Source organism: Oceanobacillus bengalensis, assembly GCF_003628445.1.
In the GTDB taxonomy this organism is placed as follows: domain Bacteria; phylum Bacillota; class Bacilli; order Bacillales; family Amphibacillaceae; genus Oceanobacillus; species Oceanobacillus bengalensis.
In genome coordinates this window covers 1-57,671 of record NZ_RBZO01000026.1, presented here as the reverse complement: position 1 = coordinate 57,671, position 57,671 = coordinate 1, and the positions used below count along the sequence as shown (strand labels likewise).

Sequence of the window (57,671 nt, the reverse complement as noted above, 5' to 3'; positions counted from 1 at the left end):
GTAAGAATTATGTGGAGCTTTTCTAAATGACTCCCTTTTAAATAGGTTACCATCATTATCATAGGTAGACCCATTTAGAAAATTAACTCCCTCATTCACAATCATGTCGTTCACGAAATCTGCTGCACCATGATAGACATAAATTGCATCATAACCATTGGCTAATTCAAAGTAATATTCACGAGCACTCCTTACCGGTCCGACTACTTCTGGCAAATCACTTTGGTATAATGCTAGAAATCTTGTAATCTTTCCCTCAGCCAGAATCTCAAAAACAATATCTGCTTGCGATAAACCCGTTTGGGGTCTTGCGTCGGAATGGTTATTAATCATTATACTTATAATTCGATTGTCTACCGAATCATTTGTCTTCATACCTGTTAATGGATAAACATTTCCAGAACTCTCTTCTTCTGTTTCAGGAATCTCTTCTTTTTCTTCTTCCGTTACCTGTACCTGCTCTTCATCCTCTTTGGAGCATCCAACTAACAGAACAAACATCATTAGAATTACGTAAATTAATTTTCTCATCTTCCCACACCTTTGTAAATTTCGGGTAACAATCTTATTATACGCTAACACATGGTAGCTGGAAAGAGAACTTCTCTATTCTTTATATCAATAATACCCTGTTGTGTAATACGTATATAAGGTAAATGGGTTGCCGATAAAAATAGGATATTGTAAATTGGATCATCATAAACATAACCAAATGCTTTTAAATATTTTTTGAGCTGCTTTTCTTTCATAATGATGTTAGGCAAATTCTCCGTTGACATCATCCCTCCAAGCTTAAGGGGGATATCCATAAGGACCTCTCCCTGATGGGCAAGCACGATGCCCCCTCCAATCTCCTTGAGTCGTTGCCAAGAAAGTAATATATCCTTCTTGCTCTTTCCAATAAAAATTAAATCTCCCGAGGAGGAAAAAGAAGTTGCAATAGCCCCTAACCCCTTTGTGAATCCTTTTATCGTAGTATTTACACGCCATTTACCATTTCGGTCAATTAGTAAAAGGAATGCCTCATCTTTTGATTCTGGCAACTCTTGTACCGATACATCTGTGTTAATGGAATAAGGTTTTACAATAACATTGTTCACCATCTCTAATCCCATTGGCATAGAAAATTGCAGATCTTTTTCTTGTAAATCCCACCCAAGTTTTAGTGGGTTTATATCGTATTTTTCCCAATCGATTGTAGTTGGAAGTTCTTTAAACTCTCCTTCTCTTACCACCCATTTACCCTTTGCTAATACACTTTTAGGATGAGGATTATCCTTACTTTCTAAAATATTGATATGCGCAATTCTCCCTGGAGCAATACTACCTAGCTGTTCATCTAAATGAAGTTGTCTAGCACAATTGTAGCTTCCCATTAAATAAGCATCTTCAATAGGAATACCCTTTTTAATTGCAATATCAATACAGACATTAATAAGCCCTTCCTCTGTAAAAGTTGGTGTTGCCCCGTCCATTGTTAAAGTTAAATTATCAAACGTCTTCAAATCAAGTGCTAGTATCTCATCAATTAAATTAGGTAAATCTGGTCTGATTGATGAATGCCTTAATCTCACATGATACCCAAGTCGCAGGCGTCTTAGGACTTCCTCACCATTAATTGACTCATGATCTACACTAACCCCTAATAATTTCATTTTGGTCAATGTTTTTTCAGAGGCTCCAGGTAGATGACCCTCAATAGGTTTCCCCCTTCGCTTTGTCTCCCCAATCCAATATAATAATCGGTCATCTCCAGAGAGTAGACTAGGCCAAGAGGTTAGCTCCCCACCTTGAACAACCGATGGATGGTTGATCCAAGATAACACATCCTCCGTATTAAATGATTCTTCTTCAGCTTGTAGTGCTGTCTGCGAATCAAATCTCGCCCACCAATACATCGAGCTTGGTAGATTATTAAAGTCTTCCATAATAGAAAACGCTTTCCTTTTATTCAACAAAAAATGAAACATTAAATTGTCATTAATTAATGTTGTTGTCCCAAACCTTGCAGCATGACTGGCCAATGCTTCTGGATTAGTCAACACAAATGGATGGGAATGAGGCTCGATATATCCAGGAACAATATATTTTCCCTTGCAATCTACTACTTCAGTATGATGCAGATTCTTTGGCAATTCCTCTCCTACATAAACAATTCGATCATGATATATCCAAATATTTGCTTGTAACCATTGTTTTGTATAAGCATTTAAATATGTACTATTTTTAAGGATAAGAGTTGGTGCCTCTTGGCCTTCAATCACTTTAACGTGCTGCCTGAGCTCCCGGTTTCTCCAGTAATTTTCGTTTACAAACATTAGGCAACTCTCCAGTTTTAGAATTTACTTTATTTTATCACAATTTACTTGGCTAATGTTGTAAAGTTACTTGATTTACAGTGAAAAATTTATGAAAAAATTAGATGAAGGCGGGAAATTAATCATTATCCTCCATTCCACTCAAAAACTCATCAAGTGTATGATATTCACCTTGCCTAAATTCCTTTTTACTTTCTTTTATTATTGATCTTTCTTTATCGGTTGGCTTCACAACTGGAATAATTCGTATCTTCATGTGCCCCATAAAATTACACCCTTTATAAATTATTTTAAATTAAAATGCCTGAGTATATTGCGGAAAACATATTCATAAAGAAGAGTTATTTTATGCTACATAGAAGGTACTCTACATTTATGCTCATTTTACCTTCTTAATTTATGAGTTGTTTGAAAATTTTTAATTCATCATTTCCCAAGTTGTTTTTTATGATCATATTTAATTAGTTTAACAGGCGGATATTCCTTTGATAAATCTGCATCATTCTTAAAACGATCAGGTTCAACCGCAAAATAAAGAGTGTCTACTCCAAGATAGTCATTTTTATTGTTAGTAGGTATTAATGTGATTTTCACTATATAAGACATATCTTTTTCATGGCCTGTTGTAATTGAAACTATATCATTTTGCTCCCAATTAGGTAGTTCGTACCCAATTACTTTTTCACTTTTATAGTAATCCATTATAGCGTTAAATATTTCATCTTGATATAAATCAAACATAAATGATTCATACAGTTGAATTTCTTCTTTAACATTCTTCTGAAATTCAATACCATTAGCTAAATCACTATCTATTGCTTTTACATAATTTAATGGAACGTTACTTAAAGTTATTAAAATGAACACCATCAATATCTTTTTCACTAAATCATCACCTCCGAATATTATAGCTTTAGATTCTGTATAAATTTCCTCTTTATACAGAAATGCAAAAAAAATATAAAGAATATGGCATTAATTCATTACAAAACACGAGAACTCTTTGCTAATCTATCGCTTTTATTCTAATTTAGTTCCTAGCAATTAAAAAAATAGAAGCCGCTCATTATTAAAGCGGCTCCCAAAAAATTAATCCATCCCAATATCATTACGATAAAAGAACTTATCCTGTGGTTCCAGCACTTGATATACCGCTTCACGTGCTTCCTGTAGTGTCGGCTTTTTCGCACCAACCAAAAGAACACGTCCACCATCTGAAACAAGTGTATCTCCTTCAAATGTTGTTCCTGCATGTACGATGAGTGTATCATGTCCCTTTTCAAGCGTAGGAATCGCTATCCCCTTATCATAACAATCCGGATATCCCTCGGACGCCACGACGACACCTAAAGAGGCTTCACTTTCCCATTCTAGTTTTGGATTTTTTCCATCCAGTACATCCACAAACACCTGAAGAAGGTCATTCTCGAGTAACGGCAGAACTACTTGTGTTTCCGGATCACCGAATCTCGTATTAAACTCAATCACTTTCGGTCCATCTTCTGTCACGATCAATCCACCGTACAATATTCCAGTAAACGGATGCCCCTCTTCCATTAAACCATCCACGGCTTTTTGTAAAACATTTTCTACAGCAAAAGCAATATGTTCTTCTGTGATATCCGGAACTGGTGCATATGCTCCCATGCCACCAGTGTTTGGTCCCCCGTCATTGTCAAATGCACGTTTATAATCTCTTGCTGGAATCATTGGATAAACATGATTTTCATGGACAAAGGCCATGAGAGAAAATTCACGTCCATCCAAAAATTCCTCAATAACAATCTTAGACCCTGCGTTAGAAAAAGTTTTCGCGACAAGCATGTCGGTAGCCGCTTCAACTGCCTCAACAATTGTTTGCGCAACAACAACACCTTTCCCTGCCGCAAGACCATCAGCTTTAATCACAATTGGCGCGCCTTTTTCCTTAATATATGCTTCAGCAGAACGGACGTCTGTAAATGTCTCATATACTGCAGTTGGAATATCATATTTTTCCATAAATGCTTTGGCATAGCTTTTACTACCTTCCAAAAGAGCTGCTTTCTTAGTTGGGGCAAAAATCTTTAATCCTTCTGCTTGAAAGCGATCCGCAATTCCTGCATTTAATGGGGCTTCAGGTCCTACAATGGTTAGGTCTATCCTTTCCTTTTTAGCAAATTCTATTAAAGCCTCGATATCCATCTCATCGATGGAAATACAAGTAGCCTGTTCTATCATTCCACCATTTCCAGGGGCAACAAATAGATTTTCAATTTTATTACTTTCAGCAAGGCTCATGACAATACTATGTTCGCGGCCACCACGTCCAACTATAAGTACATTCATTCAGGTTTCCCCCTCTTAATGTTTGAAATGACGCATAGATGTATAGACCATCGCAATTCCGTGCTCATCACAAACATCAATGGAATCCTGGTCACGCTTCGACCCACCAGGTTGAATTATTGCGGTCACACCCGCTTTAATTGCCTCTTCTACTGTGTCAGGCATTGGGAAAAATGCATCTGATGACATAACAGCACCCTTTGCTTTTTCTCCAGCTTGCTCTATTGCAATTTTCGCTGCTCCAACACGATTCATTTGTCCTGCACCAACGCCAATTGTTTGCTTGCCTTTTGCTAGTACAATTGCATTTGATTTCACATGTTTTACAGCCTTCCATGCAAACAATAAATCTTCAAGTTCTTGTTCCGTCGGTTTACGTTTTGTAGCTACTGTTAAATCTTCTTTAGAAATCTTTCCATTGTCTTGACTTTGAATTAATACTCCACCATTAACAGAAGTTAATTTGTGATTAACAGAATTGTTACCTGACATCGGTAATTCTAGTAAGCGAATATTTTTCTTTCTAGTCAAGATTTCTAATGCCTTTTCAGAAAAACTTGGTGCAATAATAATCTCTAAGAAGATTTCACTTAATTTTTCTGCTGTAGGAGAATCTACTTCACGATTTAAGGCTACAATTCCACCAAAAATAGAAATTGGGTCTGCACCGTAAGCACGGTTAAAAGCAACGCTTAAAGTATCCGCTACACCAATTCCACATGGGTTCATATGTTTAACGGCAACTGCTGCAGGATCCTCATAATCAGCTAATATTTCAAGTGCAGCATTGGCATCTTGAATATTGTTATAAGATAATTCTTTACCATGAAGTTGTGTTGCTGCTGCTAGACTCAGTGTGTTAACAACTGGTGCTTTATAGAATGCAGCTTCTTGATGTGGATTTTCCCCATATCGCAAATCTTGTACTTTTTCATATGTAACGGTATAGGTTTCCGGGAATGTTTCATTTGTTTCTTCCATAAAGTAGTTTGCAATCATCGCATCATAATGTGCCGTGTGACGAAATACTTTTGCAGCTAATCTCTTTCGTGTTTCTATGTTCAACGTTTCTGTGCGGATAGCTGTAAGAATTCCCTCATAGTCAGTTGGGTCAACAATGACGGTAACATCTTCAAAGTTTTTTGCAGCTGAACGGAGCATTGTTGGGCCACCGATATCTATATTTTCAATAATTTCCTCCTTGGAAACGCCTGGTTTTCCTAGTGTTTCTTTAAACGGATATAAATTCACAACTACCATGTCAATTGGGGATATATTATTTTCCTCCATTTGTTTGATATGTTCTGAATTGAAACGTTTTGCTAGTAGTGCCCCATGGATAAGCGGATGTAACGTCTTTACACGACCATCCATTATTTCAGGAAATCCTGTTACCTCATCTACAGCTTTTGCTTCGATATTGGCAGCTAAAAGACTTCTGAGTGTTCCTCCTGTTGATATAATTTCATAACCTAATTCCAGTAACCCTTTAGCAAACTCCGTAATGTTTTCTTTATTTGATACACTTATTAAAGCTCTTTTGCGCATAATGTTGCCTCACTCTCATTGATAAGTTGATTAATAACTTTTGGATATAATGTATGTTCTATTTTTTGGATTCTCGCTGTTACCGTATGTATTGTATCATTTTCTAAGACTTCCACAGACTCTTGGGCAATGACTGGTCCAGTATCCATTCCTGCATCAACAAAATGAATCGTTACACCAGTTTTATCAACACCCGCTTGGAAAGCCTGACCAATAGCATCCTTCCCTGGAAAATCAGGTAATAGAGACGGATGGATATTCACGATTTTCCCTTCATACGTATCTAGCAACTCAGGTCCAATAAGGCGCATATAACCTGCTAAGAAGACCCAAGTAACACCAGCACTTTTAAGTTTTTCTACCAATATTTTTTCATAAACGGCCTTCGAAGTATAGTCTTTCGGATGAAAAACAAAGGTTGGGATGCTATATTTCTCTGCTATTTCTATTACACGAGCTCCTGGCTTATCACATACTAGTAGAACAATTTCACAGTTTAGGTTCTCTGATTCTATGATCGCTTGGAAGTTACTTCCTGTACCAGATGCAAATACACAAGCCTTTACTTTGCTCATGATGTGAAATGCACTCCTTTACGCTCCACAACATGACCAATAATTCTCGCTTGCTCACCAGCATCCGCTAAAATTTGGAGTGTTCTTTGTGCGTTCGCTTTATCTACAACAACAGCCATACCAATTCCCATATTGAATACCCCGTACATTTCCTTTTCCGAGATATCTCCTATGGATTGTAAAAAGGTAAAAATCTCTGGAACATCCCATGTGCCCTTATTAATCTCGACTCCTAGCCCTTCAGGCATCATACGTGGGATATTCTCATAAAACCCGCCACCAGTGATGTGCGCGATACCATTAATTTTTAGATTTTCAAGGACCTTAGCAATTGGCTTCGCGTAAATTTTCGTTGGTGTTAAAAGTGTTTCACCTAAAGGTTTTGTCAACTCTTCATACGTATGATTGAAATCTAGTCCGTCAACTTTTTTTCTCACAAGAGAGTATCCATTAGAATGAATTCCACTTGAAGTAAGTCCGATTATCACATCACCCGCTTTTATTGACTCCCCAGTAACTAATTTTGATTTTTCAGCAATACCAACAACAAAACCAGCAAGATCATATTCATCATCACGATACATCCCTGGCATCTCAGCTGTTTCTCCACCAATAAGGGATGCACCTGCAGCTACACAACCTTCTGCAACACCAGCTACGATTTGTTCGATTCGTTCAGGTTCATTTTTTCCACAAGCAATATAATCTAAGAAAAACAGAGGCTCCGCACCTTGGGCTACAATGTCATTTACGCACATGGCGACTAAGTCGATCCCCACTGTATTATGTTTATCTAATTGAAATGCAAGTTTTAATTTTGTTCCAACACCGTCTGTGCCTGACACGAGAACAGGTTCTTTATAGCCCAAGTCAGATAAATCAAACAATCCGGCAAAAGCACCCACTCCACCTAGTACCTCCGGACGCACTGTTCTAGCGATATGTTTTTTCATTCGTTCCACTGCTTCATAGCCTTTCTCCACATCTACTCCAGCTTCCTTGTAAACATCAGACATATTGACACATCCTCTAAATTGGTGTTTTTCCATGACAATCCTGTTAATTCGCGCGTGAACTCCACAAAGTCGCGCAACTCTTCTTTTTTTTCGCGCACAATCCTCACAAATTCGCGCGACTCTTCCTTTTTTTCGCGCACAACTCCCACAATATCACGTAACATTCCAATTCCACTATTTTGCTCATCCATACCACCAAAGGAACGGCTTCACTTCTAGTTACTAACTCATATAAGAAATCTCCTTTTCTCCTTCTTCTTTAACAGGATATTTCCCCGTCATGCATGCCGTACAGATTCCTTGGTGAATTGTTTTATCTTTAACGATTGCCTGTTCAAGTCCGCTTTCGGATAAATAAGAAAGGCTATCCGCACCAATCTCCTCACAAATCCCTCGGAGTGAGTTGTTCGCTGCAATCAGTTCTTTTTTCGTTGACATGTCGATACCGTAATAACATGGATTCTGAATGGCTGGGGAAGCAATCCGGACATGTACTTCCCTCGCTCCAGCAGCTTTTAACATGTGTACGATTCGTCTGCTCGTCGTTCCACGTACAATAGAATCATCAATCATAACAACACGTTTTCCTTCAATAATTCCGCGTACAGGTGATAGCTTCATCTTCACACCTTGTTCACGTAATTCCTGTGATGGTTGGATGAAGGTTCTTCCGACATAACGATTCTTGATGATTCCCATCTCATATGGAAGACCACTTTCTTCGGCATAACCGATTGCAGCTGAAATGCTTGAATCAGGAACCCCAATAACGATATCAGCATTTGCTGGTGCTTCCTTCGCTAACTCCATTCCCATTTTTTTGCGAGCAGTATGAATATTGACATAATTAACGTTACTATCTGGTCTTGATAGATAAACATATTCCATTGCACACATGCTCCGCTTACCTCGCATCGCAAAACGTGTAGATTTCACCCCACTATCATCAATCGTCACAAGTTCACCAGGTAAAATCTCCCGTTTAAACGTAGCACCAATTTGGTCAAATGCACATGTTTCAGAAGCAACAACATAAGCCTCCCCAAGCCTCCCAATTGAAAGTGGACGAATCCCAGCTGGATCTACTGCTGCATACATTTTTTCCTCTGTTAAAATCAAATAAGCATATGCCCCTACTAGTTGGTTAAGGGCGTTTGAAATTATTTCTTCATTCACATGATTTCCAGCACGCTTAATGAGGTGAGCAAGAACTTCTGTATCTGAGGAGGATTGAAAAATACTTCCTTCCTCTTCCAGTTCTCCCCTTAGTTTATGGGCGTTCATGATATTCCCGTTATGTGCAAGGGCAAGGCTACCGGCTTGTGCACGAAACAATAGTGGTTGCACATTTTCAATTACCTTTCCACCTTGCGTGGAATAACGCACATGTCCAACAGCAACAAGTCCAGTAAGTTCATCAAATTTGGCCTGCTTGAATACATCATTTACGAGGCCAAGTCCTTTATAGCTTTTCAGGCTGGTGCCGTTGTTTACAACAACCCCAGCACCTTCTTGGCCTCGATGCTGCATGGCATGTAAACCATAATAGGCTAATTCCGCTGCTTTATCATGACCCCATATTCCAAAAACACCACATTCTTCGTTTATGCCTTTGATTTCAGCAAGCATGGGATAGCTCCCCTCCATAACTTCTCAAGTTCATCGACATTTTCATTTAAAATGTCTTCTTCATTTACCTTAACCCCGAGGGTGTTGCCAGCCGTTACAATTCCAATAAGCTTTGCATCTTCTACTAGTCTTTCAAATTCAGCTCGCTTTTCTTCCTTAACCGTTACAACAAAACGAGATTGTGTTTCACTAAATAGCTCCACTGTTGCATCCCCAGAAAGCCCAATAGTAAAACCTAAGCCTTTTCCTGCAAAAACACTTTCAGCTAAGGCTACAGCTAATCCACCTTCAGCTACATCATGTGCTGATTCAACGACTCCCGACCTAATGGCTTCCAGTAATTGCTTTTGTCTTATCGCTTCTACTTCTAAATCAATTGCTGGCGCTTTTCCTTCGTATCTCCCATTAACGATATGTTGTAATTCACTTCCACCAAATTCAGGGTTTGCTTCTCCAATAACATACACAAGGTCACCAGCAGTTTGGAAAAAGCTTGGCGTCACATGTTCTAATGATTCATGCAGGCCAACCATACCAACGACAGGCGTAGGGAAAATGGATTTACCTTTTGATTGATTATATAACGAAACATTCCCACTAATAACAGGTGTGCCAAGTGCTGTACAAGCTACACTCATGCCTTCTACACTTTTCTCCATTTGCCAGAAAATCTCAGGATTCGTCGGATTACCGAAATTCAATCCGTCTGTTAAGCCGATTGGTTTCGCACCAGAGCAAACAATATTACGTGCGGCTTCTGCTACTGCAATTTTTCCACCAGTTTCGGGATCTAAATAGATATACCTTGAGTTACAGTCCGTTGTAATGGCTAATGCTTTATCTATTCCTTTAATCCGAATAACAGCAGCATCTGAACCTGGTCCATAGACCGTATTTGTCTGTACCATTGAATCATACTGGTCATAAACCCATTCTTTGCTTGCAATCGTTGGTTGTTGTAATAATTTCTTTAGCATCCCACCATGGTTTTCCACATCTGGTGTCTTATTTTCCATTGCCTGAAATTCCTTAAAATATGCTGCTTCTTTAGACGGTAAATGGTAGACAGGAGCATCCTCCGCTAAGGAATCGACTGGAATATTCGCAACGACCTCACCATGGTGTTTAATACGGAAAACTTTCTCCTCAATCACCTCACCAACTGGAACTGCTTTAAGACCGTATTTTTCAAATACTTCGATAATTTCTTTCGTGCGGCCTCTCTTTACACAGAGTAACATGCGCTCTTGTGATTCAGATAGCATCATTTCATATGCTGTCATGTTCTGCTCGCGTTGTGGAACAAGGTCCAAATTCATTTCCATTCCCGTTCCTGCTTTACTAGCCATTTCACTCGCAGATGAAGTAAGTCCAGCTGCACCCATGTCTTGCATTCCTACCAATGCATCAGAATGAATGACTTCTAGGCATGCTTCAATAAGAAGTTTTTCCATAAACGGATCCCCAACTTGAACAGCAGGACGATCCTTCGCTGCATCTTCTCCTAAATCATCCGATGCAAATGTCGCACCATGAATACCATCACGACCAGTTGGTGGTCCAGCATAAAGAATCGTGTTACCAATTCCAGCTGCAATCCCTTTCTGAATCTCATCATGATTAATTAGTCCAATAGCCATTGCATTTACTAATGGATTCTCTTCATAACTATCATCGAATTGCACTTCTCCCCCAACCGTTGGCACCCCAACACAGTTCCCGTAACCAGCGATACCAGCTACTACTTCAGTGAACAAGTATTTTGTACGTTCATTCGTTAGATTTCCAAAACGAAGGGAGTTCATCGATGCAATTGGACGTGCACCCATCGAGAAAATATCACGGATAATGCCACCTACACCTGTTGCTGCACCTTGATACGGCTCAACTGCTGATGGATGATTGTGACTCTCCACTTTAAATACGACTGCTTGATTGTCTCCAATATCAATAATCCCTGCACCCTCACCAGGTCCTTGTAAAACATTTTTACCCTTTGTAGGGAACTTCCTAAGTAAGGCTTTCGAGGTTTTATAGCTACAATGTTCCGACCACATAACAGAAAAAATACCTGTTTCTGTAAAATTAGGACGTCGCTTCAGAATTCCTTTGATCATCTCATATTCTTCGTCATTTAAGCCCATTTCTTGGTAGACTTTATCTTGTTCAATTTGCTCTGGGCTAATTTCAGTTTGTAACATAAGAATTCCTCCAATTCTGAATGACTGACTGGAATAAACGAAGACCGTCATCACTGCCTAATAGTTTCTCAACCGCACGCTCTGGATGTGGCATCATTCCAAGCACGTTTCCTTCTTTATTCACGATTCCAGCAATATCATGGGTGGAACCATTTGGATTGCTTTGATAGGTGAAAACAATCTGGTTATTGGTTTTTAATTCATTCAATGTCTTTTCATCACAGAAATAATTTCCTTCTCCATGTGCTATTGGGAATTTGACGACTTCCCCTTTTTCATAACCTGAGGTAAATAATGTTTCATTATTTTCTACGATTAGATTTTCCTGATGGCACATGAATGATAGATTTTTATTTCTCATTAGCGCACCTGGAAGTAACCCTGACTCCGTTAATATTTGAAACCCATTACAAACACCTAATACAGGTTTTCCTGCCTTTGCTTGTTCTTTAATTTGTTTCATCATGTCAGACGTTGCAGCAACTGCCCCTGAGCGTAGGTAGTCACCATAGGAGAAACCTCCTGGAAGTAAGATTCCATCATATTCTTTTAGATTGCTAGATTGGTACCACACTAAGTCAGCTTCAGCACCCAAGACATCTTTAACAGCATGATACATGTCACGGTCACAATTAGAGCCTGGAAAAACAATCACAGCGAATTTCACGACTGTACAGCCTCCTCCACTTGGAAGCGGTAATCTTCTATTATAGGATTTGCTAGTAGTCTGTCACACATTTCATTCATTCTTTCTTCCAGATTCGGACCTTCATCAACTTGTAACTCAATGAATTTCCCTACACGTGCATCTACAATCTCTTGATATCCCAATGCATTTAGAGATTCCCCAATAGCTTTCCCCTCGGGATCTAGAACACCTTGTTTCAACGTGATATAAACGGTAACCTTCTTCATCATACCCGCTCCAATCGATCTAATATTTCTTCATAAACTTCAATTAAATCGCCTATCCCTTGACGGAACACATCTTTATCTAATTTTCCTTCTGTTTTTTTATCCCAAAGGCGACAAGTATCTGGTGAAATTTCATCTGCAAGAATGATAGTCCCATCTATCATTCTTCCAAACTCTAATTTGAAATCTACTAATGTAATATCTAATCTCTGAAAAAGTTCACTTAATATTTGATTGATTTTTAATGCCTTCCCTTTCATTTCCTGTAACTCAATAGGGGTTACATTCGTGAGAAAGAGTGCGTGTTCATCATTGATTAACGGATCACCAAGTTCATCATTTTTATAGAAAAATTCTACGATTGGCGGATAAAAAATGGTCTTTTCCTCCATACCTAAACGTTTGGTAATACTTCCTGTAGCGAGGTTTCTCACTACTACTTCGATCGGGATGATTTCCGTTTGGTATACTAGCTGTTCAGTTTCGTTCAGCTTTTCAATAAAATGTGTTTCAATCCCTTTGTCATGAAGGAACTCGAAAATGCGAGAAGATATTTCGTTATTTAATCTACCTTTTCCAGCAAAGGTTTTCTTTTTCACACCATTAAATGCTGTTGCATCATTTTTATAGGATAGAACCAATCTTCCTGGAATCTCTGTCTGATACACTTTCTTTGCCTTTCCTTCATACAAAAGTTCCGCTTTCACGTGTTATTCCCCTTCCGTTAGTCCGATTCTGTCAAAAATATAATCAACATTTTTCAAATGATAGGTGTAGTCAAAACAATCATCGATTTCCGCTTGTTTAAGGGTTGCAAGAATCTTTTCATCCTGTTCAACCAGTTGTTTAAAGGCCGTTTCTGTCTCCCATGCTTGCATCGCTTTCGGCTGTACGATGTCATATGCTGCTTCACGCGCCATTCCTTTATCGATCAATTTAAGTAGTACACGTTGCGAGAAAATAACACCATGCGTCCTGTCAATGTTTCGTTTCATATTCTCAGGGAAAACGGTAAGGTTTTTCACGATATTCCCGAAGCGATTTAACATATAATTAAGCGCGATTGTTGCATCTGGTAAAATAACGCGTTCAGCAGATGAATGGGAGATATCTCGCTCATGCCATAGAGAGACATTTTCATAAGCAGTCATCATGTAACCACGAATTACACGTGCCATTCCAGTCATATTTTCAGAACCAATTGGGTTACGTTTATGCGGCATGGCAGAAGAGCCTTTTTGTCCTTTCGCAAAACGTTCCTCCACTTCACGTGTTTCTGTTTTTTGCAGTCCACGGATTTCAGTTGCGAACTTTTCAATGGATGTTGCAATTAATGCAAGTGTTGACATATATGCTGCATGACGATCACGTTGCAAGGTTTGCGTTGATACTGGCGCAGGACTTAGGCCAAGCTTTTCGCAAACGTATTTTTCTATAAGTGGGTCGATATTTGCGTAAGTTCCAACTGCACCAGATAGTTTTCCAAATTCAATATTTTTGCAAGCCTGCTCAAAGCGTTCTACATTTCGTTTCATTTCTTCATACCAAAGGGCAAGTTTCAATCCAAAAGTAGTTGGCTCTGCATGCACACCATGTGTACGTCCCATCATGACCGTATGTTTATGTTCGATTGCTTTATTTTTTAAAATCTCAACGAAAGTATTTAGGTCTTTACGAATAATGTCATTTGCTTGTTTTAATAAATAGGAAAGTGCCGTATCAACGACATCCGTTGACGTTAAGCCATAGTGCACCCATTTCCTTTCTTCTCCAAGTGTTTCGGAAACTGCACGTGTAAAGGCAACAACATCATGACGTGTTTCTTGTTCAATTTCATAAATTCTCTCAATATTAAAGGAGGCATTTTTTCTCAGCTTCTCTACATCTTCTTTAGGAATAACGCCAAGTTCACTCCATGCCTCGCATGCCAAAATTTCGACCTCAAGCCATGCTTTGAATTTATTTTCTTCTGTCCAAATCGTACCCATTTCTTCTCTTGTATAACGTTCAATCATTGGACTGCCTCCTCGAATGTATGGACATGCATTGTTATTTCTTCAAATGTATTTCCTATAAATGTAATATGTCCCATTTTTCGTTTTGCTTTGGCCTCTTCTTTTCCATACAGATGAATAAACCCATCATTACTGTGAGTCATTACACCTGAGATACGCTCGATATCCTCACCTAAAATATTCAGCATGATTGCTGGTTTCAGTTGCTTTGCCTGCATTAAAGGCAAGCCACAAATTGCACGAATATGTTGGCCAAATTGCGAGATATTACAAGCTTCAATGGTGTAATGGCCAGAATTATGCGGTCTTGGAGCCATTTCATTCAGATAGATATCTTCCCCATTTACAAACATTTCAATTGCAAATGTACCAACGATTTTCATCTTTTCTGCGAGAATACGAGCTGCTTCATACGCTTTAATTTGAATTTCTGCCGTTATGCGTGCAGGTGCAGTCGTTTGATAGAGAATGTGATCCCTGTGTTCATTCTCAGCAATCGGAAAGAAGGAAATCTCTCCCTTCGCTGTTCTTGTAAAAATGACCGATATTTCCTTATCAAACGGAATCCATTCTTCAATGATGCAATGCTTATGTAATTCAGCAAAATCCGTTGCCGCTTCGATATCTGCTGCCCGATGTAATTTCAATTGACCTTTCCCATCATAGCCACCACGGCAAGTTTTAATGACAGACGGATAACCTATCTTTTCTAGGGCCTGCTCACTTTCCTGTTTATTTGTAACGATTGCAAAAGCTGGGATAGATAGATTTAATTCCTTCATCAATCGTTTTTCTTTTTCGCGATTTTGCGTGATTTCAAGCGCATAGGCACCTTGTGGTAATTTACCTTGTTGTTCAATGTATGTTGCTGCTTCTAAATCAACATTTTCAAATTCATATGTAATAACATCACTAATTGCAGTAAGTTTCTTTATGGCATCCATATCATCATAAGCTGCTGTTATTTGTATATCTGCAACTTGTGCGGTTGGACAGTTCGAAGTCGGATCAAGCACTGCGATTTTATATCCCATGTATCGTGCAGCGATTGCCATCATTCGACCTAATTGTCCTCCTCCTATAATTCCAATTGTTTGAGTTGGAAGGATTACGTTATTTTTCTGCAAGTTCTTCCCTCATTTCAGTTACTTTTCTCTTCATTTCTTTCTGATAGTTTTCTAGGTTACGAACTGCTTTTTCATCAAATGTAGCAATTATTTGGGTTGCCAAGATTCCAGCATTCGTTGCTCCAGCCTTCCCAATTGCTACGGTTGCCGTTGGTACACCACCAGGCATTTGCACGATGGAAAGAAGTGAATCTAAACCATTTAATGCCTTGCTTTCTACAGGGACACCAATAACAGGTAGTGTTGTCTGCGATGCAACCATGCCAGGTAGATGAGCAGCTCCACCAGCACCGGCAATAATAACTTTTAACCCACGTTCCCGAGCTGTTTTCGCGTAAGTAAACATCTCATCAGGCGTGCGATGTGCGGAAATCACTTCTTTTTCATAGGTGATATCTAATGCTTCAAGCACATTACATGTATGCTGCATTGTCTCCCAATCCGATATACTTCCCATGATTACTCCAACTTGTGCCATGGAATCCCTCTTTCTATATACATTTTATGGGCTTACACCTTTTTCTGGATAGATGGCCTTTTCTACGGATATCCACTTTCTTCTTGGGATAAACACACTTAATACAAATAAAAGTCTATTCTTCTTCCTCCGTATGAGGAAAGATGAATAGACTTTTATGCTCAAGAATGTCCGCTAAGCATATGTAAAGAAACCATTGTATAAAGACAATGATCCATCTTCCCCCATAGTCCAGCATTTACGGTGCTGGGTAGAGACTTCCAAGCCTTATTCTCGGAGATATATGAGGTACTTTACTATTTAATTGTAAGTTATCAACCGTATCTTTTAATTACACGTTAATCATAACAAATCATTTTTGAAAAATCAAATGAATATCGTACGATTTAATTTATTTTTTTATTATCGTACGGATTTATAGAGAAATAACACCTTCCCACCCATAATTAATGTATATTTGAACAATATAAGTAAACTATTATTTTTTAGACAGTACCACCTTGAATTGAATATTCTATTGATGGTGTCTATATATACAACATGAGCAGGTCTACGACAGACCTGCTCATTACTCATTGCTGATTATCAGCTTTATCCTTTTCTACTAACGTACTCTCTCTTGTTTCACCCTGTTTCTTTGGATTTAATAACTTCCCTTTTCGGACTTGTTTTACCCAGAATCCACCATGAATTCGTTTAGGTTCATAGGAAATGATAAATGCTTTTGGATCAATTTCTTGAATCGTTTGATATAATCTTAATTCATATTTTCGTGGTGTTAGAATTTCCATTGATAGGCGGTCACCATCCATACCGTAAGACGACCAGCTTGTTACACCATATCCCTTTTCTCGAATTTGCTTCGTGAATTTCAAGTCTGGATTTGTTGAAACTACATTTACCGTTATGTAACCAAGTGCAAGCTTTTCCTCGATAATCGAACCTACAATAAGCCCTAGTCCATAACCAAGTGCGTAGGCAATAATATTTTGAATTTCATTTAAATTATCTAACACAAGTCCTAGACCTACGATATAGACAACAATTTCAAATACCCCAACAGAGGCTGCGATATATTTACGACCCTTTAATGTAAAAATTAAACGAATTGTCATTAAGGATACATACACTACATTAACAACAAAAATGATTGCAACCATTATTAATGCATTACTAAGCAGTGTTTCCACTATTCCCCCTCCTTTATTACTTATCAAACTTTTTAATAATTATTACCCGAAAGTTAGGCACTTTCCCTATATCTTAGGCATAAGCTATTGGAGCAAAAGATAATGAGGTGAAAGCATGGATCCATTCCAACAAATGAATGACTGGAAAAAGAATATGGACCAATTCTTTGGTGAAAACTTTTGGAATGAATTTGAAGGCATGATTAAACCTAATATTCCCCAAATCAACATGTATCAAACCGACCATGAGATAATGTGTATCGTTAGCATGCCAGGAATGAGTGACCTATCTCAATTGAATATCTTCATCGATTACGCCACCCTTGAACTAAGAGGCACGATAGATTTAGAGCATGCCTCAGGTATTGCAATACAAGAAGAAATTCTTCAAGGTGTTTTTGACCGACAAATAAAGCTACCTTTCCCTGTTCGCGCAGATAAAATCAATGCCACTTGCAAAAATGGTCTCGTATTTATTCAGCTGCACCGACTAATTTCAGATACAAGTAGTAGGAATAAAGTAAATGTAAAATGGCTTGGAGACGAGTAGTTGATTCTATCCAAGTACGCCTATAGTTGTACATTATTCCCCTTGCTATCGAAGCAGGCGTTGGCAAGGGAATTGTTAATACTGAATGAGTCGCTTTCTTAAAGTATTTTTCCAACTAGCTGAAAGTAATTCACATGAGAGAAGGTCGTAAGTAAGACGCAAATCATCCTTATTTACGTACATTGCTTCGTTGCATGCAGCTATTGATAACGCAGGAAATGGCCTATCGATCATTTCCATGTCCGATTTAGACTGTATGTATCCTTCTTCTACTACACGAAAATACCATCCCGTCCGCCCACTTTTTTGCATTTCTAAGGCAAATGCATCCGCACAATAACGCTTTTCAGGCCTGAAACACGGCCCAGAAACCTGGATAATCGCATCACCAATTTTATAGGTATCACCAATACAAACGGAAAATTCATCCATTTCAAGTACAGAGAAGTTTTCCCCAACATCTCCCATATCAATGGAATTATCATTATTTTCTTCCTGCCAATACGTGTAATGTTTAATTGGATAGGCAAACAATGCCTTTTCTCGTTTTTGTCTTTTTTCTTCCACTATATCGCCTGCAAGACCCGAATGACTTAACCACTCTTTTTCTTCTATTTCCGCTTTGTATATTCTACCCCTCCAACGTCTCTCCAGCACTTCATCCGTAACGTCCGGTACAGCCTTCTCGATAAATAGTTTATGTAAATATGGTTCTTCCATGGTATCCCCTCCAAACTATTTATGTTATATTATTTCTATTCTACTTGAAATTCGATGTTTATGAAATAATTTTGGGGGTGTATGAATCGATGAATGAAAAAAAGGCAACATTTGCTGGAGGATGTTTTTGGTGTATGGTTAAACCATTTGACCAATGGGATGGTGTGCATGCTGTAATTTCCGGCTATACAGGTGGCCACATTGAAAATCCAACATATGAAGAAGTAAAGACTGGAACGACAGGGCATTATGAGGCAGTGGAAATTACATATGACCCGAGTAAAATGACCTATGATACCATACTAGACCTCTACTGGAAGCAAATCGATCCAACAGATGATGGTGGTCAATTTCATGATCGTGGGGATCAATATCGTACTGCAATCTTTTATCATGATGAAGAACAACAGGTAGCAGCTCAAGCTTCAAAACAGAAGGTTACAAGTAGTGGGATATTTTCTAAACCGATCGTAACAGAAATTTTACCAGCAGTTACCTTCTATCCTGCTGAGGGTTATCATCAGGACTTTTATAAAAAAAGCAAAAAGGAATATGAAGAAGACCGAGCAAAATCTGGTAGAGATGAATTTATTCAGGCAACTTGGAATGACAAATAAGACTGCTTCTATTACAATTAATGCTTTTTCTTACGTTTAAGCTGTGATTAAAAAAAATATAACATTGCACGCAGAAAAGGTATCTTGAAAAGTGCCCTCAAGTTCAAATTGAAGCTTTCTTGCTAGAATAAATAACTTGGTATGACCTCTCAAGTCAAGATAAATTTTTGATGTACTATTAGGTCACTTTATATTAATAACAACAAATACATAGAAAAAGAACCATATTATATAGAAGGAGCGAATGTAATCGAATATGCATTCACTCCTTTTTCATTTTATAGCAAAAATTTTAGCTCCTCAGCTTCATGAATGATATGATTTATTAGCTCAGAAACAGGTTGTTTTTTTGCAAGTCTCGGACTTTGTCCAGACCAGAGTGACATATACTCCTGATTCCCTTCACTAGATGCAGCTTTACGGATTGATTGTGTTAATGTATTTTGCACGGGGAAATCTGGTAATAAAGCTTCTTTAGCATCCATTTCCTTAATAAATTGATTATTAATCCCTCTGGCCCATTTTCCAGAAAAGGCTGCTGTTAGTGTAATTTGGTCTTCTGTTGCATGTAAGATTGCATCCTTATGGACTGGATTCGCACCACTTTCCGTACTCGTTAGAAAAGCTGTACCCATTTGTACTGCCTTAGCCCCTAAGCAGATAGCTGCCATTAATCCTCTACCATCCATTATTCCTCCTGCAGCAATGACAGGTATACTTATTTTGTCTACCACTTGAGGAATAAGCGACATTAATCCTACTAAACTCTCTTCATGTTTGTGACGAAAATTACCTCGATGTCCTCCAGCCTCACTTCCCTGAACGACGACCATATCCATCCCAACTTTTTCACATTCAATTGCTTCTTTCACCGTTGTTGCTGTTCCGATTAGTATTGTTCCGTTCCGTTTCAGTCTAGACATTACTTCTTTCGTCGGTAGACCAAAAGTAAACGAGCAAACTGGAATGCTTTCTTCTATAATTACATTCAACAGTTTCTCGTATGTTCGTTTATCCGTCTCAACATCTGGTAATTTCCTAGAGTTTTCCTGTACCCTTAGTTTATTTTCAATTGGCTCTATTAATTGTACCGCTTGACGAACCTTTTCCTCAGATACGGTATATTCATTAGGTATAAATATATTTACTCCAAATGGTTTATCCGTTATTTGCTTCATAGCATGGATCTGCTCTCGCAGTGCCTCTGGACGCATGTATCCAGCACCTATCATCCCTAACCCGCCATTATTTGAAACAGAAGCTACAAGTGCAGAGGTTGTTACCCCTCCAGCCATTGGAGCCTGTATAATGGGATATTGTATGTTTAATTGCTGTGTTAGTTCATTTGTTAGCATAGATTTCACCTCGATTCTGTCTATTTAAGAACGCTTATTTTTCTAAACACGCTATTATAAATGCTTCATAAATCTTCTGGGACGGTTTATCACCTGTAACGACCATTGCTTCTGGATGCCATTGCACCCCGAGAGCGAATCGATGCTTTTTACTTTCAACCGCCTCAACTACACCATCGTTCGCAGCACCACTAACCTGAAAGTCACTTGATACACCCCGATTTGCTTGATGATGATAGCTATTTACTCTTAACTTTTCTTCACCTGTTATTTGGTGTAACAGTGATCCCTCTTGAACAGTAACAAAATGGGACCCATATTCTCTTGGAGCCTTTTGAGCATGCTGGAGCAATTCTTTATCGATTTGGGAATAAATATCCTGATACATATCGCCACCTACAGCAATGTTTAACGTCTGACTCCCCCTACAAACTCCTAGAATTGGCTTATCCATCTCAAGCAGTTTCTTAATTAAAGCAATCTCAAAAAAATCACGGTTAGGAATAATTGTGCCAAGTTTCGGATGAGGCTCTTCCCCAAATAATGTAGGGTCAATATCGTATCCTCCTGTTGCATATAAACCATCAATATGATTTGCAATTTGATCGATATCTTCATCGCTCAACAGGTACGGTAGCATTACAGGCATGCCCCCAGCTTGAAGGATAGCTTTCACATTATTATTATTTATCGTGTATTGTGATTGGTTGATTTCCATGGATGAGGTTATTCCAATTAATGGTTTCATGTATACACCTCCTAAATATTCTAATAATTCCAACTCCCATTTTACTGTTAAAATCAATCAAAGGCAAGGTGCCTGTCACTTGTAGAGTTTTGTCGAATTTTGTTTTTTTTATTGGATTTAGTCAGCGGTTATAATGAAAGACAAAAAAGAACTCTATCTCGTGTTTACCGATTAGAGTTCCTTTTTATCTATAGCTTAAATTTATTAACAATTGAATTAAGATTATTGGACATTTCTGCTAGTTTTGATGATCGGTTTGAAACTTCATCGATAAAAGCAGTAGATTCTTCTGTTGCAGCTGATACGCCTTCTGCGCTAGCTGCAATCGTTTCATTAGCTTTTTCCAAACGTTGGATATGTTGAACAATTTGCTCAGATATATTTTCCTCATCATGTGTTAAATCGGATAAACTGCTAATTTCTTCAGCAATATTATTAATCGCTATTCGAATACTATTAAGTGCTTCTCCAGTTTCACTAACCGTTCGCTCGCCAGATTCCACTTTTTTATGACTATCCTCAATACTTGTTACAGATTCCACAATACTTGATGTGATTTTCGAAATAACTTTCTCTACTTCTTGGGCTTCTACGTTCGATTGTTCAGCTAATTTTCTTATTTCATTTGCAACAACAGCGAATCCTTTCCCATGTTCACCTGCTCGAGAAGCCTCTATTGTTGCGTTAAGTGCTAATAAATTGGTTTGCTCTGCAATTCCAGTAATCGTCCTTGTGATTTGTTGAATTTCAGTAGTATAGGCATTAAGCGCCTCAATGGTTTGTTTTGTCTCTAATGATGATGATTTAATTGCATTCATTTGTTCTGCTGTATCATTCACTTTTTGAATCCCATCTACTGCTGTTTTCATTGTATATTCAGCACTCTTCACACTATTATCTACCTTTTCGCTAGAGATGTTAATGAGTTCTGCAAGATTTATCAACGCATTCGAGGTGTTAGTAGTCATCTCGGCACCTTCAAAAGTTCCAGCAGCTACTTCCTCCATATTATGCGAAACTTGACCAAGAGCTACACTCATTTCTTTCATAGAGGTAGATGTATAATTTGCACTCTTCACTAAATCATCGGATGCCTCTTTAATGGTTGTAATAACCTTTCTTAGATAGATAGACATCTCATCAAGATTCCGTGCTAAATCACCAACCTCATCTTTGCTAGAAATCTTGTTTTCCTGCTCCGTGATATCTCCATCAGCAATTTTTCTTGTTCGCTCGATAAGTGTTGAAAGTGGTTTTGTTTTCTTTCTAATTAAATAGATCGTTATAAATGCAGCAATTAATAAAGGGATGGACCCAACCAATATTCCTTCTTTCACCACATTCCACGTGCGTTCTGTTACGATATTTGCATCAAAGTCAATAACACTAACCGCTACTATTTCTTTTGTTGCATCATGATCTTTGAATATAGGGGCATAACCAGAAATTCGCTCCATTCCACCATATTCATATACTTCCGAGTACGTGGAATGTTTCATTTCTGTTAATGCTTGTATCGCTTTTTCATCCATATAAAAGTTATCCCCAATATCAAAGCCCTGCTCTTCCAGATTATCATCTAATGCTAGAATTTCTCCGTCCAAACTAAGCACATAATGATTTTCAAAGATATCTTTATGGTCAATTGTCCAATTTAATTTTTCTCCTATTTCTTCACTTCTATTTCCATTTTGTAAGTCTTCAATATCTTGCGCATCCAAAAGCCCAGTCGTTATGTTTGCACAACCATAGGCCTCAACCCCCGCAGCTTGGTACAAACTATCATACGCTGTTCTATATGTAGTAATAGCATTAATAACAACGGTCGCAAGAATAACGCCAATAATAATAAATCCTAATCTCCATGTTAACGATCTCTTCATAACTAGTCCCTCCACCCTTATAATAATACGGCATAAATCGGTGCCTGTCACTTGTCGAATAATGGCAGAATTTGTCGAATGTTATATTAGTAAATGAAAGAATTGGAGTGGCAGTGCTTCTCTATTTAACTATGAACGCAAGTCAAAGACTACATACAAAAAAAGGCCGGAACCCACTCACCCATGGTTCCAGCCCTTCACTAAATTAACTTAAGAAAATAAAATATAGAATAAAGATTACAAACAGACCATACATAATTGGATGTATTTCCTTCGCGCGACCTTTAACAATCATCGTAATTGGATAGAAAACAAATCCAACAGCAATACCCGTTGCAATACTGTATGTTAATGGCATCATTAGAACAATAAAGAATGCTGGTACTGCAATTTCAAACCTATCCCATTCAATATTCCTCAGTTGCGCTGCCATCATTACACCAACAATAATTAATGCTGGCGCAGTTACCTCAGATGTTACAATCCCAAGTAATGGAGAAAAGAATAGAGCTAGTAAGAAAAACCCAGCTGTAACAACCGATGTGAAACCTGAACGACCACCTACACCTACACCTGCTGTTGACTCAACAAACGAAGTAGTAGTTGATGTACCAATTATAGCACCCGCAACTGTTGCAGTAGAATCTGCAAGCAACGCCCTACCTGCACGTGGTAGTTTATTATCTTTAATTAATCCAGCCTGTGTTGCCACAGCCACCAACGTACCTGCTGTATCAAAGAAGTCAACAAACAAGAATGTCAAAATTACAACCAACATATCAAGGGTAAAAATATCACTTAAATGTAGTAACGCTTGACCAAAAGTCGGTTCAATACTTGGTACGCTTCCAACAATGTCACTTAAACCACTTGGAGGATTAATCAAGCCAAAAATCATACCAACAATTGTTGTAATGATCATTCCATAGAAAATTCCAGCTTTCATCCCTTTAGTCAATAGAATAATAGAAACCACTAATCCAAAAATCGCTAACAAAACAGTAGGAGAAGTAATATCCCCGATACCAACTAATGTCGCATCATTATTTACAACAATTCCTGAATTTATTAAACCAATAAAAGCTATAAACAATCCAATACCTGCACCAACTGCTAATTTTAAATTAGCAGGAATAGCATTGATAATTTTCTCACGGAGTCCTGATAATGATAAAACGATAAATATAAGTCCAGAAACCATTACTCCAGTTAAAGCTGTTTCCCAAGCAATCCCCATTCCTAAAACGACGGAATAAGCAAAGAATGCATTTAATCCCATTCCAGGTGCAAGTGCGACTGGATATTTTGCAACAAGCCCCATTATTAATGTACCAATAGCTGCCGCTAATGCCGTCGCTGTAAATACAGCACCTTGATCCATTCCTGCATCCGCTAAGGTTTGCGGGTTAACGAATAATATGTAAGCCATTGCGAGAAATGTAGTTAACCCCGCCATAAACTCTGTTCTAAAATTTGTTCCTAATTCTTCAAACTGAAAATACTTCTTCATTCTTTGTTCCTCCTTATAATTAGAAAAGCTGAAGTGCCCGTTTAGCGACGTACAGACTGCGCCCACGCAGAGCGTGGGTGGTTCGATTTTAATCGAACAATCCTACGTAGGAGATAAAGGAAACACGCCCCTTTATGGGGTATGCCGACGCCTGAGCCTATGCCCGTTTTTAGTCGGCCTTCCTTACAACTTGAGTCGATGCCTGCCTTATCGTACGGAGGTGAGGGAAGTCTCGCTAGTCGCTGGGCGCTGGAGCAAGACATTAGAAAGCGAAAAGCACCCTTGGAATCTCCAAGAGTGCTACATATACAGAAAAAGTAATCATCAGTCTAGTCTATAAAACTTCTAAACTTCTATTCATTACTATAATCTGCGTAGTCAGACTGTTTACGGTAGTCTGGTAGATACTCATAGGCCCTTATTCCCTAAAATTATACGCATTTCTATTAATTTATATTACTATAATACTAAGTTTGTCGAAGGTTGTCAACAAAAAGTCGAACGTTATTTATTTTTATGTAAATAATGTTCGACTTTTATAGGAAACTAATTATAATACTATGATTTTACTCCCACTCAATCGTAGCAGGTGGCTTACTCGTCACATCATACACAACACGATTAATATGAGCGACTTCATTCACGATACGTGTGGAGATCTTTTCTAATACATCCCATGGAATACGCGCCCAATCAGATGTCATTCCATCAATAGAAGTTACAGCACGGATACCTATCGTATAATCGTAGGTTCTTGCATCACCCATAACACCTACACTTTTAATGTTCGGTAAAACGGTAAAGTATTGCCAAATGTCACGGTCTAATCCAGCTAGTTTAATTTCTTCGCGTAAAATTGCATCAGATTCCCGAACGATTTCAAGCTTATCTTCCGTAATTTCACCAAGTACGCGGATAGCTAGTCCTGGACCAGGGAATGGTTGACGCCATACAATATAATCAGGAATTCCTAGTTGGGTTCCTAGTTCACGAACTTCATCTTTAAATAACGTATTTAATGGTTCAATTAACTCAAACTGCATATCTTCTGGTAAACCACCAACATTATGATGAGACTTGATTGTTTGAGCAGTATCTGTTCCACTTTCAATAACGTCTGTATACAACGTTCCTTGCGCTAAGAAATCAATATCTTTCAATTTCGCTGCTTCGTCATCAAATACATAGATAAACTCATTTCCTATAATCTTACGCTTTTTCTCTGGATCATCTACACCAGCAAGTTTAGACAAGAAACGGTCTTTAGCATCAACTTTAATAATATTCATCTTAAAGTCATCAGCAAATACTTGCATGACCTCATCTGCTTCATTTTTACGTAGAAGACCATGGTCAACAAAGATACATGTTAATTGGTCACCAATTGCCTTATGAATTAGGGCAGCAACTACAGATGAATCAACCCCACCACTAAGCGCACATAATACTTTTCGGTCACCAACTTTTTCTCTGATATTCGCTACTTCTTGGTCAATAAAGCTCTCTATACTCCAGTTTCCAACGCTATCGCATACATCAAATACGAAATGTCTCAATACATCATTTCCGTATTCCGAATGACGAACTTCAGGATGGAATTGTACACCATACAATTTTTTATCCTCGTTGCTTATTGCAGCAATCGGTGTTGAAGGACTTGTTGCATCTACTTTAAAAGATGGTGGAGCGACGGTTACTTTATCACCATGACTCATCCAAACGGTCTGCCTGTTAGGTGTATCTTTGAAAAGTGTTGGATTATCGTTTAAATCAATCAAGGCTTTTCCATATTCACGATTCTTTGACTTCTCTACTTTCCCATCAAAATGAAGCGCCATTAATTGCATCCCGTAGCAAATACCTAATACAGGAATATTTAAATCAAAAAGCTTTTCATCACAGCGGAAACTATTTTCATCATAGACACTATGTGGACCACCAGAAAGGATGATTCCCTTTGGATTCATTTCTTTAATTTCCTCTGCTGTTAATTTATGTGAATGCAACTCACTATATACGCCAAATTCCCTAATTCGACGGGTAATTAGTTGGTTGTATTGACTACCGAAATCTAGTACAAGAATCATTTGCTCGTTCTCCATGACTTACGCCCCTATCTGTAATTTGCTTTACTTAAATCTATTAATCACTAACAAAAAAACCTAGATTTCTAACTTCTTGCAGTCAAAAAAAACTACAAAAAGGCAGAAACCAAGGCTTTAGCGATGGAAATTATTCTGCCTTCATAGTCAGAGCATTTACGGTGCCCCGGTAGAAACTTTCGAACCATATTATCGAGGATATACGAAAGGCTATCATATTTATTATGCTACTTCTTATTCTACTAATCAAGAAAGACGCGGTCAACCCATTATCCGATTAATTAAATCTTTCCATAATTTCGTTAGTTCTTCCGTATGGTTAGCATTTGTTTCATTTTTATAAAGCATCTGCTCATAAAAAGTTGTAAGTAAACCCATTTCATTTGTTCCATATTGTGTATCGATACCCTCAGCAAACTCTGTTAAGGTTTGGCCAGGCTCTATTTCATAACCTTTATGTTGTAACAATCTAATTAGAAAATGATATGCATTTTGAAAAGCTTCCTCATCTACTGTCTGATGATTTAACTTCGAAGCATACATCTTTTTTTGCAAGTGAAATCTTAATTTATACATAACTATTCCAATAATTATTATTGAGCCAAGGATCATACCAATTATCCACCAATTGACTTTGAAACCATTTTCTGACCTATTCGTTTGATTAAAGGCAGGGGCAACTTCTTCCTCTTCTAGTATCTCCTGTTCTTCTTCAGGAACTTCTAGGTCTTGTGGTATTTCCATCGTATCATCTTGAGTCATACCGTCTTCCGAATTCGCATCAGAATCTGTATGAAATTCAGAGAGATTAGAGAACCCTTGTGTTGGTTCAAATGGAACCCAACCTGTATCAGGAAAATACACTTCAACCCATGAATGCGCATTTGCATTCGTTACTCTGTATACATCGCCTTCATCACCAACATTATTCTCTATCATATCCCCACTTGTAAATCCCTTTACCCAACGTGCTGGAATATCTAATGTTCGTAACATTACCACCATTGAAGTGGAGAAGTTATCGCAATACCCAACCATCGAATCGAATAAGAATTGATCAACATAATCCTGATTTTCTCCAGGAATTGGAACGTCTGTTGTTTGATATTCAAAACCATTACTACCAAAATACCGCTCAATTGCTTTCGCTTTATCATAACGGTTATCATATGTTGCTGTAATTTCCTCTGCTAAATCTTGTACTCGCTGTGGCAATGTTTCAGGGACCTGCGTGTACTGTTCGACAATATTCTCTGGGTCATCATTCGTAGTTAAACGTAATTGATTGATCGCGAAGGATGGATTATCATATGTGAAATGATATCCACTTAAACTTATAGGTTCATCCTGCGTTCTTGTTTCAATTGCTTCTGAATTCTTATCTAGAAAATAAGATGCTTCTTCTTCATTACTAGCAGACGCGCTTACATTGCGGGTTCCATATGGATAAATTAATTTCTCAATGTTTGTACCTTCTACCATTGTCAATTCCGCTTCAAGTCTCTCTGTTTCAACCGTATCTTCAAATGTATTTAAGGAAATCACGCCATCTTGTTGCAGTTCATATGCTGGGTCTTTTGACGTAACCCAGCCTTTCCCTGTATACATATCCCTTGTTTCAATTCGGTAATAATGTGCTTCAGATACCTTTGCTGTAAAAACTGGCGTATGGTCCTGAATAAATGACCCACCTAGCCTTGAATCATCCTCACCATAACCCACCTTTTTCACACCTTCTCCCATTCCAGTAGGACCGGCACCTTCTGCTGTACTTGTTATAAATGGAACAGGATCAGGCCATTGTGGACTGAACTTTGGTGCAGCAATCCCAATACAGAGGGAAAATAGAATAATTCCTACTGCAGATGGTAACCATACCCTCGTATTTCGCAACCAAGCACTTCGTATTGAATCGTGACTTAACTCCTTCATCATGTTGACAAAAGCCAAAGCAATTAGCGCTAGAACGAATGATCGGACAATGGCAAACCCTGCATTATAAATCGTAAAGGTATCTAGTACGGTTAAGTAAATGAAGGTTAGTAATACGAATAAAAAGACCCGTTTCATTTGGACAAACCAATAATAAAGGAGATAGCTCATCAGCCATATTAAAATAAAAAACAGAAAACTCCTAAATAAAGGTGTAAGATAATGCCACTGTTGGGCAAATAACGCCTCAATATTAAAGTTAAATTCCCTTACAATCTGCTCTACACCCATTAGGCTAAAAATAGGTTGTTCGATATACATACTATAAATAATGAATAATAATACCAATCCCTTTATTAGAAAGGAAAATCCCCATTTCACTTGAAGCATGGAAATAAAGAAACAAAGAATCGCATATATAATAAACACGGAAATATTCCTTGTGTCTGTTACGTCTTTTAATGGGTAAATCCATTCAAGAAACAAGAAAAGACTGCATAAATACAAGATAGAGGTGTATAAAAGTGATGACTTTTTCTTAAAAAGACGATTCATCATAAACTCACCTCAATCGGTTTTTTTACTAATTGCTCTTCTGTTAAAACATCCACAGCCATTCCAGAAGAATGAAGCTCCTTAATCACTGCTTGTTCATGATGAGCAATGAATGACTTAGATTGAACAAGAATAACCCCTAGACTTTTTATCCGTTTATTCAATTGCAGAATCGTTTGCTTAAATTGCTCATCAAGATGGGTTGTAATAACAACCACGATATCCCCATGACCCAAACGCATCATCTGTTCTTTTAAATCATTAGAAAAAGAGCCATTTCCAGAAGCATTAAGCCCTGTCAAATGCCTTTTTGCTATTGTATACATTGCTACGTCCTGACAGGTTGGGAAAAAGGCAGAATTTCTATCTCCACCTATTGTTAGTAGACTAATTTCGGTTAATTTCTTTCTGAAGGTCGTCATAAGAGAAAGTGTTATCTCGACTGTCGCCTCAAAAGCTAAAAAATTTAGGGAAGAGTAGTTACAATGATCAAGCACTAACGAAACATTTATACCCTTTTCCTGTTCAAATTCCTTCGTCATTATAGTATTCTTCCTAGCAGTTTGTTTCCAATCAATCCATGAAAACTTATCACCTGGCTCATATTCCCGAACACCGACTGCTATATTCGTATTAGTTACTTCCATAGGTGAAGTAGCTCGAGATCCTTGATCAAAGCTTCGATTTTTTTCATACAATCGCAGCGGCACTTCAGTAGGGTTAGCAGTTAATTTATCCTCCACATTGAATATATGTTCCTTCTTTACTAAGCCAAATACGTCCCCAATCCGAACCCGAACGGCTGTCAATTGATGCTCTCCGCGAGGTACTTGTCCAATTGTATATTCTAAGCGAATGTTCTTCTTAAAATAAGGAAATACAACCTTTTTTATATTACGATCGGTCAATAACTTATCTGGACGATCCATGTAGTAATATTTTTCCTGTTTGCTATCCATTTTACGAAGGGTTTCTGGAAACACTTCCTCCACAATACAGTAGTAGACGGGGAATGCTACCTTTCTCTTCATATCAATTGAAACGGTAACACCATCCCCAGCCGCTATCACCTGTCTGGACAATTTGCGTGTTACTTTCCATTTTTTCATCGGATAAAGAAGAAGCCCAAATTGGTAAAAAATAATTGGCAATAAGCTATAAAATAAGAACCAACTAACAAAGCCACCTTGGAACATTGCATATGAAAATAAGACAGCGATTAACAGGAGGACAAATGCTATATTTAAGGTGAATTTCAGCTTGTCCTTCATTCATTAAAATTCCTTTCGAATCGGAATATGTGTTGTCTTCACAATATTTGCTACCACATCTTCACTTGTTACACCATCATATTTCGCCTCTGACATTAGAATAATCCGATGTGCCATCACATAAGGAGCAAGATATTTCACATCATCTGGAAGGACATAATCCCTTCCATAGATATACGCATGGGCTTTTGCAGCCTTCATTAATGCAATCGCTCCCCTCGGACTTACCCCTAAATATGTTGCATGATCTTCTCTAGTTTTCGTTACTAGATTAATAATATATTGTTGTATATTTCTATCAATATAAACCTCTTTTGCCTCTTCCTGTGCCAAAATCAATTCATCTTTTGTCATCACTGCTTCAATGGAATCAATAGGGTGATTTCTTGACGTTCGTTCTAATATTTCAAGCTCTTCGATAAAAGATGGATAACCCATTTTTAGTTTTAAGATAAAACGATCCAATTGTGCTTCTGGTAATGGATATGTTCCTTCATATTCTATTGGGTTTTGAGTTGCCATAACAAAGAAAGGTTTTTTAAGGGGTAGTGATTTTCCATCTACAGTAACATTCTTTTCTTCCAATGCTTCAAGAAGTGATGATTGTGTCTTAGGAGAAGTGCGGTTAATTTCATCGGCTAAAATAATATTACCTAATATTGGCCCCGCCCTGAATTCAAATTCTAGTTCTTTCGGGTTATAGATGGAAACACCCGTTACATCGGATGGTAGTAAATCTGGGGTGAATTGAATTCTTCTAAAATCACAGTCTAGTGATTTGGCTAAGGCACGAACAAGCATGGTTTTTCCAACACCTGGAACATCTTCCAACAGAACATGCCCTTCCGCAAGCAATGCTACTAAACTAAGTCTTGCAACATCCTCTTTCCCTATTATTACTTTATTTATATTTGATAAAATTCGTTCAACCTTTTCGTTATACACGCGCGTACCTTGCATGAATTTCTCCGCCCCTTTCTTTTGTGGGTATATTCTTCTTTCCTGGGATATATGCTAGTTTTTTTGCTATATTCTCTTTTCTCGGGATATACGTTCTCTTCTCCGGATATATTCTTTTTTCTCAGGTTATCTCTGTCTTTTCTAGTATTTACACAATGATATATATTAACTATACAAGAAATACCTAGCAAGTAAAAGTAGAAATATTTGTAAAATTAGTATTTACATATGACGCGATTTTTAAACTAGTATTCGAGATTTTGACTCGTTTTTATAGATTTCTGAGCATTGCTGGATTCTGAGTAGAGCGGCTTTAACTAAGAGAACTCCGTGAATGATGAAAAAAGTAATCTGCCGATATACCTCATCACTATCCGCCGATATATCATCTCACAAGGGACGGCGCAGCCCACCAGCAACCGCCCTACAAAAGAATCTACCTATCTAACTAAAATACGGATTACCGTCCATCCCTACCCACAAGTCTGATTGTTCTAACTGATAAGCAAGCTGCAAAAGTCGGTGTTCCTCACCCTTCTGTGCCATAACTTGCACACCTAGAGGAAGTCCCTCATCTGATAAATGCACAGGAACACTCATTGCTGGCTGCCCTGTTAAATTTGCTAGTTGCGTAAAAGGAGTATACGTTAAACTAGGTAAAAACATGTCATACACAATTTCTTGCTGCTCGCGACCATTTCCAGCCGTACTTATCCTTTCAATTAAACGCTCCCGAGATTCCAAGTCATGCGTTAATTCTCCAACTTTCGGTGCTACATGAGCCGTTGTTGGCGAAATATAAAAATCATATAAACGGTGAAGATTTGCCATTTTTTCTGCTGCATGATCCCAAGAATTTAAACTTGCTGTGTATGCAGCAGCTGATACGGATTTCCCAGCTTGATGCAATACCCAGGATTCAATTTCTACATCATCTGCAGTTAAGTATCGACCCAATGCACGCTCAAGCCCAATAATCGTGGCATTCATTTCTCCGCTATTCATGATGTAGTAATCCTTCATCAACTGAATACCATCCACATTATTTTGCTCTTCTTCTACATGGTGGCCTTCCGCTTCAAGCCACTGAACCGTTTTCCTCACTGCATCAACTGCTTCCTTTGAAACGGGTGTCCCAACAGGTGACTTTGTTGAAAAAGCAATACGTAACGGATTCTTAAATGCTTCCCTCATCGTTCGCTTATAACTTCCAGGATACAACGGTGTTTGGAATGCTGCTTCTGGTTGAACAACTTGAAGCAGATCAAGCATTGCCGCACTATCTCGTACCGTTCTACTTAGAACAAAATTAATCGATGCACCTTGCCATTGTCTTCCATATCCTGGACCAACCGCTGTACGACCTCTTGTAGGTTTTAATCCAAACAAACTGGTGAAAGATGCAGGAATACGAATCGATCCACCACCATCACTTGCCCCTGCTATCGGAATGACACCTGAAGCAATTGCACTTGCCGCACCACCACTCGATCCCCCTGGGGAAAAATCCGAATTCCACGGGTTTCTAGTCGGACCGTATAATGCAGGTTCGGTTATATTTTTCAAGCCAAACTCTGGCGCATTGGTATGTCCCATAAAGTGAAATCCCGCATCACGAAATGCTTTTACAAAGTAAGAATCATGTTTGGACCTATTTTCACTTAATAGCTTAGACCCTGACGTCATTAACTCGCCTTCAATACTCTGAGATATATTTTTGAGTAAAATAGGAAGACCGTTAAACGGCGCATCCTCTATCGAAATGCTCTCCGCTTCTTCCAGAGCCTTTTCCTTCCTTATATGTGTAGCTATATTTAACATAGGTTGTACCTTGTCCAACTGCTTGAAAGCAACCTCCATTAATTCCTTTGCTTTTATTTCCTTATTTCGAATCAAGTTTGCCATTTCCGTTGCATCTAATGCTAAATACGTTTCGATATTCATATGTACACCCCACCAATGCTTTTTATACTTAGTCTATACTACAAGAGGAAAACACTTCCAGCATTAAGCATCCCCCTTCGCTTGCCAAGGTTCAAATGAAAAAGGAATACCAACCATCTTTGCTGTTAATTCGTCATAGGATACAAGGTCAAATTTCGCGAGTTCATTTAGTGAGCGTTTCCCCATGGCCCTTAGTCCTACCATCATTTCCTCTACACAGGCATTCATAAATTTTTCCGCTGTTTCAACTCCTTTATCGATTTCGAATTTGTTCTTAAACTTCCCTTCATTCCATACGACTTGGGTTGGTGGTTCAAAGGGAAGTGCATGCAATGTTAGACTATGTGATACAGCAAACAGGATTGCTGTTCCAAGATATACCGCGTCAGCCCCAAGTGCGAGAACCTTTAGAAATTCCCCTGGCGTAAATAGACCACCAGAGACAATTAAACTTATCTTTTCCTTAACCTGCCGTTTTTCCATATGGGAACTTGCTCGAACAACTGCATGTAATGTAGGAATCCCGTAGTCATCCGTTAAAATAGCTGGTGCCCCATGTGTACCTCCCTGCCCACCATCAACAGAAATAAAATCAACCCCTAAACCAATCAATTGGTCAATATCTTCTTCTATTCTCCCACCTGCCGCAATCTTTCCTCCAATTGGTACTCCTCCAGATAACCTCCTTAGTTCATCCACCAATTCTTTAATGTCGTTTATTGTTTGATTTTCAAAGAAATGCTCGTAAATTACCGTATCTTCACCTTCTTTTATTCCCATTACGTCCCGTGCACGCCCAGTTAAATTTTCGGCTGAAATTTTATACCCCACACCCATTGAAGCACCTTGCCCAATCTTAAGTTCAATCATATCCGCTCTCTCAATTAGCTCTTTTTCCTTTGACCACTCGGTTTTGGAAAATTGCAAGATAAACTTTCCGGACCTTTCCAACACCTCTGGTAGCACACCCCCTTCTCCAGAATTAATGGCCGTCCCAGCTTTCTTCGCTGCTTCTGCAAGAGCGATACTTACTTGTTCACTTAATGCAACGCCATAACCCATTCCACTAATCAGGAGTGGAATGGCAATCTCCAATGGTTTCTTAGCACCTGGACCAATCGTTACCTTCATATCAACATCTTCCTCTCCGTCGATTGGAAAAGGTTCTAGCTGTACAGGAATAAATGTCAACGTATCAAAATGGGGCCATTTTCTAGAATTTCCTAATGGTCGATGCAAAACATCTCCTGTCTCGGCACGTAAGTTGTTCTCAAGTGAGGTCTGAATTCCCATGTGTTTAAACCCTGGAATCATCTCAATGATGTTTTCCTGATAACTATCGGAAAAAATTACTTCCCCTACACGCTTGACCATCCTTTTCATTAGCCAACGCCTGCTGAAAAAAAGAAACAATAACAGTACAATCAACAGAATAAGCAGTACGAGATTTATAATTGAAAGAATGACCAACACCGCTCACAACCTTTATAAGTATTATCTTTATTCTTTCCAATATAAGGCAATATCATAGGTTTAATTCCATATTTGATAAACCATAATAGTAGAATACAGTTACCCAGAGCGTATGCTAAAGAAAGGAACCTACCGATGGAGATTTTTAAATTTACAGATCACCGGCCATTTCCGATACAAAATAGACGGTGGATAATGAGGCAAAGCTGGAGGAATGTGTCCTTTATGCATTGGCCAGTTTCACCAAACCTTCTGCGTCCATCCATCCCTGATGTACTTGAAATTGATACGTTTCATGATCATGCATGGGTAAGTGTTGTTATTTTTCAAATGGAGCACATTTACTTACGCGGTATGCCTTTTTTTTCGTTAACACCTGCATTTTCGGAAATCAATCTTAGAACGTACGTCACCTATAAAGGAATACCAGGTATTTATTTTCTTTCAATTGATGTAGATCATTGGGCATCATACATAATAGCTAAAAAATGGTACCGACTGCCCTATAAACCTGCGAACATCTCTAATGAGCAAGCCGGCGAAACATACCATTACGAAAGTATTCGCAGAACGCAAACACATGTAAAAGCAGAAGGACAGATCACACCAATTGCAGATATTTATTTCACAGAGAAAGAATCGTTGGATTATTGGCTAATGGAAAGATACCGTTTATACTCAGGCCATGATTCTAAACTCTATAAGGGAGATATCCATCATCCCCAGTGGCCACTACAAAAAGCAGAAACACAGATTTATAAAAATGCACATATTGCAGAATTAGATATCGGTCTTAACGAATACGCACCAGCTGTAGCCCACTTTTCAAAGGAAATGGATACTGTTTTTTGGCAGGTTAGAAAGTGTGGCACTTTCTAACCTGTATAAGTGCAGGCTTAGGGTATCGCCAAAAAAAGCTTGTCTAATCGTTGTGCTGCAGTTAATTCCTGTGTACACAGGCCACGCTAGTGTGACTCCTTCTTTCCCTCTTCTTGTTTCCACGGGGGATCCATATCTTGATGTAATTTCTGATTTATTTTATACGTTACATATGGTACGAGAAATGCTAGGAATATACATAAAGATTCTGGTAGTGTCGGTATTTTTCCCATTATCATATTCCACATAGCTATTCTGTCTCCCCTTCGTTTTCCACCTGGAAGGAATTCCCAGGTTCTATAATTGTCACATTTACATCGATTTCTATGTCACTTTTAGCAAAGTAATTCTCTCCCGCATCCCAATCCTCTTTTATCTCTTCCCACAGTTCATAATGATCGGTTCGGAGAAAATCATCAAAAGTAAATACATCTACTTGGTAATCATCTTTTACTTGTTTGATGGCAGCTTCTGCTTGTCTCTTTATTTCTTCTTCTAACCCCTTCTGGAATTTCTCCATATTTTCTTTTTTGTAAGGGTCCAGGGAACCAAAGTACTCTACGATGATGGCTCCTATATCAATCGTTACTTGAAATGTTAAATTATCTTTATCGCGATTCGTTAGTTTAAATGTACTGTCGCCATTCGCAATATCGAATGTCGCCAGCTTATCTTCCACTTTCGCTGGAACACTTCCCTCTTGATTCTGGCCAACTATATAATTCAGTCCCTTTGCTTCATTTCCTGTAAGTGTGCCAACCATTTGACTCGTTTCCCCTCGAAACACCCCTAACCCTTCATAATCTATACTGTTATCTGAGAACACGGACAAATCAGGAATAATAAAACTTCTTTTGCTCAAAAGGGACTCATGAATGTTACCAATTCGAGTTGGTTCTGTTGTTGAAGTAACTTGTTTGCTTTCTGTAAGCTCACTAATATACAGCGCTGGAATTTTCACTTGCTCAGGTTCTACATTTAATAGCTCCTTTGCTTTTCCTTCCGATACTACCAGAAAGGTCCCCCTTCTCATATTTTGCTCACGAATGAAGACATCCATAATATCAGCAAATATTCCTTCTTTTTCCGCAACATCAGAGGATATAATCACTACTTCTAAATGTTCTACACCTGCCATTCGATTGGCCTGTCTAGCAATTTTAGTGTTGATTTCAAATATACTTTCACCAGTTTGACTCAAATTACGAAAAGCCTTTCCCCCACCTGCCTCTGTCGTTGAACCTAATCCAGCAGGAACAACGAATTGCTGTGTTAATTCAAAAGTTGTGTTTTCCCCTTGTTCCTCTGCTAGATCAACTGCAATTCCAGAAAGAAATCCTCTTTCCTCTAATTCCACAGCGTCCCAGCAACCCGCTAGAAAGAATAGGAATAAAGGCCAACCTATCATTTTCAAAACCTTATTTCTCATTTTTCCTCCCTCCTTTTATTTTGTGCATGATCCATAACAAGATTATTACCGTTCCTGACAGTCCCCATCCAGAATAACTTACCAATTCAGCGAAAATGCCTAATTCTAAATAATTACTTGGAATAGTAGAAACGAAGTATATGAGTGGAGATAAAAGAAAAATAATTTTCATTTTATTCGTCTTAGGAAAGATAGAATTCAATGCCATTACCGTAACATCAAAAGCCATCATCGTTGTAGTGAAGATTGCCATAATCCAAATGACGAAGAAGACTGACTCTAGCCTTTCAAAAAAACCCCCAGGAACTTCAATTTCCTTAGCCAACTCTACTAAAGGGAATCGAATTGCTTCCGTTGCTGGTCCATATACTGCAACACATGTTAGATAAATAATAACGTAGGTAATGACTACCAAACCCATTCCAAACGCTGCCATACGTGGGGTTTTCTTTGGATTTTTCACTAATGATATGTAAAAAAACAAGATACCAATTCCCGTATAAGACAGCGCGCTTTGCATTGTTCCTTCTAAATACCCCGACATATCTGTTTTAAAAACGGGTAACAGATTATCTACTTCCATATATCCAATGGCGAAGAAAATTAAAATTACTGTTGTACAAAATATAATTGGAAAAAATAATGTATTCAGACGGAAGACTCCAGCTCTTGAACCAGAAACTGCATAAACGACAACAAGTAAAAAGCACAGCCCAACAACTTCAAATGGTGTTTTATCAAATAAATATTGATGAGATATATCCGAAATTGCCCGAACTTCAAAAGCAGTTAAGGCTATTCCTTGAATCGAAAACAAAAGGGTAAGAACAATTGCAACTGGCTTTGAAACCAACAATGAAGCATAGGACAGAAAGGATTGATTAGGATATTTTGATGCTAGCTTTGCTATTGCCCACGCAAATAGCATAGCAATGACTCCAGATAGTATAATGGAGACCCATCCATCGGAAAACTCAGTTACGTCGGAAAGATGTCTCGGAAAGGTTAAAATACCGATTGCAATCGCCATAGAAGGAATAGCAATCATTATTTCTCTTGCTTCAATTTTATCGTCGCCGTATTTAAAAGTGCTCATTGCTACTCCTTCCTTGGTCTGATCCACGGGGACAGGACCCTTGTCCCAGATTCAATCCTGAATTTAATTGTGAACATTAGCGAAATAATCGTAAACCTTAGCGAAATCAATGCGAACATCATTAGATTAAGATTTCTTCTCCGGCAATATATCCTTTGATTCTTGATCCAATGGTTTCAAATTATATGGTCGCTTTGTAATACTTGTAATTGGCGCCCGGATAATTAAATCCTTAAAATCCTTTGTAAACGTTGGTGCAAATGGAGCGGAATATGGTTTTCCAATACTTTTTAAATTTACAATATGAATATTAACCATAATGTAAACAAGGATAATACCATATAAACCTAAAAAGGCTGCAGCAAGTATGATGGAAAATCGTAATATGCGAAAGGTTAGTGCAATACTAAAGGATGGTACGCTAAAGGAAGCAATGGCTGTAAGTGCTGTAACAATAACCATAATCGGACTAACGATACCAGCAGAAACCGCTGCTTCACCAATAACTAACCCACCTACAATACCAATTGTTTGCCCAATAACCTTTGGTAGTCTAACCCCAGCTTCATGCAATATTTCAAACGTAACTGCCATCAATATTGCTTCGATTGCAGCCGGGAATGGGACCCCTTCTCTTGTTGCTGCAATCGAATAGGTTAATGTACTCGGAATCATCCCTGGATGATAGGAAACAAGTGCAATGTACAGACCCGGTAGAAATATAGCCAGAAATGCAGAAAGATATCGTAATACTCTCAGTAAGGTTGCCGAAAACCAACGCTGGTTATAATCTTCCATTGAGTGCAACGAATCACCAATCGAGATAGGAGCAACTAAAGCAAAAGGAGTTCCATCAACTAAAATAGCGACTTTCCCTTGCATCAAGTCGGATGAAACTTTATCAGGACGCTCTGTATTCAATATTTGTGGAAAAGGGGATAGGAAACTATCTTCTATCCATTGTTCCACATATGCGGAATCAGCAATGAAATCAATATCAACTGTCTCTAGCCTACGATTTATTTCTGTCACAATGTCCGGATTTACAATACCTTCGATATATGAAACAACGATTGTTTGCTTCGAACGTTTTCCAACTTCATGCGGCTTGAAACGGAGATGTGGGTCCTTAATGTCACGACGAATCAGCGCCATATTTGTATTGATACTCTCTACAAATCCATCTCTTGGACCGCGAATAAGTGTTTCCGACTGTGGTTGTTCGATGGCACGACTTTCTCCACCAGCTGTTCCCATTAATAATACGGTCTCATGACCATCCAAATAGAATGCTGTATTCCCATTTAAAATCCCAAGGGAGACATCATCTAAGTTATTGGCTTGTTTGATATCCGTAATTGCGATTACTTCTTTATGAATTTTTTCGATAATATTAGAATCAAATTGTTTCAAATTAAGTTGAATGGTTTTTAAAATATTGTTATTAATTAAATTCTCATCTGTTAATCCACTTATGTATACCATTCCAGCTCTTTTTTCGATACTACCTATTAATAATTCACGAACGACTAAATCATTAGGGTCACCTAGCATTTCTTTAATATTGCTTAAATTATTATCAAGCTTTTTTGTAACCTTCATGTTATTAAAGTTTGATTTCCCTGCTTGCCTGCTTTGCTCCTTCTTCCTCTTTAAGCGATTGAATAGTGAAGATCTTCTCATGACATCCCCTCAAGGTAATAAAATAGTTACTCTCCTTTTCTTTCCCATAACTTCCAAATTTTATGCAAAGAAGTTGGTTATACCAAGTTGAATAACTATTTTCATTTAATGACAAACTACATTTACAAATGAAATTTGGAGGGATTACTAATGCATATTAAGAAGGCATTAACTGCTTCTGAGCTAGCTGAGGTTTGGGGTAAGTATATGAATGATAGTATTACAATTGCTGTCTTGGGCTATTTCATCAACAAAGCTGAGGATGCTGAAATAAAAGGGCTTATAAAGGATATTTTAGAAACGCTTAAAAAACTCCAAGAAGGCACAGAAAGATTTTTAAAGGAAGAAAAACATCCAATCCCACAAGGCTTTACAGAAGCTGATGTGAACTTAGAAGCACCGCGACTATTTACGGATAACTATATGTTACAAAACTGTATTCAACTGACCACATTGGCAATGAATTCTGCAACGATGGCTATTGCTATGTCCACACGAGAAGATATATATGATTATTTCTCACAAACATTCAGGGAATATAATACCTTTCATAAGGAAGCATCCATGATTGCCAAAATGAAGGGGGTATTGTCAGAACCCCCAAGCATTCCAGCTCAAACAGAAGTAGATTTTGTAAAAAAACAAAACTTTTTAACAGGCTGGTTTGGTGAGCGCAGACCACTTTTAGCCGTGGAAATTGCTAACCTATATTCCAATATCCAAAGGAATGTATTAGGTGCTACCACCTTAATTGGCTTTAGCCAAGTAGCAAAATCAAAAGAAGTTCGAAATTTTTTGTTGCGTGGAATTGAAATAGCTAAAAAGCATGTCAACATATTTTCCGAAGTACTGGAAGGAAATGATATCCCAGTTCCAATGGGGGCAGACTCGATGGTCACAGATTCTAACGGGGTTTCTCCTTTCTCAGACAAACTGATGATGTTTCATGCAACTGGGATGATTACACTTGGAATCGGTTTTTATGGCTTAAGTATTTCAACGAACACAAGAAGGGATATAGCGGCAAATTACACAAGACTAACAGGTGAAATCTTACTCTATTCGGAAGATGGCGCAAATATCCTAATCAAAAATGGATGGATGGAGGAGCCACCACGAATGGTTGACAGAGAGGAATTAGCAAAAACAAAGGGAGGAAAATGAATTGAGTAATGATAAACATATCGAACTAACGGCATCCGAAATAGGAACATTGTGGACACAGTATCAAAGCAAGACACTGGCAGTTTGTATCCTTAAACATTCTATAAACAACACAGACGATCATGACATCAAACTTTTAATGGAAGATACTTTATCCATAATGAATACACAAGTAAGTAAAGTTAGTGAAATTTTTGGGAAAGAAGATTATCCGATTCCTCAAGGCCTTACCAAGGAGGATGTTAACATGGATGCACCTCGTCTTTTTTCTGATAAATTATACCTTCTTTATTTATTAAGTGCATCCTATTTGAGCCTCAATATGTACGCAATGTCCTTAGCGATGGCAGAGCGAGGGGATATCATTGACTATTTTAGTGAAAGTTTAACAATCACAATAAAAGAACATAAACGTATAAAAGAATTAGCGGAAGATAAAGGTATCCATATACATGCACCTCACATACCAGTCCCAGAAAAAATTGACTTTGTAAAGAAGCAGAGCTTCCTAACGGGCTGGTTCGGAAATCGCAGGCCGCTAAATAGTATCGAGATTTCAAATCTTGTTGTTAATGCACAGCAGAATGCACTGGGACAGGCACTTATTACAGGATTTGGACAAGTTGCAGAATCAAAGGACGTAAGGAGATTTTTTGAAAGAGGTCGTGATATATCTGGAAAACATCTAGAGATTTTCCAATCTTTATTACGTGAGGACTACCTATCAGAAGCATCCACATCGTTAGTTTCAGAAGTAACAGATTCCAAGGAAGCTCCTTTTTCAGACAAATTGATGATGAATCTTATTGATTCTTTAATTGCAGCAAGCATCGGTCAATATGGAGTATCCATGGCTAAAAGTCCAAGGCATGATTTAGGGGTCCATTACGCTCGATTATCAGCAGAAGCAGCTAACTATTCAAATGATGGGGCAAATATGATGATTGATCAAGGTTGGATGGAGCAACCACCAATGGCAGCAAATCGAAAAAATCTAGCGAAATAAGGGCTGTATATGGAAGCAAATTTAAATAAAAAAAGCAAAAAATTAGAAGCTGTTTTATGGAGCATTGCCCTTCCAGGGTTCTGGCAATTATTAAACCAAAGATATGCAAAAGGGATTTTATTGGTTGGGTTAGAAATTTTAATTAATGTGTTGGGTAATTTTAATACCATTATTATGTTAAGTTTTAATTTAAAGATTGAGGAAGCAATTTTGGCAACAGATTACCAGTGGCTCATGTTTTATCCTTGTTTATATTTCTTTGCCATTTGGGATGCGTATAAGGATGCTGGTGGAGGACAAGGTAAAGCTTTTGCATATTTGCCACTCGTATTTTCGGCCTATTTTGTTACCATTGGCGTTTTCTTCTCCACTCGACTTAGCCTTTTCGGTTATTTAATTGGACCAATGTGGGCTGGATTTCTCTTCTTACCAATCGGTTTGTCCATCGGAGCAATCATCAGATGGATCTTACTGAAAATATATGCAAAAGGTACCCAATAAGCGCTCTCTGACAATGATACCACCAATAATCAGAGAGCCTATTTACGGTGCCTGTCACTTGTCGAAGTTTGTCTTTATTTGTCGATAATATAGGTGGGTACTTGCTCCTAATACGCGCTATAAATCGCTTCATATTCTTTGGCACTAGGCTCATAAAAGCAGTGAAGCTTGTATCTCCCCGCAATTGGCTGATCATACCAGGTTGGCGGACAATCTCCAGGCGGTCGAAAATACCATAGACTATATTTAGCTGGCCATAATCTTAACAAACATTCCGTTTATGAACGCTACACAACGCTAATCACCAAATATTTCAAACAACTTACAAAGCCAAAAATTGATATTACATACATCGAATACCGCAAAAAATTGGCCGAATTCATAGCCGTATCCATTCCATAATAAGATTGTTAATATTTTACAATTATTAGAAGCAAACCGAGTATTAGAGGCAAATGAAAAGAAGACAGAATTAGAAGAACTATCTTTCCAGTTGCAGATATTATTGCAAAAGGTAAAATAGTATAGAAGGGTGCCTGTCACTTGTCGGAAAATGTCGAATTATTCGATATCCCTTTCACTTTCTCTTGTTCCAATACTAACCTCTGTCCAAGTTGGGATCAAACTAGTTTACAGAATATATACTACGCACGGATTGGATTGGAGTGGATGGCGAATGTATATGGAATACAACTATAACTACTATATCGTTGCTCTCTCAGTGCTGATAGCAATATTGGCATCTTATGCTGCATTAAATATAGCGGGAAAAATATCACAAGAAAATGGGAAGAACAAGATTTTTTGGTTACTCGGAGGATCCCTAGTAATGGGAAGCGGCATCTGGTCAATGCATTTTATCGGAATGCTTGCATTTCACACGCATATGACTGTGAAATATGATATAGGACTCACACTTCTATCGATGTTAGCTAGTTTCATTGCCTCATTTATCGCATTTTACATTACGATGCCAGTCGTTATTAGCCCCTTCAAACTTTTGCTTAGTGGTTTTTTTATGGGCATCGGGATTGTCGCGATGCATTACATCGGTATGGACGCCATGATTATGGATGCTAGTCTATCATATGACAAGGGGTTATGGGCATTATCTGCGGTTATTGCATTCTTGGCTTCTTATGCAGCTCTATTCCTATTTATCAGGTTCCGGAATCAGACCCAAGCCAGTTGGTTAAAATGGTGGTCTGCGATTATTATGGGAATTGCAATATGTGGGATGCATTACACAGGAATGGGGGCGACAAAGTTCTATCATCCAACAGACATGGTGATGGAACATGGCTCTATCAATCTATTTCTACTATATGGTGTAACGATAACCATTTTCATCATATTATTTGTATCTTGGGGTGCTCTATTTTTAGATCGCCATGTACTGGAAAAAATGGCATATCTAGATACAATCACAGGTCTACCAAATCGAAATGAAATGAATCGTTTTTTTAATGAGCAAATGAGTGATGAAAGCTTAGGCGTTTTATTCCTTGACTTAGATCAGTTTAAAACAATCAACGACACATTAGGTCATGATAAAGGGGATTTACTCATTCAGGAGGTTGGTATTCGCCTAAGAAAGTTTATTAATGAAAATCAACAAGTATTTCGAATTGGCGGAGATGAATTTCTAATCATTGTAAAGCACTGTGAAGGAAAACAGGCGGAACAATTGGCAGAGAAAATTTTGGAAAGCGTGAAAAAAGTCTACCTTATTGAAGGTAATCAATTATATATCACAGGTAGTATCGGAATTAGCATTGGTCCAATCAACAGATCTGATCGTTCGATTCTTCTCAAAAATGCTGATACTGCTATGTACAAGGCGAAAGAATTAGGAAAAAACAGATATTGTCTCTATGATGATAAAATAGGTAAAGCAGAAATTCGTAAAATGGAATTAGAGAAGGATTTACTAGTTGCACTAGAGAATAACCAATTTTATGTTGCATACCAACCAAAATGGAATGTAAGAAAGAATAGCTTGTATGGCTTTGAGGCATTAGTACGTTGGGAACATCCAAGGCATGGTATTGTTTCACCGGGTGAATTTATTCCAATCGCTGAAAAGACCGGGGTAATCATTCCTATTACAAAATGGGTCATCGAAAATGCATGTCAACAGTGTAAGGCATGGCAGGATAAAGGAGTTACGCAAGCTGTTTCAGTAAACCTTTCCATCCGACTTTTTCAGTCAGGAAATTTATACGAATTGGTTCAACATGTGTTAGAGAAAGAAAATCTAGCACCTCATTTGCTAGAATTAGAAATAACAGAATCGATGGTATTATATGATCTTGATGATATTATCCTACAGTTACAACGTATTCGCTCCTTAGGGGTACGGGTTTCCATGGATGACTTCGGAACAGGATATTCTTCTATTGGAATACTTGATCGAATTCCCATTGATACGCTTAAATTAGATCGACTATTTACCGTTGATATAGAAACATCGAAAAAGCACGCAATCATTAATGCGATCATTTTAATGGCAAAAGACCTTAAACTGGATGTTATAGCTGAAGGTGTAGAAAATGAGGAACACATCGCGTATTTGACTCAATTAGGGTGCTATGTGATGCAGGGATTCTATTACGGTAAACCAATGAAAGTTGAAGAAGTGAACAAATGGCTTACGACAATGCCTGTCACCCGCTAATTTTGTCGTTTATTGTCAAAAAGACCTATCGAAAAAAGGTTAATACCTCTTTGATAGGTCTTTTTTTGCGGATAATTTTACAATGAAACGCTTAAAAACTTAACACAAACTGGATCAGGCACGTAAATATCCGACTCCATTAATGTTAGCTTCCCTGTTATATTGTCTCTAGTAAATAATACAAGGTTGCTTGATTCTTGATTCGATACAATTATAAATTTACCTGAAGGATCTAATGCGAAATCCCTCGGCCAATTTCCTTCTGTAGATGTGTGTGTAATGAAAGTCAACTCTCCCGAATCTTCATTTACACGAAAGATAGCAATACTATTATGCCCACGATTAGCTGCGTAAACGAAACGACCGTCAGATGATAAATGGATTGCACTTCCTTGGTTATTCTCTGTAAAGTCCTCAGGGATTGTAGAAATATACTGAAGCTCTGTAAAACTACCATTATTCTTATCATATGACATAACAATTACCTCTGAACTAAGTTCAGTCATGAGGTATGCATATTTTCCATTTGGATGGAACTCTAGATGACGTGGCCCACTTCCTGCTTTCACAGATAAGCTACTTACTTCTTTTAAATTACTATCCTTCATTTCATACGATATAAGTTTGTCGATACCCAAATCAATAGCAAATACAAACGCCTCATCAGGAGAAAACCCTGCATAATGGGTATGAGCTTTTTCTTGTCTTTCTTTGTGCGGGCCAGATCCAATATGCTCAATGATGGATGTTACAGGTGTGACCATCCCGCTTTCTTTATTTGCTTCATACAACTCAATCGTACCTTTATGGTAATTCGCTGTAACAATTCGCTTGTTATCACTTGCAACACTAATATGACATGGGGATGCCCCTGCTTCTAGCTGATTGTTAAGATGGGTTAGCTCTCCCGTTTTGCTCTCAATTGCATAAGATGCTACGCCACCTGATTCCCCTTCTTTAATGACAGAATAGAGATAACGATTATCTTCACTCACATTTAAATAGGTAGGATTACATAAATTTGCTGCCACTTCTACATTCGAAATCTTGGATGCTTCCGTATCTAAAGTAAATGTGTATATCCCTTTGCTTTCTCCCTTTGTATATGTACCAATATAACCAATAAGTTTACTCATCTTTATCTCCCTTTCATCTTTATTTACTTGTCCTCACTTCTATATTTATAACATTAGATGTTATTCGTATTGTTGGCAAATTTTATTGATGTTCGTTTTGAAATTAAAAGATGTTCAATTTAATTGCGGTATAAGCTCCCTATTTAAGACAAAAACACTTGAGTGCCTGAATAAAACGAACGTTTGATTTAATTTAAACAAATAAACTTTTTTTCCATTAACCATCTCCCCATATGCATCATACAGTAAAGCGGAGGGGATATTTATGGGGGATCTAAGTGTATTCCTACAAGAGATGCTAGTCCTTTATGGAATTGCATTACTAGGTTTTATCGTAAAAAAGGTTGGCATTTTAAACAAGAACGCAGACGATGTTCTAACTCAACTTATCCTATATATCACACTACCAGCTCTCATCTTATACTCCCTAGATATTTCATTTTCCACTGACCTACTAAAGGAGTTTATATGGTTTATTATTATGTCAGTTTACATTCTCACGATTTCTTGCTTTTTAGCACATTGGATGCGGCGAAGATCTAAACTTCCTGAGAGGCAAAAAAGTGTCTATGAAGGTTTGATTATCTTTGGCAATCAAGGGTTTATTGGTTATGCTGTCAGTTTTATTATCCTGGGAGAGCAAGGAATTATTTATTTAACGATTTTTAACCTCTGTTATTTAATACTTATATGGACATACGGAATATACTTGTTTAGTAGAAATAAGAAAACAATCAATTGGAAAAGAATTTTAATCAACCCTGGCATTCTTTCCACATTAATCGGAGTAGTAATTTTTTTACTACCAATTGGTTGGCCAGTTATAATCTCAGACGGGCTTGAAAGTGTTGGGAAAATGACGATTCCTCTTTCTATGATGATCATTGGAATGTTAATCGCAAATGTAAAATACCATAATTTTATTTCTGTAATTAAAAATATCTACTTATGGAAATCATCCATCACTAGACTAATCATAATACCTGCTCTTTTACTCCCCTTTGCGGTTTTCCCCATACCATTTGCAGTACTTCTAATAGCTGTCATAACTTCTGGCATGCCTTCAGCACCAACAATTTCACTGTATTCGCACAAATACGGTGCTGATACATTTTTTTCATCAGTAGGTGTTCTATTAACTACATTGTTATGTATTATTACAATTCCATTCCTTTACGCAATTGTTTATATGCTGAGTAACTTTTAAGACACGACACAAGAAGTGGGAGAACGAACAATTAGTCCTTCGTTATTGGTAATTGATTCTATTACCATCGTTGATAGCCCTTATCAACTACCTTTGATCTCGATTTCCTTCTCTTTCCGTCGTTGATAGCCCTTATCAACTACCTTTGATCTCGATTTCCTTCTCTTTCCGTCGTTGACAGCCCTTATCAACTACTTTTGCTCTCGATTTCCTTCTCTTTCCGTCGTTGACAGCCCTTATCAACTACTTTTGCTCTCGATTTCCTTCTCTTTCCGTCGTTGATAGCCCTTATCAACTACCTTTGCTCACAATTTCCTTCTCTTTCCGTCGTTGATAGCCCTTATCAACTACCTTTGCGCTCCAGTTCCTTCTCTTTCCGTCGTTGACAGCCCTTATCAACTACCTTTGATCTCGATTTCCTTCTCTTTCCGTCGTTGACAGCCCTTATCAACTACCTTTGATCTCGATTTCCTTCTCTTTCCGTCGTTGATAGCCTTGCTCTTCAGCTTTAGCTCTCACTCTAGATACCGAAACACATAAATTTGTACCTATAAAAAAACTTCTCAAGAGTTTGCTTAAACTTTTGAGAAGCTTTGGTGATTTACATCAATATTAGAAAATATTAAACAGTAGTAACTATTTTCTTTAGTTCACTACTTAGCTTGTTAATTTCTAGAACAGCAGTGTTGATATCCGTAATTAGTTCATGCTCACTTTCAAGTGTTGCTGCTATTTCTTGTGTTGCAGAAGTATTCTCTTCCGAAATATTTGCTACCGTTTCAATTTGCCTTTTAATATCATTGAAGTTATTCGTCGAGACCTGAATTTCATTCATTCCCATTACAAGCTCTTCATTTGTGTATTGGAAAGAATCCTTTATTTCTTTAAAGTAAGAAGAAATTTCATTTAATAATTTCTGTCCCTCTGCAGCAGCTGTTTCGCCTTTCATTGATTTATCATTTGCATCTCTTGATTTATCGAATAGGTCTGTCGTCACATTTGTAATATCAACCGTTATATTTGCACTTTGTTCAGCTAACTTACGCACCTCATCTGCTACCACCGCAAATCCTTTTCCATGCTCACCAGCACGTGCAGATTCAATAGCAGCATTTAACGCCAATAGATTCGTTTGTTCTGCTATGTCTTTAATACCGTTTAAGAGTGAGTTAACTGTTTCTAGACTCGATTGTAAATCATTTACCGTAACTGAGGTAGTGCTTATCGCAGTATTTACTGTGGACATATAATCAGTTACCTGATTAATTTTCTCAAAGCCTTCCTGCACTTTCTCGTTCATGGCATCCGATTTTTCAACAATACCTTTAGAAATGGTAATCGTCTTATTTGCTCTTTCTACCGAATCCCCCATTGACTCACTTACAGAACTAATACTACTTGCCTCTTCCTGTATTCCAACCGCCATCTCCTGAACAGCTTCTTTAATATGGTGACTTGACTCATAAATTGTACTAATATTACTGTTTAAATGGTTCATGTTACTATCCAGTGTGTTCGTATTTTTTTCAATTAATTGTAGTGTTTCTTGTAATCTCTCCGTTAAATGCTGGGCTTCCATTTCCTTTTTATACGATTCGTCAATTAAATCTCTCCCCCATTTAGTTAATGAGTACAAAGCAACCAATATTCCATTAAATAATGCGATAACCGTAATAAAGCCCTTAAGGTTATCATCTACACCTAATAATGCTTCTGGATGAATAAAATATGTTGCAATCATCGTCACATTGACAAAGGCACTAAAAATAAGTATAAGTTCTTTTTTAAAATATAGAACAGCCATAGCAATAGTCAGTAATACAATATAGTGCTTATTTAATGCAAAACCATCCAAATAAAATAGTACCATTACAACGATATTTGGCAATAAAGCGAAAAGTAAACCTTTTACATATGGAGGAATTGGTAAAAAATAATTAATGACAGATAAAACAAGGACCAAAGTACCCGCTATAATAATGCCAACACTATCATTAAATCCCCTGGAAAATACAATTGGGATAACTAAAAGCAAAACAATTGTAACTAATAAAACTAAATTAACCTTATGAACCCTCTGCGTATTATATGTATCTTTCATTCTCATAGCAATCCCCTTAATATAAAATTTACAATTTCTATTTATCTTATATTATAGGCTATTCGACATAAAATTAAAATACTATTATCTAGGTAATAGTTCTATTTACACATTTCATCCAATAATAGAGTATAATTTATATTGTTATTACAACTTAGAAATGAGGAGGAAGTTATATGAAAATAGCAATTATGGGTGCAGGATCCTTGGGTACCATTATTGGTGCATATCTTTCAAAGGGAAAGAAACATGTCGAACTTATTGATGTCAACAAGGAACATGTTGAAGCTTTAAATCTGTCTGGAGCAACGATTACAGGAACAGTGGAAGAAAACATTCCTGTTAGGGCAATCACTCCAGAGGAAATGGATGGAAATTATGATTTAGTACTTTTACTTACAAAACAAATGTTTAATCAAGATGTTCTATCAAATTTACAATCACATTTAAATGACAATAGTATCGTTCTATCCTTACAAAATGGTGTACCTGAAGATTCGCTTGCGTCTATTATAGGAAAGAATAGAGTAATTGGTGGGTCCGTTGAGTTCGGTGCAACATGGGTGAAGCCTGGTGTCTCGGAATTAACAACAACAGAAGAAGCGTTCAAAGCAAATGCCTTCCAAATAGGTGAATTAGATGGAACAATTACTGATCGTATTCATCAAATAAAGGAAGTTCTTGATCTAGTTGGGAATATTAGTATATCCGATAATCTTGCTGGAACAAAATGGGCTAAACTTTTAGTTAATGTTGCTATGAGTGGAATGTCTACTGCACTAGGTTGTACATATGGAGATGTGCTAGATAATGAGTCTGCTGTAACAAGTGCAGTAATGTTGGCAGATGAAACAATTAAGGTTGGTCAAGCAACAGGCGTTGAATTTGCAGAACTCGCAGGCTTTAATTTAGGAATCTTTAATTTAGCTGAAGATAAAAGTAATCTACCACAAGCAATTGGTTTTACTAAAATTGCATTTGGTCCACAAGCATTACTAAAGCCGAGCATGCTACAAGATTTAGAGAAACAAAGAAAATCAGAAATAGACTATATTAATGGAGTTATATCATCTAATGGAAGAGAAACAACTATTAACACTCCTTTTAATGATTTACTCGTACGTTTAGTGAAAAGAGCCGAGGAAGAAAAAATTGTTCCAAACTTTGAACAAAACCTTTCCTACTTTAAAGAATTACTTTAAAGTTTTATACATTCAATAACGAGGCGTGGGACATATATAGAGTGTTATCATTAGAGCCGAACAATTTACTACCTTAGTAGGAAATATACGCAGACTCCCGTGAAGTATAGTCCTGGGTGAGACACCGTAGTACGCTATACGAAGGGAGATCACTAGCCACCCACGAAAAGCGAGGTATATTTCTGGTACGGGTATGTTCTCTCAATAGGTTCGGATTTTCTTTTCTTAAAAACACTTTTGTCCCAGCCTCTTCATATTTACTTGAAATAATAATGATACCATTATAAGATGTAATTTTGGGTATAAGTCATTTTTCCTATATGACTTATACGTTGTGTTAAAATTTTATGAAATGAAGGGGAACGGGAATGTCGATTGATGAATTAAAGCTACAGACTTTACGTAAAAAAAATAAAATTATTTTAATCATGCTTATGGTAGCAGTATTGCTAGGAGTGGTAGTAGAGATAAGCTTGGACAAAGCAATTGAGCTCATTCTAGCAATTGCAATTGGTGGATTTGCTTTATGTGCTACAATAACCTATTTGCACATAAAAAGACGTTTAACGGAACAGATTGGATATATCGCGATAATTGGATTAGCAGCTATCCTCGGGACGATTATTTTAATCAGCCCATCTGAGAACAACCTTTCCCTTATCTATTATTTATTGATAAGCTCAGCTTTTTACATGAATTTGGCCATTTTTATCATCGGGACCATTTTAGGGGTTAGTTTATTAATATTTGCCTTTACTCTAAATGGAGAAATTTATTCCTCTGATATTACTACATATTTATTATTATTCTCTTTATCTTTCATTGTTCTTTTCTTCCAAACAAGAGTTATGGGGAAATTAGAAAGGGACCTTAGTAATATGAAGGCAGAGGCCGAGTACAAGTTAAACCAAGAAGCAGAACAGAGGATTATTCTGGAGGAAAATTCAATTGTAATTGCTAACAACATGGAACAGGTAAAGACCCAAACCGAATTAGAGAAGCAAACAGTTGAAGAATTTAATGTTGCAATACAGGAAATTGCTATTGGAACCCAAAATCAAGGAAATTCTATCAATAACATTATGACTGCGGTTGAAAGTACAGGGAATCAAGTTGAGGCAATGAGTAAGCGGGTACAGCACATTAATACATTCACCAATAACATAACAGAACAAATCGATGAAGGTAGCTCACAGTCTGAAGTACTAAGTAATCAAATGCAGGATTTCAAGCAATTTATAGCAATTATGCAGAAGGATATGAATCAATTAAGTCAAAATATCGAATCCTCATTAGTAGCAATTGAAGCAATACAAGGAATTACTGACCAAACGAACCTTCTTGCTCTAAATGCTTCTATTGAAGCAGCAAGAGCTGGTGAAGCAGGTAGAGGATTTTCAGTTGTTGCGGAAGAAATTCGAAAACTAGCAGAGGACTCCAAAGGAACTGCAGGACAAATTTCTACCATATTAAATCGAGTACATACAAACAATTTGGAAACGCAAGAACAAATGAATGTCGTATCTACTAAAATGGATGAAAATATTGAAGATACCATACGGAATAGAACTATTTTCCAATCTATACAAGATTCAATCAATCAACTACAACAAGAAATTCAGGCATTCGCAATTGTAGCAGGAAGTATCGATCAAGATGCAGGAAACATTAAAGCAGCAGTAAATGATTTTGCTTCCGTTTTACAACAGGCTTCCGCTTCCTTAGAAGAGATTTCTGCAGGTATTCAACTACAAACAGAGAATAAAGAACAACTCACTCTTCTCGTTCAAGAAACAAATAATGCTACACAAAAGCTTTCTAATCTATTTGAGAAAGAGTAAATTTCCTTATTTGTTAAAGAAAAATGGCTTTCTAAGAGTTTGCTTAAACTTTTAGAAAGCCTTTTTATATTGCACAAATTTCAACAAAGACAATTTGATACTATAATTTGAATCGTTTCACAATCTCATGTAACTTCTGCTCCAATTCAGCCAAATGGCCACTCGCTCCTGCTACTTCTTCAACAGACGCTGTTTGTTCTCCATCGATTTGGATGCTTGCTCTGGAAGCAGCATTTTCTTCCGCTATTTTACAGGAAAGAGAATTTAAGACTTCTATCATCTCCTCTACCAACTTCTCCAGCTCTAGCCGCTTCAAGCGTAGCATTCAATGATAGTAATATTGTCTGAGATGAGATGGAATCAATTAATTTACTTGCTTCAATAATTTTCTTAGAACTTTCATTTGCTTTTGTTATATAAAATGCCAAAAAATACCGAATAAGGAGTTGTAAACTTCTTGTCGTATTTTGTCGATAGTATGTTTGTAGACTCACAAATGAGTTAAAAAGGGAAAGGAATGAATAACTTATGAAAATTAAAAACTTTAAAATCGGGACAAAGATTAACTTACTAGTTATTGCAATTATTCTATTTTTATCAAGCATAATCGCCCTCGTCTCTTTTTTCCAAGTGAAGAAAGCAATGGAGGAAGTTTTTACCGATAGAGTTCAAGTTGTTTCTGGACTTGGCTATAATTGGCTAGATGAAACGTATAAAGGGGAATGGGAAATTAAAGATGGAGAGCTGTACAAAGGAAATGTAAAAATGAACGATAATAATGAGATTATGGATAAAATCGGTGAACTTACCAATGGAGCTGCGACCATTTTCCAAGGGGATACTAGAATTGCAACCAATGTTATGCAAGATGGACAGCGAACGATTGGAACAAAAGCCGATCCAGATGTAACGGAAGCAGTATTAAAAAATCAAGAAACATTTATTGGAGAAGCGGACATCGTTGGGGAAAATCATTTAACAATGTATAAGCCATTAAAGAGTAAAGATGGAGAAGTGGTTGGTATGTGGTTAGTAGGGCCAAAAATTAATGTAATCAATAATACCATTCTATCTTTACTATCTATCCTATTCATTGTAATAGTAGTCTCTGGAGCTATAGCAATAATAGGCAGTATCATTTTCACAAAATCCATTGTGCGACCTATAATTAATATCAATGACCAGCTCAAAGATATCTCAGACGGTGAAGGGGATTTAACAAAGGAACTTTCTGTGAACACTAAAGATGAAGTCGGTGAACTCGCTGGATCCTTTAACCGAATGATACGAAGTTTACGCGACATGATCGGCCAAGTAGGTACAACATCGAACCAAGTTGCTGCCGCTTCTGAGGAGTTGACAGCAAGTGCCGAACAGACGTCAGAAGCAACGAATGAAATTGCATCCTCTATTCAGGAAGTTGCGAGTGGTGCTGACATTCAAGAACAGAGTGCGAATGAAAGCTTAGTAGCCATGAGAGAGATGGCTATTGGTATACAACAAGTTGCCGAAACGTCTTCTTCTGTTTCAGACTTAGCTACAGAAACAAATAAAGAAGCGAATGATGGAAACGAATTGATTCAAAAAGCCGTTCAACAAATGAATGCAATCAATACAGCCACAGAAACGACGTCTACCGTTATTAAACGATTAGGAGATCAATCTGATAAAATTGGTAACATTATAGAAGTTATCACAGGAATTTCCGAACAAACAAATCTGTTAGCACTTAATGCAGCCATCGAATCTGCTCGTGCTGGGGAACATGGAAAAGGGTTCGCAGTAGTTGCCGATGAAGTACGCAAACTTGCAGAGCAATCGAAGGATTCTGCGGATCAAATTGCTAAATTAATTCAACAAATACAAGCAGACACAACACATGCAGTTCATTTAATGGATAAAGGAACAGAAGAAGCTTCTTTAGGCTTGCACGTGATTCACCAAACTGGAGATGGGTTTTCGAAAATTCTTCAATCCATAGAAAAAGTGACTTCTCAAATACAAGAAGTTTCAGCAGTATCTGAAGAAATGTCTGCTAGCGCAGAACAGGTGAATGCCTCAATGGAGGAAATTTCACGTATTTCCAAAACATCTGCAGATAATACACAAAATGTTGCATCCGCATCAGAGGAACAATTGGCTTCGATGGAGGAAATTACATCCTCTGCAACGCACCTATCTAAGATGGCTGAGGAATTACAAATGCTTGTTGGGAGATTTAAGCTATAACGATAGGAAAAGGCTGAGACTATAACTAAAACCTTACGCACTAAAGATGAATGATTATAGGATAGAAAAAAAGAAGTTTCCTAAAAGTTTATTTAACCTTTTTGGAAGCTTCTTTTAAGAAATAAGGGTGTTAGTAGAATATGAACACCAGTTCAATCGTTCCCTTTACATTATTAATGGCAGAGTTTTTTTATTGCAGCTCTTCAGCTTTTTCAGGTGACATAGGTTTCTTTAACGGTGTAAACAAAGTGATCACCAATGCAACAATAGCTAAAATCATCATGAAATAGTATGCGTCACTAGAAGCGAATATCGATGCAAGTGCTGCAATTCCTTCTGTCAGGCCTTGAGCAGTTAAATCATCCGCATAGCCAGTTGCTTTTGCTGAATATATAGTTACCACTACCGCTGTACCAATCGCACCTGCAATTTGGCGAACCGTATTGTTTACAGCTGTCCCATGTGTAACGAGTTCCTTTGGTAATGCATTTAGCCCTGCTGTATTCAGTGGCATGGTAATAAAACTTAAACCGATACGTAAGAAAATCGTACGAATCATTAAGAATGTAAATGTCGTTGTTTCTGTAAGGTCCGTTACAACCCACATCGAAGGGATAACGAATAGTAGACCGATAATGAATAATGGTTTGGCACCGAATCGGTCATACCATTTTCCAGTAATAGGAGATAATACAGCATTAATAATTGCCCCTGGTAATAATAATAGTCCTGCATCAAATGCTGTAAAGCCCCGACCATCTTGCAAATAGATTGGTAGTAAAATCATATCAGCATATAACATCATCGTTACGATAATGTTAATTAAGGACGTCATTGTAAACGTCTTGTTTTGAAACACACGTACATTTAAGAACGGATCACTTGAACGTAATTGACGTCTTGTAAATAATACTAAGACGAGAATTCCTACAATAATTGAGGCTAACACTACTACATCATCCCAGCCGTGGCTACCAGCATTACTAAATCCATATAATACGAGTCCAAATCCAATTGTTGACAGAATAACACTTTGAACATCCAATTCTGTTTTTGATCCTTCAGACACGTTAACTAAATATTTGAATGCAAGTAAAATGATAATTATTACAAGTGGAATTAAGCCGATAAACAACCAGCGCCATGATACAAATTCAATAACAAAGCCAGACAATGTTGGTGCGATAGCTGGAGCAAAAATCATAGCAAGCCCTAGTAACCCCATTGCACTTCCCCGTTTTTCAGGTGGAAAGATAAACATAACAACACTCATCATGAGTGGCATAATAATACCTGCACCAGCCGCTTGAATCATACGTCCGATTAATAAAACCGTAAAATTCGGTGCGATTGCACAAAAAATAGAACCGACTAATAATAATAACATCGAGCTTATAAATAATTGACGCGTTGAGAACCGCTTCATTAAAAAAGCCGTTACGGGAATTAATATACCGTTAACGAGCATGAATCCTGTTGCTAACCATTGTACAGTTGTCGCACTAACATCAAACACTTCCATGAATTTACTTAAAGCAACATTTAAAAGGGTTTGATTTAATATCGATAAAAAACCGCCAAGTAGTAATACAAACAGTAATACTTTCTTATTTATTTGTTGAACCATACTAACTTACAGACCTCCTCTTTACTTCATCAACACAATGACGATAAAATGAATTGTAACAACTTTTATATTTAGAGACCACCAACATTTTTTTATAAGCTGTCTACTATGCAACAAATTTTCAAATGTTGTTGGAGAAGTATATATTTAATAGACGAAAGGGAGTTAAAAATGTCTGCAAAGAAAGAGGATCCACGCGCTATTCGCTCCAAGCGTTTATTGAAAGAATCTGTTAAATCATTATTGGTTGAATCACAAAACTTGCAGGAATTAACGGTTCAAAAAGTAGCAGCAAAGGCTGAATTAAATCGTGCTACATTCTACTTACATTATTTAGATATGCAAGATTTACTGAAGCATGTCGTATATGATATTTTCAACGATATGTCGCAGAAATTATCACCTTTATTACAGCAAGAATCTGTAGACTTGGATGAGCAGCTACTTAGCTTTTTAGATTATTTCTATCAAAATCGAAAGTACTTATTCGTGTTATTCGAAGAGAGGGCGTTCCAAAAGAAACTCCATAACTTTATCGTGGAATTTGTTCAAGCAAGGCGTGATTTAAGAAAAATCACCACAGAAGAGGCTGTTTCAAAAGATATTATTGCATCTTCCATTCTAGGTATTTTAATGTGGTGGATTCGTGATGGAAAGCATTATAGCTCTGAATATATTGCAGAGCAGATATCGGTATGGATGAGTAAGAGACATAAAGAATAGGTAGGCTATTCTTCATGCCCATGTGAAAGGAATCATTAAATTTAAAAGAGATTTACATCGATTTTTCACCTAAGAGGATAAGGTATACTGTAAACCCGTATTCAAACAACGCATATAAAAATACCAACACCTCCTGTTAAGATAGACATATCAATTCAAGGAGGTGCTTTTTTTATGCCAAGCCAAGAACTTACTATCGTCCCCGTTACA

50 protein-coding genes, 1 pseudogene and 3 riboswitches (1 of these 54 running past the window's edge) are annotated in these 57,671 nt (G+C 37.6%); of the genes and pseudogenes, 12 read left to right on the top strand and 39 right to left on the bottom strand.

The window, feature by feature from the left end; translation table 11 throughout:
* From D8M05_RS15090 to D8M05_RS15010, 18 genes are all read right to left on the bottom strand, one after another.
* Positions 1-531 carry the 5' portion of a DUF3048 domain-containing protein gene (locus D8M05_RS15090; protein ID WP_121133247.1) on the bottom strand. It extends 513 nt beyond the left edge of the window, so the window shows 531 of its 1,044 coding nt (coding positions 1-531); the start codon lies at positions 529-531; the stop codon falls past the left edge of the window.
* 44 nt (positions 532-575) lie between these two features.
* Positions 576-2,318: an adenine deaminase C-terminal domain-containing protein gene (locus D8M05_RS15085; RefSeq protein ID WP_121133246.1), complete on the bottom strand. Its 1,743-nt coding sequence runs from the start codon at positions 2,316-2,318 to the stop codon at positions 576-578.
* 118 nt (positions 2,319-2,436) lie between these two features.
* Positions 2,437-2,583, bottom strand: coding sequence for a hypothetical protein (locus D8M05_RS20265; RefSeq protein WP_183072818.1), 147 nt, complete (start codon positions 2,581-2,583; stop codon positions 2,437-2,439).
* Between the two features lie 161 nt (positions 2,584-2,744).
* Positions 2,745-3,203 (bottom strand): DUF3888 domain-containing protein, encoded by a 459-nt coding sequence (locus tag D8M05_RS15080; protein ID WP_121133244.1) that lies wholly within the window; start codon positions 3,201-3,203, stop codon positions 2,745-2,747.
* 204 nt (positions 3,204-3,407) lie between these two features.
* A complete protein-coding gene (purD, locus tag D8M05_RS15075) occupies positions 3,408-4,646 on the bottom strand; it encodes a phosphoribosylamine--glycine ligase (RefSeq protein WP_121133242.1) in 1,239 nt (412 codons plus the stop codon).
* Positions 4,647-4,661: 15 nt separating this feature from the next.
* The gene (gene purH / locus D8M05_RS15070; protein WP_121133240.1) at positions 4,662-6,194 is read right to left on the bottom strand and encodes a bifunctional phosphoribosylaminoimidazolecarboxamide formyltransferase/IMP cyclohydrolase; all 1,533 of its coding nucleotides are present in this window, start codon (positions 6,192-6,194) and stop codon (positions 4,662-4,664) included.
* A complete protein-coding gene (gene purN, locus D8M05_RS15065; protein WP_121133238.1) occupies positions 6,176-6,769 on the bottom strand; it encodes a phosphoribosylglycinamide formyltransferase in 594 nt (197 codons plus the stop codon). Before purN ends, purH begins: the two co-directional genes overlap by 19 nt.
* Positions 6,766-7,785: a phosphoribosylformylglycinamidine cyclo-ligase gene (purM, locus tag D8M05_RS15060; RefSeq protein ID WP_121133236.1), complete on the bottom strand. Its 1,020-nt coding sequence runs from the start codon at positions 7,783-7,785 to the stop codon at positions 6,766-6,768. The genes purN and purM overlap by 4 nt, the downstream gene beginning before the upstream one ends.
* Positions 7,755-7,976, bottom strand: coding sequence for a hypothetical protein (locus D8M05_RS15055; protein WP_121133234.1), 222 nt, complete (start codon positions 7,974-7,976; stop codon positions 7,755-7,757). Before D8M05_RS15055 ends, purM begins: the two co-directional genes overlap by 31 nt.
* Positions 7,977-8,007: 31 nt before the next feature.
* On the bottom strand, positions 8,008-9,414 hold the full coding sequence (gene purF, locus D8M05_RS15050) for an amidophosphoribosyltransferase (protein ID WP_121133232.1): 1,407 nt from the start codon (positions 9,412-9,414) through the stop codon (positions 8,008-8,010).
* Complete coding sequence (gene purL, locus D8M05_RS15045) at positions 9,390-11,615, bottom strand: phosphoribosylformylglycinamidine synthase subunit PurL (RefSeq protein ID WP_121133230.1); 2,226 nt, start codon at positions 11,613-11,615, stop codon at positions 9,390-9,392. Before purL ends, purF begins: the two co-directional genes overlap by 25 nt.
* Positions 11,602-12,282: a phosphoribosylformylglycinamidine synthase subunit PurQ gene (gene purQ, locus D8M05_RS15040; RefSeq protein ID WP_121133228.1), complete on the bottom strand. Its 681-nt coding sequence runs from the start codon at positions 12,280-12,282 to the stop codon at positions 11,602-11,604. The genes purL and purQ overlap by 14 nt, the downstream gene beginning before the upstream one ends.
* Positions 12,279-12,530 carry a phosphoribosylformylglycinamidine synthase subunit PurS gene (purS, locus tag D8M05_RS15035; protein ID WP_121133226.1) on the bottom strand — a complete coding sequence of 84 codons (252 nt, stop codon included), beginning with the start codon at positions 12,528-12,530 and terminating at the stop codon, positions 12,279-12,281. The genes purQ and purS overlap by 4 nt, the downstream gene beginning before the upstream one ends.
* The gene (purC, locus tag D8M05_RS15030; protein WP_121133224.1) at positions 12,530-13,237 is read right to left on the bottom strand and encodes a phosphoribosylaminoimidazolesuccinocarboxamide synthase; all 708 of its coding nucleotides are present in this window, start codon (positions 13,235-13,237) and stop codon (positions 12,530-12,532) included. The genes purS and purC overlap by 1 nt, the downstream gene beginning before the upstream one ends.
* Positions 13,238-13,240: 3 nt before the next feature.
* On the bottom strand, positions 13,241-14,545 hold the full coding sequence (gene purB / locus D8M05_RS15025; RefSeq protein ID WP_121133222.1) for an adenylosuccinate lyase: 1,305 nt from the start codon (positions 14,543-14,545) through the stop codon (positions 13,241-13,243).
* Positions 14,542-15,672 (bottom strand): 5-(carboxyamino)imidazole ribonucleotide synthase, encoded by a 1,131-nt coding sequence (purK, locus tag D8M05_RS15020; protein ID WP_121133220.1) that lies wholly within the window; start codon positions 15,670-15,672, stop codon positions 14,542-14,544. The genes purB and purK overlap by 4 nt, the downstream gene beginning before the upstream one ends.
* The gene (purE, locus tag D8M05_RS15015) at positions 15,659-16,150 is read right to left on the bottom strand and encodes a 5-(carboxyamino)imidazole ribonucleotide mutase (RefSeq protein WP_121133218.1); all 492 of its coding nucleotides are present in this window, start codon (positions 16,148-16,150) and stop codon (positions 15,659-15,661) included. The genes purK and purE overlap by 14 nt, the downstream gene beginning before the upstream one ends.
* Before the next feature lie 207 nt (positions 16,151-16,357).
* Positions 16,358-16,457: riboswitch (purine riboswitch) on the bottom strand.
* Positions 16,458-16,722: 265 nt separating this feature from the next.
* Entirely contained in the window at positions 16,723-17,331 is a 609-nt protein-coding gene (locus tag D8M05_RS15010) for a DUF2179 domain-containing protein (protein ID WP_121133253.1), read from the bottom strand.
* A gap of 124 nt (positions 17,332-17,455) precedes the next feature.
* On the opposite strand from D8M05_RS15010, the gene D8M05_RS15005 reads away from it, so the two are divergent.
* On the top strand, positions 17,456-17,890 hold the full coding sequence (locus D8M05_RS15005; protein ID WP_121133216.1) for an Hsp20/alpha crystallin family protein: 435 nt from the start codon (positions 17,456-17,458) through the stop codon (positions 17,888-17,890).
* Positions 17,891-17,965: 75 nt separating this feature from the next.
* Here the strand turns inward: D8M05_RS15005 and D8M05_RS15000 are convergent, their stop codons facing one another.
* Positions 17,966-18,610, bottom strand: a complete 645-nt coding sequence (locus D8M05_RS15000; RefSeq protein WP_121133214.1) for an MOSC domain-containing protein — start codon at positions 18,608-18,610, stop codon at positions 17,966-17,968.
* 89 nt (positions 18,611-18,699) lie between these two features.
* Here D8M05_RS15000 and msrA point away from each other — a divergent pair, with 89 nt between their 5' ends.
* The gene (gene msrA, locus D8M05_RS14995) at positions 18,700-19,227 is read left to right on the top strand and encodes a peptide-methionine (S)-S-oxide reductase MsrA (protein ID WP_121133212.1); all 528 of its coding nucleotides are present in this window, start codon (positions 18,700-18,702) and stop codon (positions 19,225-19,227) included.
* Between the two features lie 278 nt (positions 19,228-19,505).
* Here the strand turns inward: msrA and D8M05_RS14990 are convergent, their stop codons facing one another.
* The 10 genes from D8M05_RS14990 to D8M05_RS14940 form a co-directional block, all read right to left on the bottom strand.
* A complete protein-coding gene (locus D8M05_RS14990) occupies positions 19,506-20,582 on the bottom strand; it encodes an NAD(P)H-dependent flavin oxidoreductase (protein WP_121133210.1) in 1,077 nt (358 codons plus the stop codon).
* Between the two features lie 34 nt (positions 20,583-20,616).
* Complete coding sequence (locus D8M05_RS14985) at positions 20,617-21,330, bottom strand: gamma-glutamyl-gamma-aminobutyrate hydrolase family protein (protein ID WP_121133208.1); 714 nt, start codon at positions 21,328-21,330, stop codon at positions 20,617-20,619.
* A gap of 188 nt (positions 21,331-21,518) precedes the next feature.
* The gene (locus tag D8M05_RS14980) at positions 21,519-23,213 is read right to left on the bottom strand and encodes a methyl-accepting chemotaxis protein (RefSeq protein WP_121133206.1); all 1,695 of its coding nucleotides are present in this window, start codon (positions 23,211-23,213) and stop codon (positions 21,519-21,521) included.
* Positions 23,214-23,418: 205 nt separating this feature from the next.
* On the bottom strand, positions 23,419-24,723 hold the full coding sequence (locus D8M05_RS14975) for an NCS2 family permease (protein WP_121133204.1): 1,305 nt from the start codon (positions 24,721-24,723) through the stop codon (positions 23,419-23,421).
* Positions 24,724-25,078: 355 nt separating this feature from the next.
* Positions 25,079-25,182: riboswitch (purine riboswitch) on the bottom strand.
* Between the two features lie 107 nt (positions 25,183-25,289).
* A complete protein-coding gene (gene guaA / locus D8M05_RS14965; RefSeq protein ID WP_121133201.1) occupies positions 25,290-26,825 on the bottom strand; it encodes a glutamine-hydrolyzing GMP synthase in 1,536 nt (511 codons plus the stop codon).
* A 124-nt stretch (positions 26,826-26,949) separates the two neighbouring features.
* A riboswitch (purine riboswitch) is annotated at positions 26,950-27,051 on the bottom strand.
* Between the two features lie 35 nt (positions 27,052-27,086).
* Positions 27,087-29,315, bottom strand: a complete 2,229-nt coding sequence (locus tag D8M05_RS14960) for a DUF4129 domain-containing transglutaminase family protein (protein ID WP_245985418.1) — start codon at positions 29,313-29,315, stop codon at positions 27,087-27,089.
* Positions 29,312-30,583, bottom strand: coding sequence for a DUF58 domain-containing protein (locus D8M05_RS14955; RefSeq protein WP_121133197.1), 1,272 nt, complete (start codon positions 30,581-30,583; stop codon positions 29,312-29,314). Before D8M05_RS14955 ends, D8M05_RS14960 begins: the two co-directional genes overlap by 4 nt.
* 3 nt (positions 30,584-30,586) lie before the next feature.
* Complete coding sequence (locus D8M05_RS14950; RefSeq protein WP_121133195.1) at positions 30,587-31,543, bottom strand: AAA family ATPase; 957 nt, start codon at positions 31,541-31,543, stop codon at positions 30,587-30,589.
* 444 nt (positions 31,544-31,987) lie between these two features.
* The gene (locus D8M05_RS14945) at positions 31,988-33,487 is read right to left on the bottom strand and encodes an amidase family protein (RefSeq protein WP_121133193.1); all 1,500 of its coding nucleotides are present in this window, start codon (positions 33,485-33,487) and stop codon (positions 31,988-31,990) included.
* 63 nt (positions 33,488-33,550) lie between these two features.
* On the bottom strand, positions 33,551-34,870 hold the full coding sequence (locus tag D8M05_RS14940) for an FMN-binding glutamate synthase family protein (protein WP_183072817.1): 1,320 nt from the start codon (positions 34,868-34,870) through the stop codon (positions 33,551-33,553).
* Between the two features lie 225 nt (positions 34,871-35,095).
* Between D8M05_RS14940 and D8M05_RS14935 the strand changes: the two genes are divergently transcribed.
* Positions 35,096-35,839, top strand: coding sequence for a YqjF family protein (locus D8M05_RS14935; RefSeq protein WP_121133189.1), 744 nt, complete (start codon positions 35,096-35,098; stop codon positions 35,837-35,839).
* Between the two features lie 86 nt (positions 35,840-35,925).
* Here D8M05_RS14935 and D8M05_RS20260 read toward each other — a convergent pair whose 3' ends face one another.
* The 4 genes from D8M05_RS20260 to D8M05_RS14920 form a co-directional block, all read right to left on the bottom strand.
* Positions 35,926-36,087: a hypothetical protein gene (locus D8M05_RS20260; RefSeq protein ID WP_183072816.1), complete on the bottom strand. Its 162-nt coding sequence runs from the start codon at positions 36,085-36,087 to the stop codon at positions 35,926-35,928.
* A gap of 2 nt (positions 36,088-36,089) precedes the next feature.
* On the bottom strand, positions 36,090-37,268 hold the full coding sequence (locus D8M05_RS14930) for a Ger(x)C family spore germination protein (protein WP_121133188.1): 1,179 nt from the start codon (positions 37,266-37,268) through the stop codon (positions 36,090-36,092).
* Positions 37,258-38,364 carry a GerAB/ArcD/ProY family transporter gene (locus D8M05_RS14925; protein ID WP_121133186.1) on the bottom strand — a complete coding sequence of 369 codons (1,107 nt, stop codon included), beginning with the start codon at positions 38,362-38,364 and terminating at the stop codon, positions 37,258-37,260. The genes D8M05_RS14930 and D8M05_RS14925 overlap by 11 nt, the downstream gene beginning before the upstream one ends.
* Before the next feature lie 126 nt (positions 38,365-38,490).
* Entirely contained in the window at positions 38,491-40,047 is a 1,557-nt protein-coding gene (locus D8M05_RS14920; protein ID WP_121133184.1) for a spore germination protein, read from the bottom strand.
* 150 nt (positions 40,048-40,197) lie between these two features.
* Here D8M05_RS14920 and D8M05_RS14915 point away from each other — a divergent pair, with 150 nt between their 5' ends.
* From D8M05_RS14915 to D8M05_RS14905, 3 genes are read left to right on the top strand one after another with little or no spacing between them, the layout of a single operon-like run.
* Positions 40,198-41,211, top strand: a complete 1,014-nt coding sequence (locus D8M05_RS14915) for a DUF3231 family protein (RefSeq protein WP_121133183.1) — start codon at positions 40,198-40,200, stop codon at positions 41,209-41,211.
* A gap of 1 nt (position 41,212) precedes the next feature.
* Positions 41,213-42,217 (top strand): DUF3231 family protein, encoded by a 1,005-nt coding sequence (locus D8M05_RS14910; protein WP_121133181.1) that lies wholly within the window; start codon positions 41,213-41,215, stop codon positions 42,215-42,217.
* Positions 42,218-42,226: 9 nt separating this feature from the next.
* The gene (locus D8M05_RS14905) at positions 42,227-42,718 is read left to right on the top strand and encodes a hypothetical protein (RefSeq protein WP_121133179.1); all 492 of its coding nucleotides are present in this window, start codon (positions 42,227-42,229) and stop codon (positions 42,716-42,718) included.
* A 107-nt stretch (positions 42,719-42,825) separates the two neighbouring features.
* On the opposite strand, the pseudogene D8M05_RS20615 reads toward D8M05_RS14905, so the two are convergent.
* Positions 42,826-42,981 (bottom strand): annotated as a pseudogene (locus D8M05_RS20615) (cell wall hydrolase); the annotation flags it as partial.
* Positions 42,982-43,400: 419 nt separating this feature from the next.
* On the opposite strand from D8M05_RS20615, the gene D8M05_RS14895 reads away from it, so the two are divergent.
* The gene (locus D8M05_RS14895; protein WP_121133251.1) at positions 43,401-45,395 is read left to right on the top strand and encodes a bifunctional diguanylate cyclase/phosphodiesterase; all 1,995 of its coding nucleotides are present in this window, start codon (positions 43,401-43,403) and stop codon (positions 45,393-45,395) included.
* Between the two features lie 77 nt (positions 45,396-45,472).
* Here D8M05_RS14895 and D8M05_RS14890 read toward each other — a convergent pair whose 3' ends face one another.
* Positions 45,473-46,531, bottom strand: coding sequence for a lactonase family protein (locus D8M05_RS14890; RefSeq protein WP_121133177.1), 1,059 nt, complete (start codon positions 46,529-46,531; stop codon positions 45,473-45,475).
* Positions 46,532-46,796: 265 nt separating this feature from the next.
* Between D8M05_RS14890 and D8M05_RS14885 the strand changes: the two genes are divergently transcribed.
* Positions 46,797-47,738: an AEC family transporter gene (locus D8M05_RS14885; RefSeq protein ID WP_121133176.1), complete on the top strand. Its 942-nt coding sequence runs from the start codon at positions 46,797-46,799 to the stop codon at positions 47,736-47,738.
* 622 nt (positions 47,739-48,360) lie between these two features.
* Here D8M05_RS14885 and D8M05_RS14880 read toward each other — a convergent pair.
* Positions 48,361-49,839, bottom strand: coding sequence for a methyl-accepting chemotaxis protein (locus D8M05_RS14880; RefSeq protein WP_245985403.1), 1,479 nt, complete (start codon positions 49,837-49,839; stop codon positions 48,361-48,363).
* A gap of 176 nt (positions 49,840-50,015) precedes the next feature.
* On the opposite strand from D8M05_RS14880, the gene D8M05_RS14875 reads away from it, so the two are divergent.
* On the top strand, positions 50,016-51,041 hold the full coding sequence (locus D8M05_RS14875; RefSeq protein ID WP_121133172.1) for a ketopantoate reductase family protein: 1,026 nt from the start codon (positions 50,016-50,018) through the stop codon (positions 51,039-51,041).
* Between the two features lie 368 nt (positions 51,042-51,409).
* The gene (locus D8M05_RS14870; RefSeq protein WP_121133170.1) at positions 51,410-52,882 is read left to right on the top strand and encodes a methyl-accepting chemotaxis protein; all 1,473 of its coding nucleotides are present in this window, start codon (positions 51,410-51,412) and stop codon (positions 52,880-52,882) included.
* 100 nt (positions 52,883-52,982) lie between these two features.
* Here the strand turns inward: D8M05_RS14870 and D8M05_RS14865 are convergent, their stop codons facing one another.
* Both D8M05_RS14865 and D8M05_RS20770 read right to left on the bottom strand, forming a co-directional pair.
* Positions 52,983-53,162: a hypothetical protein gene (locus D8M05_RS14865; RefSeq protein WP_121133168.1), complete on the bottom strand. Its 180-nt coding sequence runs from the start codon at positions 53,160-53,162 to the stop codon at positions 52,983-52,985.
* Positions 53,131-53,487 carry a methyl-accepting chemotaxis protein gene (locus tag D8M05_RS20770; RefSeq protein WP_121133166.1) on the bottom strand — a complete coding sequence of 119 codons (357 nt, stop codon included), beginning with the start codon at positions 53,485-53,487 and terminating at the stop codon, positions 53,131-53,133. The genes D8M05_RS14865 and D8M05_RS20770 overlap by 32 nt, the downstream gene beginning before the upstream one ends.
* On the opposite strand from D8M05_RS20770, the gene D8M05_RS14855 reads away from it, so the two are divergent.
* Complete coding sequence (locus D8M05_RS14855) at positions 53,411-55,111, top strand: methyl-accepting chemotaxis protein (RefSeq protein ID WP_121133164.1); 1,701 nt, start codon at positions 53,411-53,413, stop codon at positions 55,109-55,111. The genes D8M05_RS20770 and D8M05_RS14855 overlap by 77 nt on opposite strands.
* A 190-nt stretch (positions 55,112-55,301) precedes the next feature.
* Here the strand turns inward: D8M05_RS14855 and D8M05_RS14850 are convergent, their stop codons facing one another.
* Entirely contained in the window at positions 55,302-56,738 is a 1,437-nt protein-coding gene (locus tag D8M05_RS14850; protein WP_121133163.1) for a DHA2 family efflux MFS transporter permease subunit, read from the bottom strand.
* A gap of 171 nt (positions 56,739-56,909) precedes the next feature.
* Between D8M05_RS14850 and D8M05_RS14845 the strand changes: the two genes are divergently transcribed.
* Positions 56,910-57,461: a TetR/AcrR family transcriptional regulator gene (locus tag D8M05_RS14845; protein ID WP_121133161.1), complete on the top strand. Its 552-nt coding sequence runs from the start codon at positions 56,910-56,912 to the stop codon at positions 57,459-57,461.
* The last annotated feature ends 210 nt before the right edge of the window (positions 57,462-57,671 follow it).

What these genes read in the sequence shown, in the direction of transcription:
- D8M05_RS14980 (WP_121133206.1), bottom strand. Translation starts at nt 23,213, where the DNA reads ATGAAGAGATCGTTAACATGGAGATTAGGATTTATTATTATTGGCGTT.
- D8M05_RS14855 (WP_121133164.1), top strand. Translation starts at nt 53,411, where the DNA reads ATGAAAATTAAAAACTTTAAAATCGGGACAAAGATTAACTTACTAGTT.
- D8M05_RS14850 (WP_121133163.1), bottom strand. Translation starts at nt 56,738, where the DNA reads ATGGTTCAACAAATAAATAAGAAAGTATTACTGTTTGTATTACTACTT.
- D8M05_RS14925 (WP_121133186.1), bottom strand. Translation starts at nt 38,364, where the DNA reads ATGAGCACTTTTAAATACGGCGACGATAAAATTGAAGCAAGAGAAATA.
- D8M05_RS14920 (WP_121133184.1), bottom strand. Translation starts at nt 40,047, where the DNA reads ATGAGAAGATCTTCACTATTCAATCGCTTAAAGAGGAAGAAGGAGCAA.
- purB (WP_121133222.1), bottom strand. Translation starts at nt 14,545, where the DNA reads ATGATTGAACGTTATACAAGAGAAGAAATGGGTACGATTTGGACAGAA.
- D8M05_RS14895 (WP_121133251.1), top strand. Translation starts at nt 43,401, where the DNA reads ATGGAATACAACTATAACTACTATATCGTTGCTCTCTCAGTGCTGATA.
- purF (WP_121133232.1), bottom strand. Translation starts at nt 9,414, where the DNA reads ATGCTTGCTGAAATCAAAGGCATAAACGAAGAATGTGGTGTTTTTGGA.
- D8M05_RS14990 (WP_121133210.1), bottom strand. Translation starts at nt 20,582, where the DNA reads ATGCTAACAAATGAACTAACACAGCAATTAAACATACAATATCCCATT.
- purM (WP_121133236.1), bottom strand. Translation starts at nt 7,785, where the DNA reads ATGTCTGATGTTTACAAGGAAGCTGGAGTAGATGTGGAGAAAGGCTAT.
- D8M05_RS14975 (WP_121133204.1), bottom strand. Translation starts at nt 24,723, where the DNA reads ATGAAGAAGTATTTTCAGTTTGAAGAATTAGGAACAAATTTTAGAACA.
- D8M05_RS14870 (WP_121133170.1), top strand. Translation starts at nt 51,410, where the DNA reads ATGTCGATTGATGAATTAAAGCTACAGACTTTACGTAAAAAAAATAAA.
- purD (WP_121133242.1), bottom strand. Translation starts at nt 4,646, where the DNA reads ATGAATGTACTTATAGTTGGACGTGGTGGCCGCGAACATAGTATTGTC.
- D8M05_RS14940 (WP_183072817.1), bottom strand. Translation starts at nt 34,870, where the DNA reads ATGAAAAGGATGGTCAAGCGTGTAGGGGAAGTAATTTTTTCCGATAGT.
- D8M05_RS14950 (WP_121133195.1), bottom strand. Translation starts at nt 31,543, where the DNA reads ATGCAAGGTACGCGCGTGTATAACGAAAAGGTTGAACGAATTTTATCA.
- purE (WP_121133218.1), bottom strand. Translation starts at nt 16,150, where the DNA reads ATGGCACAAGTTGGAGTAATCATGGGAAGTATATCGGATTGGGAGACA.
- D8M05_RS20265 (WP_183072818.1), bottom strand. Translation starts at nt 2,583, where the DNA reads ATGGGGCACATGAAGATACGAATTATTCCAGTTGTGAAGCCAACCGAT.
- purH (WP_121133240.1), bottom strand. Translation starts at nt 6,194, where the DNA reads ATGCGCAAAAGAGCTTTAATAAGTGTATCAAATAAAGAAAACATTACG.
- D8M05_RS15005 (WP_121133216.1), top strand. Translation starts at nt 17,456, where the DNA reads ATGGATCCATTCCAACAAATGAATGACTGGAAAAAGAATATGGACCAA.
- purS (WP_121133226.1), bottom strand. Translation starts at nt 12,530, where the DNA reads ATGAAGAAGGTTACCGTTTATATCACGTTGAAACAAGGTGTTCTAGAT.
- purN (WP_121133238.1), bottom strand. Translation starts at nt 6,769, where the DNA reads ATGAGCAAAGTAAAGGCTTGTGTATTTGCATCTGGTACAGGAAGTAAC.
- D8M05_RS14955 (WP_121133197.1), bottom strand. Translation starts at nt 30,583, where the DNA reads ATGAAGGACAAGCTGAAATTCACCTTAAATATAGCATTTGTCCTCCTG.
- D8M05_RS14905 (WP_121133179.1), top strand. Translation starts at nt 42,227, where the DNA reads ATGGAAGCAAATTTAAATAAAAAAAGCAAAAAATTAGAAGCTGTTTTA.
- D8M05_RS15055 (WP_121133234.1), bottom strand. Translation starts at nt 7,976, where the DNA reads ATGGATGAGCAAAATAGTGGAATTGGAATGTTACGTGATATTGTGGGA.
- D8M05_RS14930 (WP_121133188.1), bottom strand. Translation starts at nt 37,268, where the DNA reads ATGAGAAATAAGGTTTTGAAAATGATAGGTTGGCCTTTATTCCTATTC.
- D8M05_RS14945 (WP_121133193.1), bottom strand. Translation starts at nt 33,487, where the DNA reads ATGAATATCGAAACGTATTTAGCATTAGATGCAACGGAAATGGCAAAC.
- msrA (WP_121133212.1), top strand. Translation starts at nt 18,700, where the DNA reads ATGAATGAAAAAAAGGCAACATTTGCTGGAGGATGTTTTTGGTGTATG.
- D8M05_RS14885 (WP_121133176.1), top strand. Translation starts at nt 46,797, where the DNA reads ATGGGGGATCTAAGTGTATTCCTACAAGAGATGCTAGTCCTTTATGGA.
- D8M05_RS15085 (WP_121133246.1), bottom strand. Translation starts at nt 2,318, where the DNA reads ATGTTTGTAAACGAAAATTACTGGAGAAACCGGGAGCTCAGGCAGCAC.
- D8M05_RS15000 (WP_121133214.1), bottom strand. Translation starts at nt 18,610, where the DNA reads ATGGAAGAACCATATTTACATAAACTATTTATCGAGAAGGCTGTACCG.
- purL (WP_121133230.1), bottom strand. Translation starts at nt 11,615, where the DNA reads ATGTTACAAACTGAAATTAGCCCAGAGCAAATTGAACAAGATAAAGTC.
- D8M05_RS14875 (WP_121133172.1), top strand. Translation starts at nt 50,016, where the DNA reads ATGAAAATAGCAATTATGGGTGCAGGATCCTTGGGTACCATTATTGGT.
- D8M05_RS14865 (WP_121133168.1), bottom strand. Translation starts at nt 53,162, where the DNA reads ATGATAGAAGTCTTAAATTCTCTTTCCTGTAAAATAGCGGAAGAAAAT.
- D8M05_RS14845 (WP_121133161.1), top strand. Translation starts at nt 56,910, where the DNA reads ATGTCTGCAAAGAAAGAGGATCCACGCGCTATTCGCTCCAAGCGTTTA.
- D8M05_RS14915 (WP_121133183.1), top strand. Translation starts at nt 40,198, where the DNA reads ATGCATATTAAGAAGGCATTAACTGCTTCTGAGCTAGCTGAGGTTTGG.
- D8M05_RS20770 (WP_121133166.1), bottom strand. Translation starts at nt 53,487, where the DNA reads ATGCTTGATAAAAATAGAATAATTGCAATAACTAGTAAGTTAATCTTT.
- D8M05_RS14935 (WP_121133189.1), top strand. Translation starts at nt 35,096, where the DNA reads ATGGAGATTTTTAAATTTACAGATCACCGGCCATTTCCGATACAAAAT.
- D8M05_RS14960 (WP_245985418.1), bottom strand. Translation starts at nt 29,315, where the DNA reads ATGATGAATCGTCTTTTTAAGAAAAAGTCATCACTTTTATACACCTCT.
- guaA (WP_121133201.1), bottom strand. Translation starts at nt 26,825, where the DNA reads ATGGAGAACGAGCAAATGATTCTTGTACTAGATTTCGGTAGTCAATAC.
- D8M05_RS14880 (WP_245985403.1), bottom strand. Translation starts at nt 49,839, where the DNA reads ATGAAAGATACATATAATACGCAGAGGGTTCATAAGGTTAATTTAGTT.
- D8M05_RS14985 (WP_121133208.1), bottom strand. Translation starts at nt 21,330, where the DNA reads ATGAAACCATTAATTGGAATAACCTCATCCATGGAAATCAACCAATCA.
- D8M05_RS20260 (WP_183072816.1), bottom strand. Translation starts at nt 36,087, where the DNA reads ATGTGGAATATGATAATGGGAAAAATACCGACACTACCAGAATCTTTA.
- D8M05_RS14890 (WP_121133177.1), bottom strand. Translation starts at nt 46,531, where the DNA reads ATGAGTAAACTTATTGGTTATATTGGTACATATACAAAGGGAGAAAGC.